The 44,780-nt window shown below is 42.0% G+C and carries 38 protein-coding genes and 1 tRNA gene (1 of these 39 cut by a window edge); 9 read left to right on the top strand and 30 right to left on the bottom strand.

Annotated features, from left to right (window positions below; translation table 11 throughout):
- The 3 genes from R8N28_RS01965 to R8N28_RS01955 all read right to left on the bottom strand — a co-directional run bounded on the left by R8N28_RS01965 (position 1) and on the right by R8N28_RS01955 (position 3,404).
- Positions 1-74, bottom strand: a tRNA-Cys gene (locus tag R8N28_RS01965).
- Positions 75-278: 204 nt separating this feature from the next.
- A complete protein-coding gene (gene viaA, locus R8N28_RS01960; protein WP_017820201.1) occupies positions 279-1,733 on the bottom strand; it encodes an ATPase RavA stimulator ViaA in 1,455 nt (484 codons plus the stop codon).
- A 9-nt stretch (positions 1,734-1,742) separates the two neighbouring features.
- The gene (locus R8N28_RS01955; protein WP_065275339.1) at positions 1,743-3,404 is read right to left on the bottom strand and encodes an ATPase RavA domain-containing protein; all 1,662 of its coding nucleotides are present in this window, start codon (positions 3,402-3,404) and stop codon (positions 1,743-1,745) included.
- 269 nt (positions 3,405-3,673) lie between these two features.
- Here R8N28_RS01955 and R8N28_RS01950 point away from each other — a divergent pair, with 269 nt between their 5' ends.
- The 5 genes from R8N28_RS01950 (at position 3,674) to R8N28_RS01930 (ending at position 8,466) form a co-directional block, all read left to right on the top strand.
- On the top strand, positions 3,674-4,189 hold the full coding sequence (locus R8N28_RS01950) for an NUDIX hydrolase (protein ID WP_017820203.1): 516 nt from the start codon (positions 3,674-3,676) through the stop codon (positions 4,187-4,189).
- 22 nt (positions 4,190-4,211) lie between these two features.
- Positions 4,212-5,216, top strand: a complete 1,005-nt coding sequence (gene ltaE / locus R8N28_RS01945; protein ID WP_042520986.1) for a low-specificity L-threonine aldolase — start codon at positions 4,212-4,214, stop codon at positions 5,214-5,216.
- 78 nt (positions 5,217-5,294) lie between these two features.
- On the top strand, positions 5,295-5,615 hold the full coding sequence (locus R8N28_RS01940; RefSeq protein ID WP_017633643.1) for a c-type cytochrome: 321 nt from the start codon (positions 5,295-5,297) through the stop codon (positions 5,613-5,615).
- A 212-nt stretch (positions 5,616-5,827) separates the two neighbouring features.
- Complete coding sequence (gene yfcC, locus R8N28_RS01935) at positions 5,828-7,360, top strand: putative basic amino acid antiporter YfcC (protein WP_080996212.1); 1,533 nt, start codon at positions 5,828-5,830, stop codon at positions 7,358-7,360.
- Positions 7,361-7,470: 110 nt separating this feature from the next.
- The gene (locus R8N28_RS01930) at positions 7,471-8,466 is read left to right on the top strand and encodes a succinylglutamate desuccinylase/aspartoacylase family protein (protein ID WP_042520988.1); all 996 of its coding nucleotides are present in this window, start codon (positions 7,471-7,473) and stop codon (positions 8,464-8,466) included.
- Between the two features lie 206 nt (positions 8,467-8,672).
- On the opposite strand, the gene R8N28_RS01925 is transcribed toward R8N28_RS01930, so the two are convergent.
- On the bottom strand, positions 8,673-9,206 hold the full coding sequence (locus R8N28_RS01925; RefSeq protein ID WP_025767720.1) for a lipocalin family protein: 534 nt from the start codon (positions 9,204-9,206) through the stop codon (positions 8,673-8,675).
- A gap of 307 nt (positions 9,207-9,513) precedes the next feature.
- Here R8N28_RS01925 and R8N28_RS01920 point away from each other — a divergent pair, with 307 nt between their 5' ends.
- Complete coding sequence (locus tag R8N28_RS01920) at positions 9,514-9,894, top strand: cystatin domain-containing protein (protein WP_005387498.1); 381 nt, start codon at positions 9,514-9,516, stop codon at positions 9,892-9,894.
- 59 nt (positions 9,895-9,953) lie between these two features.
- Here R8N28_RS01920 and R8N28_RS01915 read toward each other — a convergent pair whose 3' ends face one another.
- From R8N28_RS01915 to tagH, 22 genes are all read right to left on the bottom strand, one after another.
- Positions 9,954-13,010, bottom strand: a complete 3,057-nt coding sequence (locus R8N28_RS01915; protein WP_065275340.1) for an AAA family ATPase — start codon at positions 13,008-13,010, stop codon at positions 9,954-9,956.
- Positions 13,011-13,019: 9 nt separating this feature from the next.
- A complete protein-coding gene (locus tag R8N28_RS01910) occupies positions 13,020-14,153 on the bottom strand; it encodes an exonuclease SbcCD subunit D (protein WP_065275341.1) in 1,134 nt (377 codons plus the stop codon).
- A gap of 359 nt (positions 14,154-14,512) precedes the next feature.
- Entirely contained in the window at positions 14,513-15,352 is an 840-nt protein-coding gene (locus tag R8N28_RS01905) for an NAD/NADP transhydrogenase subunit beta (protein ID WP_065275342.1), read from the bottom strand.
- Entirely contained in the window at positions 15,353-15,643 is a 291-nt protein-coding gene (locus R8N28_RS01900; RefSeq protein ID WP_005375969.1) for a PAAR domain-containing protein, read from the bottom strand.
- A gap of 11 nt (positions 15,644-15,654) precedes the next feature.
- Positions 15,655-17,490, bottom strand: coding sequence for a type VI secretion system tip protein TssI/VgrG (tssI, locus tag R8N28_RS01895; RefSeq protein ID WP_005375968.1), 1,836 nt, complete (start codon positions 17,488-17,490; stop codon positions 15,655-15,657).
- A gap of 49 nt (positions 17,491-17,539) precedes the next feature.
- A complete protein-coding gene (locus R8N28_RS01890) occupies positions 17,540-18,019 on the bottom strand; it encodes an Hcp family type VI secretion system effector (protein WP_005375967.1) in 480 nt (159 codons plus the stop codon).
- Between the two features lie 208 nt (positions 18,020-18,227).
- Positions 18,228-20,795 carry a type VI secretion system ATPase TssH gene (gene tssH / locus R8N28_RS01885; RefSeq protein WP_065275343.1) on the bottom strand — a complete coding sequence of 856 codons (2,568 nt, stop codon included), beginning with the start codon at positions 20,793-20,795 and terminating at the stop codon, positions 18,228-18,230.
- A 10-nt stretch (positions 20,796-20,805) separates the two neighbouring features.
- Positions 20,806-21,771 (bottom strand): type VI secretion system baseplate subunit TssG, encoded by a 966-nt coding sequence (gene tssG / locus R8N28_RS01880; protein WP_065275344.1) that lies wholly within the window; start codon positions 21,769-21,771, stop codon positions 20,806-20,808.
- A complete protein-coding gene (gene tssF / locus R8N28_RS01875) occupies positions 21,768-23,591 on the bottom strand; it encodes a type VI secretion system baseplate subunit TssF (protein ID WP_017820213.1) in 1,824 nt (607 codons plus the stop codon). Before tssF ends, tssG begins: the two co-directional genes overlap by 4 nt.
- A complete protein-coding gene (gene tssE, locus R8N28_RS01870) occupies positions 23,588-24,052 on the bottom strand; it encodes a type VI secretion system baseplate subunit TssE (RefSeq protein ID WP_017635621.1) in 465 nt (154 codons plus the stop codon). The genes tssF and tssE overlap by 4 nt, the downstream gene beginning before the upstream one ends.
- Before the next feature lie 7 nt (positions 24,053-24,059).
- Positions 24,060-24,854, bottom strand: coding sequence for a type VI secretion system accessory protein TagJ (locus tag R8N28_RS01865; RefSeq protein WP_065275345.1), 795 nt, complete (start codon positions 24,852-24,854; stop codon positions 24,060-24,062).
- Between the two features lie 10 nt (positions 24,855-24,864).
- Positions 24,865-26,376 carry a type VI secretion system contractile sheath large subunit gene (gene tssC, locus R8N28_RS01860; RefSeq protein WP_025767712.1) on the bottom strand — a complete coding sequence of 504 codons (1,512 nt, stop codon included), beginning with the start codon at positions 26,374-26,376 and terminating at the stop codon, positions 24,865-24,867.
- A gap of 52 nt (positions 26,377-26,428) precedes the next feature.
- The gene (gene tssC / locus R8N28_RS01855) at positions 26,429-27,922 is read right to left on the bottom strand and encodes a type VI secretion system contractile sheath large subunit (RefSeq protein ID WP_005375950.1); all 1,494 of its coding nucleotides are present in this window, start codon (positions 27,920-27,922) and stop codon (positions 26,429-26,431) included.
- Entirely contained in the window at positions 27,922-28,452 is a 531-nt protein-coding gene (gene tssB, locus R8N28_RS01850; protein ID WP_005375949.1) for a type VI secretion system contractile sheath small subunit, read from the bottom strand. Before tssB ends, tssC (R8N28_RS01855) begins: the two co-directional genes overlap by 1 nt.
- Positions 28,453-28,467: 15 nt before the next feature.
- Positions 28,468-29,583, bottom strand: coding sequence for a type VI secretion system protein TssA (tssA, locus tag R8N28_RS01845; protein WP_053307735.1), 1,116 nt, complete (start codon positions 29,581-29,583; stop codon positions 28,468-28,470).
- Entirely contained in the window at positions 29,576-30,370 is a 795-nt protein-coding gene (locus R8N28_RS01840) for a PP2C family protein-serine/threonine phosphatase (RefSeq protein WP_005375947.1), read from the bottom strand. Before R8N28_RS01840 ends, tssA begins: the two co-directional genes overlap by 8 nt.
- Positions 30,371-30,379: 9 nt before the next feature.
- Positions 30,380-31,075 carry a type VI secretion system-associated protein TagF gene (gene tagF, locus R8N28_RS01835; RefSeq protein ID WP_005375944.1) on the bottom strand — a complete coding sequence of 232 codons (696 nt, stop codon included), beginning with the start codon at positions 31,073-31,075 and terminating at the stop codon, positions 30,380-30,382.
- The gene (gene tssM / locus R8N28_RS01830) at positions 31,057-34,575 is read right to left on the bottom strand and encodes a type VI secretion system membrane subunit TssM (RefSeq protein ID WP_047100988.1); all 3,519 of its coding nucleotides are present in this window, start codon (positions 34,573-34,575) and stop codon (positions 31,057-31,059) included. The genes tagF and tssM overlap by 19 nt, the downstream gene beginning before the upstream one ends.
- Before the next feature lie 16 nt (positions 34,576-34,591).
- Entirely contained in the window at positions 34,592-35,884 is a 1,293-nt protein-coding gene (gene tssL / locus R8N28_RS01825) for a type VI secretion system protein TssL, long form (protein ID WP_065275347.1), read from the bottom strand.
- A gap of 11 nt (positions 35,885-35,895) precedes the next feature.
- Positions 35,896-37,221 carry a type VI secretion system baseplate subunit TssK gene (gene tssK, locus R8N28_RS01820; protein WP_082240190.1) on the bottom strand — a complete coding sequence of 442 codons (1,326 nt, stop codon included), beginning with the start codon at positions 37,219-37,221 and terminating at the stop codon, positions 35,896-35,898.
- 21 nt (positions 37,222-37,242) lie between these two features.
- The gene (tssJ, locus tag R8N28_RS01815; protein ID WP_017820223.1) at positions 37,243-37,698 is read right to left on the bottom strand and encodes a type VI secretion system lipoprotein TssJ; all 456 of its coding nucleotides are present in this window, start codon (positions 37,696-37,698) and stop codon (positions 37,243-37,245) included.
- 11 nt (positions 37,699-37,709) lie between these two features.
- Entirely contained in the window at positions 37,710-38,903 is a 1,194-nt protein-coding gene (gene tagH / locus R8N28_RS01810; protein ID WP_042521011.1) for a type VI secretion system-associated FHA domain protein TagH, read from the bottom strand.
- A gap of 312 nt (positions 38,904-39,215) precedes the next feature.
- Here tagH and R8N28_RS01805 point away from each other — a divergent pair, with 312 nt between their 5' ends.
- The 3 genes from R8N28_RS01805 to R8N28_RS01795 all read left to right on the top strand — a co-directional run bounded on the left by R8N28_RS01805 (position 39,216) and on the right by R8N28_RS01795 (position 42,374).
- Positions 39,216-41,366: a serine/threonine-protein kinase gene (locus tag R8N28_RS01805; protein WP_065275349.1), complete on the top strand. Its 2,151-nt coding sequence runs from the start codon at positions 39,216-39,218 to the stop codon at positions 41,364-41,366.
- A gap of 446 nt (positions 41,367-41,812) precedes the next feature.
- Positions 41,813-42,148, top strand: a complete 336-nt coding sequence (locus R8N28_RS01800) for an Hpt domain-containing protein (protein ID WP_065275350.1) — start codon at positions 41,813-41,815, stop codon at positions 42,146-42,148.
- 34 nt (positions 42,149-42,182) lie between these two features.
- Positions 42,183-42,374, top strand: coding sequence for a hypothetical protein (locus R8N28_RS01795; RefSeq protein ID WP_005375916.1), 192 nt, complete (start codon positions 42,183-42,185; stop codon positions 42,372-42,374).
- Between the two features lie 70 nt (positions 42,375-42,444).
- Here R8N28_RS01795 and R8N28_RS01790 read toward each other — a convergent pair whose 3' ends face one another.
- The 4 genes from R8N28_RS01790 to R8N28_RS01775 form a co-directional block, all read right to left on the bottom strand.
- Positions 42,445-42,906: an ATP-binding protein gene (locus tag R8N28_RS01790; RefSeq protein WP_005375914.1), complete on the bottom strand. Its 462-nt coding sequence runs from the start codon at positions 42,904-42,906 to the stop codon at positions 42,445-42,447.
- Positions 42,887-44,116, bottom strand: coding sequence for a PP2C family protein-serine/threonine phosphatase (locus tag R8N28_RS01785; RefSeq protein WP_065275351.1), 1,230 nt, complete (start codon positions 44,114-44,116; stop codon positions 42,887-42,889). Before R8N28_RS01785 ends, R8N28_RS01790 begins: the two co-directional genes overlap by 20 nt.
- A gap of 29 nt (positions 44,117-44,145) precedes the next feature.
- A complete protein-coding gene (locus R8N28_RS01780) occupies positions 44,146-44,406 on the bottom strand; it encodes a hypothetical protein (RefSeq protein WP_017820228.1) in 261 nt (86 codons plus the stop codon).
- 220 nt (positions 44,407-44,626) lie between these two features.
- Positions 44,627-44,780 carry the final stretch of a glutathione S-transferase family protein gene (locus R8N28_RS01775; protein WP_005375905.1) on the bottom strand. 461 nt of this gene lie beyond the right edge of the window, so only the last 154 of its 615 coding nucleotides appear in the window; the start codon falls outside the window, past its right edge; it ends in the stop codon at positions 44,627-44,629.

Genomic DNA, 44,780 nt, shown 5'->3' with positions numbered 1-44,780 from the left:
TGGAGGCGCCTCCCGGAGTCGAACCGAGGTCCACGGATTTGCAATCCGCTGCATAGCCACTCTGCCAAGGCGCCTTTTTATTACGCTTCAGGGCTCTACCCCGTTGCGTTGGTGGCTACTTTACGGATTGAGAGAAGATAGTCAAACAAAAACATTTCATTTTCTGTTCGTTTGATTTCTTTTAAGTCAATTCGACCAAAGTTCGATCTTATTGGCTTAAAACGAAGCAATATAAATCTCGCTTTCAGTTCGTTTTGTCCCATGAAACATTAAGGCGTTTAATAGTTGCTGACCCTTTTTAGCAATCTTCCCACAACATTAGGGTGATAAGACCAAGTGTGATCAAACATCGACATTAATGCAGGATTTCCGTATTTCGATAAGCTAATCGCGTGAAAACGGTTTTTCTTCGCCTTGAGCGCATCCACTTTGGCCAGTAACTCGTCTTGTTGTTTTGGCGCGATAAAGTCGGAAATGACTACCATGTCTGCGTTTTTATATTTATCACCGCTCATCAAGTCGATAGATTTAATCAAAGTTGGCTCTAAGTCTGTACCACCATGGAAGCTATAAGTTAGAAAGTCCGCCGCCTCGCGCAGACCATCTTGTTTGGTTAGTTCGTAGGTAATGTGTTCCGTAGAAAAAATAATGACATAGCAATCACGTTGCTCCGCTAGTGCGATTTGCATCAGAGCATAAGCCATGGCTTTGGCGCATTGCTCAGGAAAGCCACTCATGGAACCGGACGCGTCCACACAAACAATGAAGGGGCCTTTTTCGATATCTACCGCTTTATGGTCAGGTCGGTGAGCTTTAACTTTACGTAACGTGCGCGATTTGCCTTGTGTACGATAGTTCATGAGCCGTTTATCAACTAAGTGTTTATAGAACACAACTTCAAGTTCAGGATACGCCAAAAACATCGTTTCGTTGGGAAGTAGCTTATTTAGATCATCGCTTTCGTGAATACCGACAATATCATCCGTCGCCTCATCACTTTTCTCTTCGACCAATTGAAGTTCTTCAGTGGGCGCACGATTTAGTTCAGGATCATTTACTTGCCCCGCCATACGACCGAGTTGCTCCGCAATTTCTTGCAAGCCTTGGTGCTTCTTCAGAAACTCAGCATGGCGTTTCATCACCGTTAAGTCTGTTTTACTCAACTTGGCAGATGCCATATCCCACAGGCGCCCTACACTTTCAGCGTCACCCGACTCCGTGACTTTATCCATATTACGCATGGTTTCCATACGTTGATACAGGTCTTTCAGCACCTTTTCTTTATTGGCTTCAAGCTCGCTTACTTGCGCTTGTTTTATAGCATCGGTGAGGCTTTGGTACCATTGATCACAAAAGTAATGAGGGAACATAGGGTTATTCATCCCTTTGTTCTTTTCCATCATTCGGCGAGCTTGCATGTAAAACGCAGAGTGCCATTCCAGCTTTTTAATCACATCTTCGATGTTTTCAAAAAACGCCTCTTCATCCCAATGAATAACCTCTTGATATAAAGACAGCTCTTGTTGGAAACGCTCTGTCTCACATACCTTGGTGATCCGTTTTTTAACACTGCCTCGCCACTTTAACAAGTGACCTTTGACCGAAGATTTAACACCTCTGTTTTCTGCCATCATCATGACTTGTGAACGAGCCATCAAATCATTAACTGCGCTATCGATGATGCCGGAGTCGGCCACCATCAGCGCGAGGTTAAGTCCGTCTGCACCTAGCATGTCGTCTCCTTATGAGAAAAACTGATTTAAGTTTTTAAAGCGTTGGATAACTTTTTCACTTTCTGCTTGGATTGATTCAAGTCTCTGACTGACCTGTTGTAGACTCGACTCCATTAGGCGGGGTAGTTCAGGATCAACAAAGCTATGCGGAAGCGCATCATGAAAGTTCGCTTTCACCTTACGCATATGGTGTTCTGCCTCACTAAGCTGATTTACGGCTTTTTCGCTCTGCGTTAACCACTTTTGGTAGAGCTCTACATCCAAGCCCTCTTGAGTCACTAGGCTAACCAGAATGCCTCGGTTCGCGATATCACGGATAACTAGGTTATTCGCCGCGTCAACGTCAAATCGTAAACGGCACATGTTGGTGTTTTGATTGACGTAACCATACACATCACCGCTTCCCTCTTTAATGACTCGATCTAACTCATCTTTGGGTACATAAACCCAGCGGCTATCACCTTTTTCTGATTCTGAAACCGACATGTTGCTTTGCAAGACCACCAATTTAACTAAGTTAACGGCTGCGCCAACTTTGTACATCTTGGCTTTAGAGGTATCAAAGCGCATGGTTTCTTTGCGCAAAATACCCGTTGCCGCTTCAGACGTTAACGTCATGCGGTAGGCATCTTCAAGTTCATGTTGAACATCAACCAAAGACTCACGGCAGTACTCGATTTCCTGCTCCGCGTCTTGTTGATCAAATGCATGTTTTAAGGCGAACTCTTGAACCACTCCACGTACCACATCTCGCGATTCAGGACTGTTCCATAAACAATCTTGCAGCAGTAGAAGGTCAAGCGGATTGATTTCATCGCGACCATTAAAAAACGCGCTCGCTTTTAACAACTTCACGGCTTTCTTCCAGCGGCGGTCAGAGACATACATGTCGGTATTGGCCACATCACCAAACTGAGCTTCAACTTTGCTTTCTAACATCGTTTTAAGCTGGAAAAGCTTTTCGAATGCATTGTCGGTTAGCGTCAATTTGTCGAGCTGTTGTTGCCATTGATGATATTCTTCATCAGTTATCGCTAGGCCTTCTGGTACTTGTGCCTCTTGCGATGTGCCCACAGTCAACATCGACTTAAAGTTTTGTTTATTCTGAATTCGATTCACAAACACACGCACCAACATGCGGTCGTAGAGGGCATCCAATCCACTATCTTCATCGGGTAATTCATTGGAAGCCGATACCAACAGGCGCATTGGCACACGCTCGATATCGCTGCCATTTTTGAATGTTTTCTCATTAACCACTGTCAGCAATGTGTTAAGAATTGCAGGCCCCGCCTTCCAGATTTCATCCAAAAATACGACTTGTGCAGTTGGCAAATACCCTTTAGTTAAGCGAACATAACGGCCGTTGTCTTTTAGCTCTTGGATACTCAGTGGCCCAAACACCTCTTCAGGGGTTGAGAAGCGCGTCATCAGGTATTCGAAGTAACTGCTGTTATCGAACGCTTGGATGAGTCGTTTGGCAATTAAGCTTTTTGCAATACCAGGGGGGCCTAAAAGAAAAACACTTTCACCAGCAAGTGCAGCAAGAAGGCAGAGCTTGATCGTATGTTCACGCTCATAAACGCCATCCGTTAACGCTTTCGCCAATTTATTGATGCGTTCTGAGAGAAGCGCTTTTTCGGCATTTGAGGCAAATAAGGTTTGTGTCATACGTTCTCCGGCTACTGAAGTGGTATTGCGTTAACATTTTTATACACTTGTTATAACTTTGTTACAAATGTATTTTGTCGAATTCCCCTTATAGCAGATGCTTTTCCCCATCTTGACGAAGCAATCAAAGTTTCCATTTATGAGACATTGCTCACTTAAAGTGCAAACGCTTTCGTCGTGTTGCAGTATTTTTTGCTTTTGTTTCCCACCATTTGTGGTTAATGTCGAAAAACGTCAAAAATGCGGTAACAGCTAGGGTTCATAACTGCATGAGCAAGATAATTCATAAATGGAAGCAAATTTCTCTGATTGAAGAAGACGTTATGCTTCCTACAGGACAGGCAATTACGCACACCACAATCCATCATCCGGGCGCTGCAGTGATTCTCCCTATTACAGCGGAGGGTGAAATTGTCCTTGTCCACCAATTTCGGCCTTCACTTAATAAATGGCTATTGGAACTTCCTGCTGGTACCAGGGAAGGCAACGAAGAGCCACTCTGCTGCGCCAAAAGAGAGTTAGAGGAAGAAACTGGGTTTAGTGCAGAGAAATTCACGTCTCTCGGCCAAGTCACCCCTCTTGCCGGATTTTGTGATGAGATACAGTATCTATTTGTTGCCGAAAAGCTCAACAAAACAAACCGTTACGAGTGCGATGAAGACGAAGTGATTGAGGTCGTCACCTTGTCAATCAAGCAACTCGAAGAAAAGATTGTCGATGGCACGATCACCGATGCCAAAACGATCGCTTGCTTAAGCAAAGCGCGCCTTTGCGGATATATTTAGGACTTTGACCAAGGAGACATTCATGGATTTTCGATCAGATACCGTTACACAGCCCACCCAAGCCATGCGAGAAGCCATGTTTAAGGCCCCCGTTGGGGATGATGTTTATGGTGATGACCCTACGGTCAATGAGCTTGAAAAATTTGCTGCGCAGCTTGCTGGTTTCGAAGCAGCTTTGTTTACCACTTCAGGCACTCAAGCCAATCTGCTCGGTTTAATGGCGCATTGCGAGCGGGGAGATGAATATCTATGTGGGCAACAAGCACATAACTACAAATACGAAGCTGGTGGCGCGGCGGTTTTGGGATCAATTCAACCTCAACCAGTCGAAAATAACCCAGATGGCACGCTACCATTTGATAAACTGGCTGCTGCGATTAAACCAGATGATTGTCACTTTGCTCGCACTAAGCTTCTCAGCTTAGAAAACACAATTAATGGTAAAGTACTACCTCTGTCTTACTTAGCAGAAGCACGTGACTTCGTGAATAAACATAACTTGCAGATGCATCTAGATGGCGCTCGCGTTTTTAACGCAGCCGTTGCACTTGATGTTCCGGTAAAAGAGATCGGTCAGTACTTTGATTCAATGACGATCTGTCTGTCGAAAGGTCTGGCTGCCCCTGTTGGCTCGCTACTGCTTGGTAGCAAAGACTACATCGCAAAAGCACGTCGCTTAAGAAAGATGGTCGGCGGTGGTATGCGTCAAGCGGGTATTCTTGCCGCAGCAGGCAAACTTGCCCTTACCGAACAAGTGGAACAGCTAAAACAAGATCACATCAACGCAAAAACCTTAGCGGAAGGTTTAGCAGAACTGCCTGGTTTTTCAGTCAACCCTGAATTTGTTCAAACGAACATCGTGTTCGCGAAGCTTGCTCCTCAAGTGGACATAGTAAGTATCGCTGCGAAACTAAAGGAACAAAACATCACGATAACCCCTGGAAATCCAATTCGTTTTGTAACTCATAAAGATATTTCAGCGAAAGACATCGACACTTTCTTATCAAGTATAAAATCTCTACTTTAATTTGATTTTGATCATTGAGCTTCCCCTAAGGGGAAGCTTTATTGTATCGGCATGATTTTTAGCGAATAGATAACCTCCATGCTCAGATTTGTACTTCTAATCTCTTTTATTTTCTCTTCCGCTATCCATGCCGAGCCGTTTGGTGATGCTGATAAAGGTAAAATCAAATCACCTAGCTGTGTCTATTGTCACGGTGTTACAGGCATCGCAACGAACAACACCTATCCAAGCCTTGCTGGTCAAAATGCTCAGTACCTTTACAATGCAATGAAATCTTATCAAGCCGGTGAGCGTAAAGGGCCACTTGCAGAAATGATGGCAGCACAGTTAAAAATGTTAAATGATGAAGACCTTCGTGATGTCGCTGCTTTTTATGCAGAACAGACAGAAATCAAGTGATTAGATCACCTGTAGATGTACTATGAAAGCTCGTGAATCATCCAAACTCAACGCATATTGAAACATTAACCCAACATTCGACCACAAAACAATCAAATTAACTTCACTTCAAATATTTGATGAATTTATAGTTCAACATAAGCATTAATATTGACTTTTTATTCTATTTTATCGATATTTCATGCTTTATTGAATTTGACGTGAAGTAAGTTATGTCTCACACACATGCGCAACCAGCAGACTCGGTTGCTACCCCTAAGTCGTGGCAGATGCCAGATACCCTCATTTTGATCTTCATTGTTGGTATTCTTGCTGCGATTCTTACCTACTTAATTCCTGCTGGTCATTTTGATAGCCAACAGGTGACCTACATGGTAGACGGTGCAGAAAAAACTCGCACAGTTATCGATCCTTCTTCTTTCTCTTATGCAACCGACGAAAACGGTGAACTGGTTTACAACAAGGTTGGCCTGTTTGCTTCTGGTGGTGGCATTGGTCTGATGAACTTCCCTTTCGAAGGGCTAGTTTCTGGCTCTAAATGGGGCAGCGCAATCGGCGTGATTATGTTCATGTTGGTTATCGGCGGTGCTTTCGGCGTTGTAATGCGCACAGGCACAATCGATAACGGTATCCTGCGCCTTATCGATAAGACCAAAGGTAACGAAGCGCTATTCATTCCAGTGCTATTTTTGCTGTTCTCGCTAGGCGGTGCGGTATTTGGTATGGGTGAAGAAGCCGTAGCGTTTGCGATTATTATCGCGCCGCTTATGGTTCGCCTTGGTTATGATGGTATCACTACGGTAATGGTTACCTATGTTGCGACTCAAATTGGCTTTGCTACTTCTTGGATGAACCCTTTCTCCGTCGCTATTGCGCAAGGCATTGCGGGAGTACCTGTTTTATCCGGCATGACAGTGCGCATGGGGTTATGGGCTGGCTTTACGTTAATCGGTATCGCCTTCACCATGATCTACGCCGCTCGCGTGAAGTCAAATCCTAAACTTTCTTACAGCCATCGCACAGACCAGTATTTCCGTCAGCAAGAGCTTGGCAATCAAGATTCTCGTTGGAACCTAGGTGACACACTCGTTATCTTTACAGTTATTGCGACCACGGTGTGGGTCGTTTGGGGCGTAGTCGCTAACGCATGGTACATCCCAGAAATCGCGTCTCAATTTTTCACTATGGGCTTTGTTGTCGCGATCATCGGTACGATTTTTCGCCTGAACGGTATGACGCTAAACTGCGCAGCTGATGCATTTAAAGAAGGTGCAGCTATTATGCTTGCACCTGCCCTGTTAGTGGGTTGTGCAAAAGGTGTATTGTTGATCCTTGGTGGTGGTACAACTGATGAAGCGAGTGTACTGAACTCAATTCTAAACAGTGCTGGCGGCGTGATTAGCGGGCTTCCTGACGTGGCTGCGGCATGGTTAATGTATGTATTCCAATCTATCTTCAACTTCTTCGTCACTTCGGGCTCTGGACAAGCGGCACTAACGATGCCTCTACTGGCCCCTCTGGCAGACATTGCAGGAGTTACGCGCCAAGTGGCAGTTTTGTCATTCCAACTTGGCGATGGCTTTACTAACGTTATCGTCCCTACTTCGGCATCTCTCATGGCAACGCTTGGTGTCTGCCGTATCGACTGGGGTGACTGGGCAAAATTCTGCTGGCGATTTATTCTATTACTCTTTACCCTATCAAGTATCGTCGTTATCGCAGCTCATATTATGGGTTTTGCGTAAAACGAAGCCAATTGGTAATTAAGGCGAGACATGTTCTCGCCTTATTAATATTCATGGTATGACGACGCTAAGGTTTTAGATTAGCTTATGGTTTTGGAGTGGTAACTTTAATGGCAACACAATTTCTCGATGACGTGATTCAAGGTCATCAAGTGATTCAATCTCTCAATGTAGCAGACCTAAATTCGGGCGAGCATAAGTTTTGGTTTCGCATCGCAACGAATGCTCTCTCTCAGTGGCAACACCTACCTGTGCTAGTGTTCAAAGGTGAAAAACCTGGCAAGAAGATCATGATTACCGCAGGGGTTCATGGTGATGAGTACAATGGTGTGTTAGCAGCGCAGAAAACTGCTCGAGAGCTCATCGGCACTGAAGTCGCTGGTACTGTCACTATTGTTCCAACCATTAACATGCCTGGTATGCTAAACCACAGCCGCGATTTCTATTCCGCAGACCCTGATGCGTCTCCTGCAAACTTAAACCGCTTTTTTCCTGGTGACCAAAACGGCAATGAGGCCCAACGTTACTTATATGCATTGTGGAATGATTTGCTCAAGCCAAATGCTGATTTAGCCATTGACGTTCACACTCAAACCAGTGGTGCTGCCTATCCACTTTACGTGTTTGCAGATTTCCGAATCGAGCAATCATTAGAAATGGCTCGCCTCATTAATCCTGATGCGATTTTAAATGATCCTGGAGATGCTGGCGTCCTTGAAACGGTCTGGAATAACCATGGTGTCCCAAGCATTACTGTTGAAGTAGGTATGGGGCGATACACCGAGCAAGAACTTATCAGTCGAACTGTAACAGGCATTTTTAATGTGCTGAAAAAGCATAACATTGTTGAAGGTGATATGGACCCTATTACGTCATGCTTGGAAGGAAACGAAATCATCAGTGTGAAAGCGACACACGGCGGCTTTGTACTGCCTCATGTCAGTTTGATGGATTTTGTCGAGCAAGGTCAACTTCTTGCGATTCAATACGACAGCTTTGGCGCTGAGATTAAACGCTACACCGCCCCAACAAGCGGCACAGTACTTAGCCACAATGTTGAATCTATTCGAGCACCAGGTTCCCTGATCGTTCGTTTGATTAAGTAAACCATAACCGTTTGTTGATAGAGCAACCTTTCGACGCTCACTCAAATTTATATAAGCCCCATCACGAGTAATCACAAATGATGGGGCTATATCCATTTTGACCACATTAAGTTACGCCGTAACAAATTACTGTTAAGCGAAATGACAAACTGAGCTTTAATTAGGAAGCTTCCCCTCTGTCCGCTTTTTCAGCCACGCTGATGAACTTAAAGCTGCCGTTGTTTCTCTTGTTCAACAAAAATGAGCTCGTCGATAGCGAAACCTTTCTCTTTAGCTACGTACTTAAAGCGCTCCACTACTTTCTCATCAACATTAGGAGTTCTAGACAATAGCCACAAGTAGTCGTGGTTGTAACCTGAGACAAACGCATAGTCATAGTTTTCACCTAGCTCAAACACAATGTAAGAAGAGTATATTGGCCCAAAAAAGGAAACCTTTAAGTGTCCCACCGTTTCATCTTCAACAAAATAAGCTTTGCCTTCAGCTTCTGACCACTGTCGCTCTTCTTCGGAATATCCACGGTTTATCACCTTGACCCCGCCATCCTCACGAACCTGATACTCAGCGGTAACGTTGGATAAGCCTCGCTCAAATGAATGGTCTAGGCGTGCAATCTCATACCACTTACCTAGATATGGCTCTAAATCGAAATTATTCACGGGTTCCACCCCATCCGGCTTCGAGGTACAACCAAATAAAGTTGCAAGTGACAAAAGTAAAAATATTTTTATCGATTTCATACAACACCTAAATTTTAATTAGTGATTGATTTTACTCTAGAAGATAACAAATCGATCACTAAGCCGCACCATCGCCCTCATAGGTACACATCACAATTCTTCATCATCAATAGCGCGCTGAACACCGAAACCTCGTCATCTCAGCAAATCAATAACAAGATTGCTCTATTTTTGACTTACAAGCTGACCATGCTTGTACATTTTGTCAGCATTTAACCCTATGCATATAGAAACTTTGCACAACATAGACATTCGTAGGCATATCACCCTCCTATAATACGTTGCGTTATAGACAGAGGTTATTGTTATGAAATTAAAAACAGTGTCAGTTTGTGCACTTTTGGTGTTACTTGCAGGTTGTCAGCAGGAAAAGCCGAGCGAAACGACACAATTAACGACCTCGGCAGATGTATGTAATGCACAAGGAAACATGCCAGGTGGGTGGAATGAGTTTAACGCGACCCCTGATGCACAAAAGGCAATGGCCTTTGTTTTAAAGAAAATGGACACAATAGCGTCGTTTAAACAAATACTGAATGTTCACGCGCAAATCGTTAGCGGCGTCAACTATGCTATTGAGTTTGAATTGGATGATGGCTCTGTTTGGAACACGATTGTTTATCGCAACCTCGATGGCGAATATGCGATTACCCAATCGCCAAAAGAAGGCCACTTTTGCGAACAGTAGCGACTTAGTCAGAAAGCCCCTAACAATAGGGGCTTTTTGATCTAACAGTAATCACTGAATTAGACAGCGAAGCGACATTGAGATTTAATCGACACCGTTGAACCAAGTCTTGATGGTTCAACATCAATCCTCTGCGCCATTTGCTCTTTCAGCTCAGAAACGTGAGAAATAACACCGATCATGCGCCCAGTCTGTTGCAGGTCCACTAGCGTTTGAATAGCAAGATCTAAAGACTCTGGGTCTAAACTACCGAAGCCCTCATCAATAAATAAAGTGTCTAAACGGATACCGCCACTATAGGATTGCACAACATCCGACAAACCAAGTGCCAGAGCAAGCGCTGCCATAAATGATTCACCGCCGGAAAGTGTCGCAACATCACGCGTTTTTCCTGTGTAGCCATCTTCAACCATTAAATCTAAGCCGCGACCCGCAGCGCCTTTGAAGCCCTCTGTTTTTCGAGCAAGAATATAGCGCCCTTTACTCATAAGGCTTAAGCGTTGAGAGGCCTGAATCAGCACATCATCCAACAGTACACCAAGAACAAAGCGATGTAGGCTAACCCTGCTGCCTGTTTTACCACTAGCAACGTCGTACAACGTACCAAAGACTTTGTATTCTTCTTCTAACTTACTATTTTTCTCATGCAACACGGCAATATCTTTACGAACCTTTTCAAGGCGTTCAAATATTGAGCGTGTGGTATCAAGTTGATTCCTTACTTCAATATATTGCGTCTGCAGAGTGGTTAACCTGTCGTTAAACGACTCTAAATTAGGCCTTTCAAGATCTTTCAATGCATGATTTAAATCATGTAGTGTTTGCTCAAGCTTGGTTTGTGCCTGTTTGAAGCTGTCTATTTCTTGCTGCCAGGCTTGAAGTTCATCATCTCCCACTCGACTACTTAGATAATGGCTTTCATCCTCAAATTTACTCGCCTGTAGTGCCTCATTCCACGCTAATTCTGCTTGGCTAAGTTTTTGCTCTGACTCAGATAACCACTGCTTGTTCGTCGCTAAGTGACTTTCCGCATTTGATTTCTCCAATATCGCTTGCTGCAAAGCGTTTTGCGCCTTTTCTAAGCCTGTGTTCAAACTCAGAATTTGCTCGTTTGTCAGCAAAATTTCACGTTCAAGCAAGTCAGCGGAACTGTATTTTGGGTCAATAGAAGCTTGTAATTGAGCCAATTGTTCTTGGTTCGCTTTAACGGTTGATTCATTTGCCGCCATTTTATTCTGCAGCTCATGAATTTTATTTTCACCCACGACGCAGCGTTGATTAAGCTGTTCAACGTTCCTTTCTAGTTTTTCAATATCAATAGCTTGTAGACGTAGGAGTTGAGCATTAAGCGCTTGCAAATCATTTTGAACCGTCGAGATCTCAGATGTAGCATACTCACCCAACTCCTCTTTCAACTGGTTATACTGATTCTGATACTGACTAATGACAACGTTATGTTGTTCTAGCTGATTGCTTAGTTGGTTCAACAAGGTTTGAGCTTCTCGCTCTTTCGCTCTAGCCGCCTGAACTTGCTCTTTTGTAACGGCTTCTTCAACAAACGTTGTGGGGTTAGGATGCGTTTCGCTACCACACACCGGGCATGCTTCACCTGCTTTTAGTCGCTGCGCTAATACTGCTGCTTGAGCGTTGTGCCACTTAAGCTCTATCGTATCAGCGTCTTGTTGATACTGCATATAGCGCTGACTGGCTTCGTTTAGTGACTGCTGCTTACCTACAGTTAGCGCATTGAGTTTAGAGAGCTCTAAAGTAAGATCATGCAGCTTTTGTAGATCCTGTAACAGCCGTTGTTTTTGTTTTATTTCCGCATCAATGCTGCCAATAAGCGCAACATCAACTCGTGCTTTCTCTAGCTCCTTCTGTCCCTGCTGGGCCTGTAACGTTAACTTATCTTTTAGTTCTATGTACTGTTTTAACGTTGCTTCAAATTGTTGTTTTTGTTGATAACCCGCCGTTATTTTACTTTCCAAATTGTCTTTCTCGACCAACTTGTTTTTCATACTTTCAAGCTGATACTGCAGTTGCGTTAACTGCGGGACCTTTGCCGCGGCCTCTTTTGCACTTTGCTGCAAGTTTTCTTGTTCTCTCGCAACGACATGAGCTTTTTCGAGACTCTCTTTCAAAGCTACGATTTTTTGCCTAAGCTCTTGCGTTTGAGCTTTTGCATTTTGTAATGAGACGTAGGGCAACTCTATCTTATTGGCATTTTTAGCGTTTTCTAATTGCTGTTGACGAGCTTTTATCGAATCTGAGTGTTCTAGATGCAGCTTGAGTGCGCTTTCTGCTTGCTCTCGTTTCGAAAACTCTCCATTCAAGGTTTCCGCTTTTTGCAATTCAGATTTAGCAGTATTGAGCTTATCTAACGCTGCTTGCTCATTCTTTTTATCAGACTCTAATTGCTTAGTTACTTGTTCCAGTTGTTGTAATAGTTCTTGTTCAGAACTCGCTTCTGCAACTTGTAAAGCACCTCGAATTTGATTATCAAATTCGCCTTTCGCTTTACTAATTGCACTCGCTTTATCTTTGAGCGCGTACTCAATTTTTTTATATATGTCAGTTTGAAAGAGCTGGCCAAAAATTTCTTCACGCTCTTTAGAGCTAGCAAGCAACAGTTCTCGGAATTTTCCTTGAGGCAACACCATAACTTGACGAAATTGAGTTTCATTCAAGCCAATAATATTGCTAACTTCAGTTTTAACCTGAGTCGTCTTGCTGGTGATAAGCGTTTCAGTCTCACCGAGTTCATAAAGAGCCGCAGTGTGCTTTTTAATCGTCATCCCTTCACCACGGGCCTTGGGCGCTTCCTGCTCAGGGGATCGAACAACTCGGTATTGTTTGCCGTGTAACGAAAATTCGAGAACTACTTCGGTTGGTAAATCTTGCGCGGATAAGTCACACCGCATCTGAATACCTTGTCGCTCATTACCTGTGGTTTCACCATAAAGGGCGAAGCAAATGGCATCTAAGATCGACGTTTTACCGGAACCTGTAGGACCATTAATCAAAAATAGAGGGTTACTGCCAAGCTTCTCAAAATCAATGATTTCAGTTTTTGCAAACGGACCAAAGGCTTGCATGGTTAGTTTAATTGGTTTCATCTTTGGTCCCTATTGCTGTGATAATTGCTTAATAATGTCAGTAACAGCTTGCTCTTGCTCTTTAGACAACTGGCTATCTTGCGCCTCAATAAAAAAATCTCGGAACATATCAATTTCGCTTCGCGCCAACTTTGCTTGCGCCATTTCCTGCTCTACCCCAATTAACATGCCAGGTTTCTCAAGGTGTAAAACGTTTGGATACACTGAACGAAGTTTTTCCATTGGGTTTAAAATCGCATGTTTATCCATCAAACGAACTAACAAATAATCTTCATTCTTAGGGTCTGTTTTGCCTTGATCAATAACTTTATCCAGCTCGCCCTCTACAATGCGCATTTCATGAGGAGCCGTAAGATCAATATGCTCTGCAGAAACAAATCCTTTCTTGTCCAGTTCAACTAACGTGAAACCTTTTCTCTGGTTCTGTTCACCAAAGCTATACTTCATGAGAGAGCCAGAGTAACGGATATGCTCCGCGCCTTTCTTTTGAGGCTGATGCAAATGACCAAGTGCGACGTAGTCAAAATCTAAGAAGTGTTCATGACTCACGCGATCAGAACCACCAATAGATAATGGTCGTTCAGAGTCTGACTCGATGGCCCCATCAACAAAACAGTGACTCACGAGCACGCGCTTTTGCTTAGAGATAAAGCGCTCTTTAATTTGCTCAACAAGCAATTGATGAGCCTCATCATGAGTGGATACCGAGGCTTTGTAGGCAAACCTGACCTGTTCAGGGTCGTTATAAGGCATACCATAAAACGCGACCTCATCCGCAGAGTCCGTTTTTATGATGATGGGAGTGAGCATCTCTTCAAAGTTGCTAACAATATGGAGACCTGCATTTTTCATTTGCTCTGAGCCGAAACCTAGCCTTTCTGCACCATCATGGTTGCCAGATATCAATATCATTGGTGTTTCTAACTCGGTACAAATGCGTTTCACGACTCGATCTAACAGTTCTATTGCAACCGTTGGTGGCACCGAACGGTCATAGATATCTCCCGCCACTACAACTGCATCGACGGGGTTGTGTTCAATATAGTTAATCAGTTGTTCGAGTACTGCTTGTTGATCTTCGAGTAGTGACACGTTGTGGAATTGTCGACCAAGATGCCAATCTGAGGTGTGGATAAACTTCATTCGAATTCACTTTCCGCCAATTCTATGAGCAGGCTTGCTTCTGTCAGAGTCCATGTACCGTTTATAAACAGGAATGCGTCACGGGTGGGATCTCGAACAAGCCAAAAACTCAAGTTATTTTATATCGGTAAGGATATCTTGAGTCGAACAGCTTTTCATGTGGTTTGTGTTCTATGGCTGGCTATTTGATCAGAAAGCGAGAAGAACACTGTAAAAACGCGGTGAGCAAAGCTATTTTGAAAAGCAAGCTGCGACTAGTCATTGTCCAAACATCATTAAAGGGCCAATTTCGAGTCAATCCCCCATAACATTTGCATCACTAAAACCTCAGCTACTAGAAGGAAAAGCAATAGCCAGACCTATTCACTACGCCAATTGTATATTACTCCTACCGCATAGCCATCTGGCTCGATGTCGGCTTGCAACACGTGAAAGTCTGGGCAGGGGCTGCTTCTTTGAAGCTCATCAATCACTAACGCTTTTAAAACGCCGCCACATGCACCCAATCCGCCAAGTTTGATATCAACAAATTGATACTGAGTTTGATCGGTCACCCACGGAGACAAGAATTGCATTGAGTTTAACCATTGCGGTTCTTCCTCATTAACGGATAAATACAATTGACTGAGTGGATGTTCACAACTTACTCCTAATTGCTTAAACACTTTGTCCACGGCGATGCGTTGTTGTTTGGCATCTAAATCAATTCGAACAACATCAGGCACAAGACCTGAATGTCGAAAAAAACACTTGGTTAAAATGATAGAGCTTTGAGGTTTGACATGCGCTTCTACATCGCTCGTAACCTCTATAGCCAGTATCCAAGTCGCTTGCGTTTCATTAACTTCACGATTTATCCGATTTAGTGCCATCAAAAATGCAGCTTGGCCATAAGGATAAAAGTAAATTTCAGTATTGACAGTTTGGTCAACGAAAATAGAAAGCTCGCTTATCAATGCTTTAAGCAAACTTTTGTCTACCGAAGATGGTAAAAGAACACAGAGATTCCCCTTGATATCAGCTTGCTCAAGACTCTCGCGCTCAGAGCGCACGAGGCTTAATATATGCTCATCTATTGATTGAGCAAAGTCAGGGGGTCGGATTTCCTCGGACAATCTAAAAGAATCATCAGCTATCTCGCGAACGGTGTGTGAACGGCCATTAAAGGATAGAAGATGCGTTTGAAATGCGAGTGGCATCTAGCCTCCGATTAAAACCGTAGGCATACCAGATAGAATTTTGCCACCATGAGACGTTGAATCGCCGACTCTCGCGGCTGGTTTACCGTTGATTGTTACGCTAGAAGAACCTGCTGAGATACTATCCGGAGGACCGATACAAATAAGCTTGTCGCCTTGTCTTGCCGCAGGTATCCCGCCAATCGTTACGTTTGGTGAACCAACAACGACGGGACCACCGACATGCGGTATCTTTCCTGTTTTTTTAGGGCAAAGATGAAAGCTGCCCAAAATTGCGGCTGGTTTACCCACTTTAAATCACCTTAGTTCAATGAAATTTGCCCAGCTTTAAGAGCAATAGCTGAGCCGTTAATGGATATTTTATTACCTTTGATATTGATTTCTCCAGAGCTAGACATCTGAATAGAAGCACCACCTACTTTGATCTCGACGCTCTTTCCTGCATTAAAAGACAGCACTTCACCCGTTTCATTCGAAAAGTTTTTACCTACTTTCAAGCTCGCGTTCTGACCGACCTCTTGATTAACATCATTGGTCACTTTTTCGGTTTTACTGTTTTCAACGGCGATATCAACACAGTCTTCAACTAGCATTTGGAACAGTTTTTCAGCATGAAGATAAATGTGCTCTTCACCAGGCTTATCATCGAAGCGCAACTCATTAAAATTGGATGTACCTTTTTGTACAGAGCGTGATTTATAACCACTCTGAGAACTTTGCTCTGGTAAAGCGTAAGGAGGGAGTTGACTACCGTTATATAGTGACCCCGTAACGATTGGTTGATCAGGGTCTCCGTTAACAAACTCGACGATGACCTCTTGTCCGACTCTAGGGTGAAACACCGACCCCCATCCGTTACCTGCAATATTTTGCGCAACACGAATCCAACATGAACTATTTACATCGTATTTACCAACACGGTCCCAGTGAAACTGAACTTTGATACGGCCATGTTTGTCTATGTAAATTTCACCATCTTTGTTCCCCGTAACTACTGCGGTTTGCAAACCTTTCATCTGAGGTTTCGGGTAGTTAACTGAAGGACGCAGGATTGTCTTTGAGTCAACACAACTAAACGAGACTTTGACACCTTGCGCACCGGTCCCACCTTGACCAGTCTGGTTATAAACAGCAGCAGACAAAAAAACAGAAGACAGTACATATTCTTTGCCGACTCGAGATTTATCTTCATGCTTTTTAAACTTGAAGCACTTGCCCACACTGAATGTTCTGCACGTAGCCTCGCCACGACACAAATATGCATTTTGCTGTAGTGCTTCTATTGCATGCGTGTTTCTCAGTGCGTATTGATCATTGCTCTCCATTTCACCCATGTATTCAAAATACTCGCTTCCAGGTACTGTAAAAAAATCACTTTCACCCTTTGCAGTATTTTTAGGATTCGAAGAAGGCTTGAGCATGTTATAGCCTGACTTTTGACTCGCTTTAGTAGTCAGAATTTGCGTTTCATGCCAAGAAGAAATGTGGCTAGATTTCGCCGTACCTGTATCAAAATCGACTAAAAACTCAGTACCCGGCTTATAAAAACTGATGTCATCAAAAATATTGAGCGTATGGGCAGACTTAGTATGTGTAAAACAAAATGATAGCCCCTCCTCCGATAACAGACGTCGAACAAATTCAAGATCTGATTCTTCATATTGTACTTTGTATGTGTATTTAGGATAGGACTTGGTTAACTCAAAACTAAAGGCAACACTATGCTCCGATAGTACTTCAGAGATAATTTCCTTTATATCTTTATGCTGAAATATTCTGCAATTTTTTCGATATTCAGCGAAACGTAATTTAGGCTCTATTAATAATTCTATGTTTTTATAATTTTCGCCTTTATGTGTATTAGAAACCCTTTTCCCTTCTAATCTTGCAGCAGAAACATAACCATGCATATAACGAGGATTTGAAGAAACATCCTCGTTATTTTCAAGGGTAATGGTAACTTCCTTACCAATAATTTCGTTTAACTCACTTCGTTGATCATTAAAGTAAGCTTTAGCACGCAATGAAAAAAGTTCTGAGATCTCTTCTCTATACTCAAACGAGTTTAGTATGATGGCATCTTTACCGAATGGCGAAGAAATTCGGATGAAATTGTTATCTTGAGTTGCTCTTTTCATTAAATACTTCTTTCAAAAAAATGCGGAGGAATACTCCCCCGCATGAAAATTACATTTGTTGACCTTTAACACCGCTGTAGCCGTATACCAATGGAGCAGAAGTGTTGTTCTTATCGTCAGTAGGAGTCACTGTCATCATCATTTCTGTGTAAGAAATTGTGATAGTTTCAACTGGACGATCGTCTTGGATAGAAACTGAGTAGTTAGAAATCATCGCATCAGTCAGTTCGATCTTCATGATCTCTTCAACCTTCTCACCCTGCTTAGTAATATGGAAAACCGCTGGTTTACCTTTACCAATCGTCGCTTCTTTAAATAAGTCAGGAGAAGAACGGTCTTGAAGTTTAGTGATAGTCAAATCATATAGACGAGTAGCGCTCGCTTCACGGTCCATCGCTGTACCAGTGTATGATGAGATCTCACGACCTACACTCCAATCTACAGATAGTAGTGTAATCAAATCTTTGTATTGCTCGGCTGTTGCCTCACCCTTAATATCTGCGTATTTAAGATACGTATTAGACTGCATGCTAATCTCCTATAGCATTATTAATTGACATATATCGTAATAATTTAATTATCTGACGTTTGGTGATAATTAGTGATTAATGTATCAAAAACTTCATTTTAAATACGCCCTGTTATATCTTTAAATAAGATTTAATTTAAGCGTTTTTTATAAAAAATAATAGTTAATATGAACCAACTCCCAATTATTATTGAGAGTGTAAAGGATGTTAAACTATTGAGACATCAAGTCCACTAGTTGTACCTTTAACAATAATTTCATCAAACGTCTTATCATTAAGAATTGCATGCAATATTTCATGAGAAATCTTCGGAAGCAATGTATTTTCTATGGTTGTTTGTACCACACGCGCACCACTCCCAGACTCATTGCTATTGTCTACAATATCATTAATTAGTTCCTCATCAAAAAACAGGTCAGCGTTATAGTGCTTACGAATACGAGTCGTAATTTTATCCAATTTTAATTTTGTTATTTCTATCAATACTTTTTTTGATAGAGGCAAATAGGGTAATACATTCACACGCCCTAAAAATGCAGGTTTAAAGTCAACCAACAAATCATCGCGTAAAGCATCTTTTAGTGCTGACGGCTCAGGAGCTAAATCAGGATCAGAATACAAAGACATCGTCGTTTCGGTCCCTGTATTCGCGGTCATAATAATAATAGTGTTTTTAAAGTCTATATCTCGACCTTCACCGTCTTTAATTGAGCCTTTATCAAATACCTGATAAAAAATATCTTGAACACCAGGGTGCGCTTTTTCCATTTCATCGAGGAGAATTACACTATAAGGTTTACGTCTAACAGCTTCAGTCAGTACACCTCCTTCTCCATAACCGACATAACCAGGAGGAGAACCTAATAGCAATGAGACTTTATGCTCTTCCTTAAATTCCGACATATTGATAGTCGTGACATTTTCTTCACTACCATACACTTTCTCTGCAATCGCCAAAGCCGATTCGGTTTTACCCACTCCGCTTGGTCCGGTCAGGAGAAATACACCATTTGGTCGTGTCTCATCCGTGAGCTGCGCACTCGCGGTTTTTATCACTTCAGACATGAGCTCTAAAGCGTGATCCTGCCCGACAACTCGCTTACACAAACTTTCTTTCAAACCCAATACTGCTTGGATTTCATCATCCTGAAGTTTACCCAACGGTATACCGGTCCAATCCGAAATAACTTCTGCGATTAGCGCTTCATTTACATGCGAAAAAACTAAGGGCTGTGAGTTAGCGGAGAGGTTATTTTCAAGCTCTTGTAACTTGTCTCTCGCAGTCTCAGAACCCTCCTGGATTATTTGGGTTTTAAGTGACTTAGCTTCACTTACCCATTCTTTTTCTTTTTCCCAAAGTACTTCTAATTCAATAATGTCATTAGATAGCGCATCAATCTCTTTTCGGACACTTTGCAGCTGCACATCAAGAGATGCTCCTAGCCGATTCTCTTGGCTAAGATGCTCATACTCAGCTTGCTTTGCTTTAAGTTTATTTCTTTTCGCATCTAGGCCTCCCGGTGTAGATGACTGACTTAACGCAACTCGAGAGCAGGCCGTATCCAAAACAGAAACCGCTTTATCTGGCAGTTGACGACCATTAATGTATCGAGCTGAGAGTTGGACCGCTGCATTGAGAGCTTGGTTAGTGATATGAACATCGTGGTGTTGTGCCATTACATCAAGTAAGCCTCGTAACATTTCGATCGCGAGTTCAGGGGCAGGCTCATCAACCTTTACGACTTGAAAACGCCTAGTTAAAGCTGCATCTTTTTCAAAATACTTTTTATACTCTGCCCACGTTGTTGCTGCGATCGTTCTGAGTTCACCTCTCGCTAATGCTGGCTTCAGAATATTCGCCGCATCACCTTGGCCCGCTTGCCCACCACCGCCAATTAGGCCATGAGCTTCATCAATAAACAATATAATAGGCTGTGGAGCGTCGTTTACTTCCTTAACAAGGTTCTTAAGCCTGTTTTCAAACTCACCTTTCATGCCTGCGCCGGCTTGCAGTAACGCCAAATCCAGAGACTTAATTGCCACATTTTGCAGAGCGGGAGGTACATCGCCATCAATGATCTTTTGCGCCAAACCTTCAACAACGGCTGTTTTTCCAACACCAGCTTCTCCCGTAAGAATCGGGTTGTTTTGTCGGCGTCTTAATAAAATATCGATCATTAGGCGAATTTCATTATCTCTACCAATCACCGGATCTATTTTACCTTCCCTAGCTTGCTCAGTAAGGTCTGTTGTAAATTGATTCAAGGCGGAATTCGCGTTTGACTGCGCTAAGTCATTCGATCTTGATTGAGGCGCATTACTTTCTTTAAAGTTCAATAAGCGAGATGGTTCTATCTTGTTTAGTTCAGGACTAATCGAACCAGCCATGTTGACTAACGTATCATCAGACAAGTAGGCAAATAAAAGATGGATGCACCCCAACTGTTCTTGATTGAATTCAATGGTTGCAGACAACAAGGCATTTTGCATAACAGTCACCGTATGAGCTGATAGCCCAGGCACCGACTGGCATCCTGTTTTGTATTTTTCTAATGCCTTTTGAATATCGGTTTCAACCTTGATTTTATCGACATCAAATTCGTCAAAAACTTCAGAGTAAATATCGTCAGGATGGCGGATAATCATCATTAACCAGTGAGACATTTCAATACTGTGATGAGTTCGGGAGCTTGCCATCGCAGCTGCCTGTTCAAGTGTTTCCTTAGCCTGAGGAGACAATCTTTCGACCAACGCTGAAAGTGAGAGTGAAGCCATTACATTTCCTTTAAATAGTAATTGTTATAGTTCGATCTTTTGTACGTTCGTGTTTTTTAAGCACAGAACCAATACCTAACTGCCCCTGCTGTTTCGATAAACAAGCTTGTGGTAGCAAACTATGTTTGGTGGTGAGCTGCCACTTCAGTTGTTTATGTTTTCCAATCAACTCATAAGCAGCGTTCTTAATGATTGCTATATTGGGTTGGTTAGGAAGCAATTTACTAACTAGCTGTTTATCTTTTGGCAGAAATTCTATTGTTGTCCCCGCGTTGATGTTCCATGCTTTCGAACCCAAAGACGCTCCTAAACCAAGTTGAGCAAACTGCCCTTCAGGCATAGTTCGGGATGCAAGGCGTGTTTGCTCTTCTTTCGTAAGGTGTAACCATTGTCCTTGAAATTCATGAACTTTTACTTGGCATCCAGATAAACATTCAAGAATACTTTTTAGTCCACCTTTACTTCTCATTGGTGAAGCAAACACACCACCATAGTGCCGGGACAATGAACTCCCTTTCCCAGTTAATGCCGATTTACAGCTTTCTAACGGCGAACGCGCGCCCTGCGCATGCGCACGAGACTGAACAGTCAGCTGACTCAGTTGCCAACATCGATAATAAAGAGATAATAAGCGATGATTGAAAATATCGTAGAAGTCCACCATAGCCGTATCGCCTTCTTTTTGGCGATGTAAAGCTAATTCACTATAGTGCTGTGGAAGCACACCTTGCTCACCCGTTAGGCCTATTAAATTGGTCTCAATCTCTAACTTGCTGTCATCTATATTTTTCAGTTCACAAAGCTGAGCATTTTCAAAACCTAATGATGGATTAACCTTTAAGTTTAGCTTTTCATGCTTCGGTAACGCATCTGTTCCTATTTGCGCCTCTGCTTGCAGAACTTCGTGTTCAATAAGATGAATCGCTTCAAACAATGGATGTTGCTTTAATTCTCGATAAAATTGTTCCGCGCTCATAGCAACACCTTATCGCCAGTTAATGCGGGCCATAGGTGGAAAGACTTTCCCGTGGACTTAATTCTTATTTCTAACTGCGTAAAAATGTTAATTTCAGCATATTGCGAGAAGTAAACAGATAAAACACTACCTAAGAGAAAGATCTGCTCTTTAGGTAAAATTTGATCAGAAACCGTCAAAATAATTTTTATACCGTGCGCAAATCCAACTTTGCCTTTCTGACTAATTCTTCCTGTAGTAGGCTCAAACTCTAACTTAGTTAAAGCATCGATTACCGCTTTCGTTTCTGCTGTCCCAGAAAATGCATAGAGATTAAGGGTCTGCTTCAAAGTTGCTAAACCATCTTCCTCGGTAAAATGGTTTAAAGTTAAAAGCTTAGTTAACTGCCATCGTGTGCTTTCATCCATTTCTGGCCGAATAGTTTCTGATAAAGAAACTAAACAACGAACAGATTCGAAATTGTCATTTACCTCCGGTAAAGATACTTGCGGCAGCCCACCTCCAAATGGAAGTTTCTGCGCTAAGTTGCGGTTACAGCACTCAGCTTCCACGTACATTAACCAGTTTTCCCGGCTATCCGGGCTGAACAATTGATGTTTTTTATCAACAAAAGAAATGTAAGTTTCTCTACCTGGCTCATCATACCCACCAGCCCAGTTCTTATCCTCACGTCTCATCAACCAATAAATCTCACTAGTGTTTGTATAATGCGTGTGCTCACCAGCGTGATAACATGGCAAATTGTGGTACGTTTTGTTCCAGTTTCTCAACGTTACGTCAGAAATTGAGACAACCTCATTACTTTCAGATTCTTGGTATTGCGGAGACAAGTGGTAATCGTATTCAGTTGGTAGAATACGCTTAGGCTCCATAATACTTTTAAATAAGTTGATTACAGGCACACAACCTACCATTAAGCTTTCTTCGTCCACTTGCTTTGGAAGCCAGTCATCGTTGGTATCAAAGTAAAAATACAGTTCGACTTGCTCTCCAAGATCTAGCTCAGATAATCCAAGTTCGGTGATATCAAAGAACATAAACTTCTCAGGAAAGTGCAAATACTCAACAAGTAATCTTGCTCCTGAAAAGCTTCTTTTACTGTATGGCACAACTTTCTCATCTTCTGAAAATCCTACTTCAGAAAGATGTCTTTTGGTTAAAGGACGAACTTCTTTGCCATCCACAACAACAGATAAACCAATTAGGTTTTGAAACAGCATTTGGTAGAGCTTAAAAGTCAATTGAGATTGACCGTTTAAATAGAAGCGCAGCCGTTCTATCCCCATTTCACCAAGAGGAGTCTCTTCATCTTGAGCCGTGAGCTGTACTTTCAAAACTGAATGAGCATTGCTTTCCCATCGTGAGCCAACTGGCTTGAAAGGCGCATTTTTAAAAACGCCAGAGGTCACATCAACAGGATACATTCTGACCGGATAACAAGTTCTAAACTCGCATTCATGATATCCAGTAGCACCGATAACAACTCGCTCGCCTTCTTCTACATCAAAATAAGAGGAAGTGGAGTTAGAACAGCTCATTTTAATGACTGACATTGACGGGATTGGGGCGTGAAAATCCGGATATAACTGTCCCATCAAAGACTCTGTAAACTGAGGGTAACTATTGTCTAAGCTTTGTCTAATCCTTGCTGTTAGAAATGCGCAGCCTTCTAACAATCTTTCTACGTGTGGATCGTCAACCTGTTCCTCACTAATACGAAGTCTCGCGGCAATCTTGGGATACTGCTCACCAAACTCTTGCCCTTTGTGACGCAAATAAGCTAACTCGCGATTATAGTACTTGAGAAACTCTTCACTCATTTTGCTCTACTCAGTTTCATACCTAAATTTACCGGCTCTACTTCAGAATTGAATCGCACTTCATGAATACTGTTATCAATTAAGCAAGTGGCATTTATCTGTAACCTCAATACCCTATCAATAGCGTTTTTCTCGTCCGAAATCTGGACATGAGGGTTCCTTAACCTCGGCTCAAACTCTTTAATTGCATCATGAACGATGTCGCAAAGCTGATTCTGCCCTTCTTGGCTGCTATAGGGCATTGAGGAAAAATCTGGCAGCCCATAGTTCAATATTGAATAACGAACCTCTAGAAGATCATCAGGAATATTTTTCCATCCAATACGACTATTCAGCATCGACTCTAGATCTCTAAGTAAGCTGCTCAACATCTGTTGCTGGCTTGCAGGGAAGTCTTTCTCATCTCGAGTGAGAGGATCACTATCTATCAATTTGTCGAGCAGAGAAACGGTTAACGACATGATATTTCTACGCTATTTGTTTCTGTTCTAATAATGTAGTCAAATCACAGATTGGAAGCGCTGAGTCACCGACTAACCAACATTTTTGACCCAAGCCAACAAAAGATTCTTGCTCACCAATCTGCTTCCAATCCGTTTCTCGACCTAACTTTTGCGCATCGCTCTCTGAGTCAACATATGTCAACGGCATATGGCCTTCGCCTTCACCAAGTCCATCGATATCAAACTCGACAGGTCGCCAAATACTCTCTAACAAAGAAGTAGGTGCTTTAACTTCTAGCGTATGGATTCTCGATATGGGTACAAGAAAATAGTTACCTGCTGTAGAAAACAGTTCAATGTAACCACCTAAACGATCATCAATATCTCTAGCATCTTCGTAGTTTGTGCCGTTTACGTTAAACCCTTTAATAGTGCGATGCTCTTCAATGCGATGCGATAGACGTGACGCTTCTTCGTACTCTTGATTTCCGAGAGCAAGATTAAATCGAACAAGCTCTTTAGTTAATTCCTCATCACCTAATACTTTGGCACTAGCCGCACCATTGATAAAATCCTTTCTAGCTTGAGCTGCTTTCACTAAATGTCGTAGCTGACTTGCACCAGGCAGATACTCAGGAAACAATTTAATCGATTGCATGAGCTGAGCGTCCGCACGCTCGAAGTCCCCATCAATGCAAAGAAGCTCAATGAAGGAACTTCTCAAGCTCGCATCTTTAGGGGTTGCTTTAATTTCATCAATTAATTGCTCTAGAGCGTGTTGCAATAGGCCCTGGGACAAAGCATTTTTCCATTGAGTCATTGTTATTTCCTTACACCATGTGCTCTGGTGATAATTCGGTAATTAATTTAATGCTAGATACCATTTGATCGAGTTGAAAATGCGGTCGCAAATGGATAACTGAGTAATAATGTCCAGGAGTTTCTCTTTTCTCTCGAACTGTAATTTTCGCTTCATTTAGGGGGTATTTAGCTCGAAGCTCATCAGACGCTTCATCTGATGCGGTAGTGTACTGATGTAACCAGCGTTGAAAGTCACGCTCTAGGCTTTCTGCGTCTTGATACCCACCAATTTTGTCACGCCCCATAACCTTGAGATAATGTGCGACTCGCGATACACACAATGTGTATTGCAACATCGATGTCAGTTTTGCATTCGTTGAAATATGCTTTTCTGCGTATTGTTTGGGCTTGTAGAGAGATACATTCGAGGTCATCCCCACCATATCGGTCTCAGGTATTGGAGAAATAGAAATAAAACCGCACTCAGACAATTCTTGTTCTTTTCTCTCAGAGATTTTCAAGTTTAACGGACATCTTTCACGATCATTCTTGCCATTAACACGCATCTTGCTCCTTGTAGGAGCGACGATAATACCCTGACTGTAATCGCCTTGTTTAATCCCTCGCATATGCGTGAACCAACCATGTTCCTGAAATGCTCTAATTGATACGGCAGCAAAACAGTACGCACTACTCCCCCATAGCAAATCTCGATTGGAGTCGTAGATGTGTTCTTGAAAATTGAATTTATCATTCCGCGAGCCATCACTTTTGTATGGCTGACGGAACAAGACGTTAGGTGCAGTCAAACCAATAAATTTAGCGTCATCGTTGTCTCTCAAACTACGCCACTTTGCATAATCTTCCTGTTCAAATTGGGCCGCTATATCTCTTATCGCAGAGAGTTGAGCGAAACTATCAACACCAAACATCTCTGGCGATGCAGACATGATAAATGGGCTGAATGCTGCAGCTGCAGACTGAGAGATCTTACTCAACACAGACAGATCTCTATCAAAATAATTTTTACTAGGATCACAGCGAAGCTGATAATCTCCAACCACCACACCAAAGGGTTCTCCCCCTGCCATCCCATATTCATTTTGATAGAGCAACTTAAATAGTGCTGATTGGTCAAACTCGATGGCTTTTAAAGCATCTTTACTGATTTCATTCCATGTCGCCGTTAAAACCTTAACTTTTACAGAATCCGATGAACGAGAATCAACCTGTTCACATAAATACCTAACTCCAACCCACCCCCTTTCGAGCTGTTGAAACTCAGGATGATGTAATATTTCATTTAGTTGAGATTCTAATAGCTCATCAATGCGGTTAATTGTGTTCATCACACTATGACGAAAGCTGTCCAAATCTCTTGAACGTGTACCTTCTAGCCAAATTCGAGCTGACGATACAAGATCAGAAGATTCATTGAATCGAGTCAACCACGGGCTATCAAGTTCAGCATAGCCTCCGGTACTGAACTCATGTTTTAGCTTGCTAGGGTCGCGAAAGTTAAGTGACACTGCTAATTCCATCTAGAACATAAAGATTGGTCATGGCTGGCCTTTCGACCAGCCAATTCGTTTCTTATCCACCTGACTGAGGGATCTTTGCCACAAGTCGCAAAGATGTGGTCAGTTCTTCCATTTGTAACCAAGGCTTCAGCCATGCTACGGCATTGTAAGAACCAGGTGCGCCAGGAATTTCCTTAACCTGAACACGAGCGTCTGCTAGAGGGTATTTCGCTCTGATCTCTTGACCACCGCCTTCAGAAGCATTGACGTAACCTAGGATCCAGCGGTTCAGCCAAGACTCAACGTCTTCTGCTTCCATAAAGCTACCAATTTTATCTCGAGCCATTACTTTCAAATAATGCGCAAAACGAGATGTTGCCATCATATAAGGTAGGCGGGCAGAAATGGCCGCATTGGCCGTTGCTTCAGGGGATTCATGGTTCGCTGGTTTTTGACAGGTTTGCGCACCAAAGAACACTGCATAGTTGGTGTTTTTGTAGTGACAAAGCGGTAAGAAACCAAGCTTACCAAGCTCCGCCTCACGTCTGTCGGTAATACCAATCTCTGTTGGGCACTTCATATCAGGGTCGCCATCATCACTCATGAAGAAATGCGTTGGCAAGTTATCCACTCGACCGCCGCCTTCTGCACCACGGATGGCAGTACAAAATCCATATTTTGAAAATGCGTCGGTTAACTTAACACCAAGAACATACGAAGAGTTCATCCAACAGTAGTCGTTATGTTCAGCGTTAACAGCAATACCTGAAACAGGATCTACTTCGAACTCTTCAAACCCAAACTCTTCGACTGGAGCGGTAGCTTGTCCGTATGGCAAACGAGCAAGGACTTTTGGCATCGTCAGACTAACGAAGCGCGAATCGGCACTCTCGCGGAACGAACGCCATTGGGCGTATTCTAGTGATTCAAATACCTTATCTAGGTCGCGTGGTTTTGACAACTCAGTCCACTCATCAAAGCCGAATAGTGCTGGTGAAGCTGCGGACAAGAATGGAGAGAAGCCAGAAGCCGCTACATTTGACATTAGGCGTAACGACTCAATATCTTCTGGGTGGTTGGTAAACTCATAGTCTCCAATCAATGCACCATACGGTTCACCACCAGCACTACCAAACTCAGACTCGTAAACCTTTTTAAAGATCTGGCTTTGATCAAACTCAACAGCTTTGCTCAAGTCTTTATGTAGCTCTTTCTTGGTCATGCTCATCATGCGAACTTTCAGAGTAGAGCTGGTCTCTGAATTCATCACTAGATAATTTAAGCCGCGCCAAGAACCTTCGAGTTTCTGTAATTCTGGGTGATGCATTACTTCAGACAACTGATCAGAAATCTGCCTATCGAGCAAATTAATCGCTTCACGAAAAGTTACTGTTAGGTTTTTGTTCCAAGTAACTGTCCCTTTCATTGCTTCTTCAGCGAGCGTTTTAATCAGCTCCTCAGCACGAGAAGCTTCGGTCTGCTTAGTCGCACCAATAGCTTGATCTAAGAATGAAGTTGTCTGTTCATTAACAGTTGGATCTAACTGTTTTTCAGCTTCAGTCGTCATTATTCCGCTCCTTCAGTACTGTCTGACTTCGCTTTCTTGCCAAGATCTAACTCGCCTGCAAGTCTTGCCAGATTGTCTGTATTGTTCAAAACATCCTCTAGGATATTTTCAAGCTCTTCTGAGCGGTCAACTTTTGTCATCAAATCACGCAGTTTATTACGCGTTTCCATCAATTGGCGTAGTGGATCAACTTGATTTACGATCGCAGCAGGCTCAAAGTCTTGCATTGATTTAAAGTTTAAATCGACCTCAAACTGTGAATCGTCATTCGCAAGCTTATTCGCAACTTTAAACTTCACCGATGGATTCATTTTTTTGAGTACATCGTCAAAGTTATCTCGATCTATCTGAATAAAACGGCGGTCTTTTAATGGCTTCAACGCTTCTGTGTTTTGACCAGCGAAGTCACCCATTACACCTACAACAAAAGGCAGTTCTTTCTTAAGAGTCGTACCTTCAGTTTCAACATCATAGGTAATGTGGACACGAGGCTTCCGTACTCGTGATAGTTTCGAGTGGATACTCGTCATACCATTCTCCCTTTATTAATTTTCATTTTGTTCTGCTATGCCAACCAAACGGAAGTAGCTTTTCTTTGCATCCCCGTCGGAGATAAGTTCCGCCAGTAACTCCGGCAGAGGCATCCCACACCAACGAATAATCTGTTCGATGGAGTAAGAAACTGGTGAGTGAGGTTCACTCTCTCGGAAGAAATCAGCTACTTGCTGCAATTGTCTAATTGCCTGCTCTCGTGATTTCATGTTTGTCGCTAATAATGCATCACAACTTTGTGAACTTAACGGTTGTTCAGAAGAAGATTCATCAAGATCCTCTAGCTCTTCAAACACGGCTTGTGGTTGATTGAAACGATCTCCTAGAAGGTGCTTTAATGCCGAGTGTATTGATTCGAGTCTTTTTGATATATAAGAGCTAGGAGTCACATCACCGACCGCTTCGTCTAATCGCTGACTGAATTCATTAAATGATTCTGTAGCGAACTCCAAATCCGTGATTAATTCTTGATAAAACGTATCAGAAGTCGACTTAACCGTAGTTATAATTTCAGATAGCTCAACAGCCCCAAGCTCGACTCGATTTCGGCGCTTATCTTCGTCTAAGCGCTCAAGCTCTATAGCTTGCTGATATTCCCAATAGGCATAAGCTTGCTCCACGCCTAAGTCAGTCAATGGTATACAAGCAATTGGAAAAATAAGTGTTCCTTCACTATCGATACCATTGAGGCCAATAATCGCCGATATTCTTGTCTCAATACCATCTTCATCAGGCATTGGGTACAGATCATCCCAAAAGTTCTCAATTAAACTGGTTGCGAGTTTGTAGCCAACGCCCATACCACGAAAACCATACAATCGAGTTAGGGCTTCTATAAGCCAGGCAACAAATTCCAAATCTTTAGACTGATTCGTGAGTATTTCTGGGACATCTTCAATAAATACTCGCCATAAATTACTGTGGGTATAGATACTTTCTTCTTCTATAAGAGCATTACGTTCAGCGTTGCGGGCGGCCATACGCTGATCTTTCAACCGATAGTAAGCAGACTGTGGTGATACATCCTCTCTAGGATCAATACCTGTAGGATTTTCTTGAGATATAGGAGCCAACGCTTGTTCATACCAATCAAACATTTCATTACTCATAAGCTCTCCCTCTTAGAAAGACAGGTATCGTCGCGTCTTCTCTAGTTACTGTTTCGCACTCCGTTTGCGCTTGGCGAACTTTGATCAAAGCACAAGTTACGTTATCACTTGCGCCCCGAACCAAAGCCGAATGCATGAGCGCTAATCCAGCTTGGTTGACTGAGTCTGCATACAATGTCCGATGAATTTCATCACTCGTAAGTTCCTTAGAGAGTCCATCGCTACAGAGTAGAAACTGATCGCCGTCAGCCAACTGCCCTGAAACTTGATCAATAGTGACACTTTCGTCGACCCCAACAGCTCTGGTAATAACATTTGCAAGAGGGTGCGATTCGGCATCTTCAAATGCCAATAAGCCCTGATCCACTAAGTCCATGACTTGACTATGATCACGTGTTTTTTGGACAAAATTACCACTTCTAAGCTGGTAAATTCGGCTATCACCCACCCAAAGACAGTGGTAATACCCATCCTGAATAAACAACAAAACAAGTGTTGTTCCCATCGTTTTACCGTCTAAGTGATTTTGTGCGTATTGGTAAATTTCTAAGTTCGCTTCTTGAACCACTCTTCGGATATCATCGATATTAGTATTGGAGACATCCTGCATGTGACGCGCGACTCTATCCACTAGCATCTGGCTTGCTATATCGCCAGCACTGTGTCCACCCATTCCATCGGCAACCACCCAAATATGCTGTTCTGTCATATCCAACAGAGCATCCTCGTTATAAGGGCGTACTTTTCCTGCGTGCGATTTAGCAAAGGTAAAATAGTTCCAATTCATTCTTCTATCCTACCAATTCCACTTTTTCCAGCCGCCATCAAGCATGGCTGAAAACTGACCAATTGAAGGAAATCCACTAGTAATGAACATGCATGGTTCAACCTTCGTTGAACCTTCAGTCCACCAAAAACATGGTTTACTCAATTTTTCTTTAATGAGGTAATTCAAAAGCGTGTTTTGATCAGTATTGCCGTGATCATGAAAAACTGTAGATATTTGGCTTTGATAAAGAAACTCTAGAGGCTTCACTTCACTTGTTACATTCGCAACGAGGTCATTTTTTTCTTGAGTACTCTTATGCCAAACATCAAAGACAAAGTCGTCCTCAAGTACTGAAAGAGCAAGAGCGGCACTGTCCTCGGTCCAAGCTCTGTCACCCCAATATTGCGCAGCTTCACCTTTTACGGCACGAGCTATAGTAAAGAAAAAGTATCTACCGCATGCATCAACACTAGGAATCATGCTACCAATGTAGGTTGAGTCTTCTAAATAGCTAATATCCAAAGCAAAGTGCCACACAGGAGCCGTTAAAAAGTGCTCATTCCAGCTTTCACCCAGTTGTTCCCTGCTGACTGCAATAACCGCCTGTTGCCAATCATGCCAACGCTCCGAGAAATCTTGTGATAAACCATCTTTCACAAAGTCCCCTTTTGCAGGCATTTTACCGATATAGCCCCAGCCTGATGTTATAAGGTTCGTGGACATCTGAACCTCTCCATTTCATTTGACCAAAACGGATTAATGGCACTAGAAGGAATAAGCTCTAGCTGCACCTTATTTCCCTTTAAATCAATCATAACTATGTTGTCTTTACGCGATTCTGGCCTTGCTTTAAGTGATTGATCCAAAAGCTTGAATATGCCCCACTCACCTTCATAGGTATGCGCAATTTCGCGTTTAGATTCAGGTGGTGTGAACACAATTCGAGTCTGATCTTGACCGGCAGGCCAACTCAACGATTTAGCTCTTGCTGGTCCATGCTTATAAACCAAATCTTGTCCACCCAACTCTAAGACAAATCGAGTAATGTGCTGGTCTAGATAAACAGGCTTCATCCCAAACTCTACGCGTAATGAATTATCAGATTCAAAGAAAGACTGCCTGATACGTTGCGCTCTTTGAAAGACCATTAGTGTTTCTGGACGAACTCCAATTTCCTTTTCTAATCGCCAACGACTTTTCGAAGTATCCACAAACGGTTCGAGGTATTCTTGGAAGAATGCGTCAAGCGTACCTCCATAACCAAAGAATCGCTTAAAGTCTTTCAATCTAACTTCTCTGCTCGCGTTGGGCTCGAATGGATATCTGCCAGCAATAGTCCGCTGATAAGGGCGGACCACCTGTGTTACCCAGAGTTGATTTAGATGATCCTTCGAACCGCTCTCCGCAAACTTAACCGACTCTTGAGAAAGCTCACCTAGCCATTGATTAAATGGTCTCGGCAAAAGTTCTTTAGCACGAGCGAAGGAAGCTGCGACATCTTGTGTAACGGTTCCATCTAAAATACTTTTGTAGGCAATTTTCTGATTGTTACCAGAGCTTGATAAGTCACTTAAATACGAACGCAAGTTAACCATTGCTTGTTGAATATCATCAAAGTCTTGCTCACCAAGGCGTAAGATTTCTGAAAAATGCGATTCGACTTCTTTACCTGGCAGAGCAACATTGAAGCCGTTTTCTTCAGGTAAATACATGTCTAGTCTATCTGCCGTATTTGAAAACTTAACTTTGGCAACTTTACCAGCAACTTCAGAAGCGGCTTTTTGATTTTCTGACAATGATACTTTTGATAGAGCAACCTCTTTTTGGATTGCTCTCAACAAAGATTCGATTGGTCTTTCAACTCCAGATAAAACCCTCGCTTGCTCTGTCGCAAGTTCTAGGCTCGGAGCCTGCTTCAATTGAATATCTTCGATCAACGTTTTCCATTCATTAACATAATCTTGATAGTATCGAGACTGAACGCCTTGGATGGCACTGTCTTGATCAATTTCATGAGCCTTAAGATCGTCACCATAAACCCAGTTCTCTTCCATTAGGCTTTTTACTGTACGGTTGATCTGAATCTGAAAAATGCTATGAAAACCATTGTACGTGTAGAAACCCGAAATGCCTTGTGATAGCGGTTTTCCACTAGCTCGCTCGAACTGCTCAAGCCCTTTAGGTCCCAATACATCAGTCAAGCGAAATGAAGGTACATGACTCTTAGAAAATTGTATTTTCATTCGCTGATAAGCACGTTCAGGTAGAGACATTTGAGTCAACACTTCTCGAGCACTCGTCACGGCAGCAGTGTTGTAAGTAAAGCCTTGTCCATCGTTGCCTAATAAATATTGAGTGTGCTGTAGCAAACGTCTTCTTAAGTCTGCGTTTAGCTCACCCGGATATTGACGTTCGAAATAAAAGTTAAACCAAGCCAACACTTCATCTTGTTGATATTTGTCTGGATTGAATAACATCAAATACGTTTTTAACGTTTCGTACAAATACTCACGATGCTGTTGATTGCTCTCCATTTCTGACACCAAGCTATCAAGAAGCAGAGGGGCGTAATATTGGGTCAAAGCATCAGAATATGCATTGTTTGCCGCCTGAGACACTTTGTCTCCTTGATAGAGACCAAACCTCTTTACAGAGTCGGCATCACCGTAGTCGCTTTGCTTTCCGAGAGGAAGCGTCATCAACCTATCTAATGTTTCTACAGCTGAAACAATATCCGCTTCAAAATCTAAACTTTGAGCGCCAATCATTGCATCAATATGGCTCGCTTGTTCATTGGTATCGACAATTAACTGTGAGTTCCACTTATAACTCATAAACCAAAGCGCAGAAGCTCCGAGCAGTAGCGTTGTACATCCAATGTAAACACCTCGACGCATCCAACCTGACTGCTTTTGATAGTGACGATTAACTGTTCCTAACAGTTGCTCTTTGAAAATAACCTTGTCAAAAAGATTCTTTACGAAATAACTATGAGAACCAGTCTGACTCTTTGCTAGAGCTAAACGATTTAACCCAAGTCCATTGGTTGATTCATTCATCAGCTTATCGACTGGTAAGCCTTCTTGAACCGAACTCAACATAAACACACCACGAATCAAGGCAGGCTCTTCAAAACTGTTTTGTGCAAAAATTTCAGCTAAAAACTCGTCAAGATTAGCTTGTAGCACTCTTAATTGCTTTGGAAATTCAAAGATAAGCGCGCGTTTATCTAAATCGTCCTCTGTTTCAAGTATTCTAAGCATACGGGCATCAAGGCGCTCCAACATGCCATGAAATTCTTTGTTGAATAGAGAAATAACGCCTCTTTCATCATCCACTTCACGAGGGAACATGAAACCAAATAATTCCTCTCGCTCTTCCTTACTTAAATCGGCAAAAAACTCATTGAAACCGGCAACTAAATCCATTTTGGTGAGCAATACGTAAATCGGAAACTGCATGCCTAACTGGTTTTTCAGTTCTTGAAGTCTCGACTTAATTGCTCGAGCATGAAGACTTCGCTCGGTTCGAGTCTGAGACATCACGCTGGCTAAACTTATCGTAACAATCGCACCATTAATTGGTCTTTGCGTTCTATACTTTTTCAACAATCCTAAGAAACCATGCCACGCTTTAGAGTCGACCTTTTCTTGACTGTCTTGTGTCGTATACCGGCCAGCCGTATCTATAAGAACTGCTTTATTTGCAAACCACCAATCACAGTGGCGAGTGCCACCTACACCGGCAATAGAGTCAGAGCCAAGGCTGTCTCCTAATGGAAACTCTAACCCCGACTGCTTTAATACGGTTGTTTTCCCCGTTCCAGGAGGGCCAATCAACACATACCACGGTAAGTCATACAAGCTTCTCTTGCCTTTGTGTGTTTTCGTCACTACTTTGACAGCTTGCTCAATACGCTCGCGCATTAAGTCAATTTCACTTGCCGCTTCTTTATCTGATAGGCTATCAACCTCAAGCAACGTTTGAATACTTTCGTCTTCTTTCACCTTTTGCTTATGCTGCTTGGTAACGTTAAATATCGCCCAAAGCAACACCAACACTAGAATAGTGACTAGCCGTTGAAAGTCACTCTTTAGGGGCTCATATCCCGCTATCGCAATAAGTGGACCAACAACCCAAATGAAAATAGAACAAGCAGCGACACCTATAAGACCGAGAAACCATCTTTGAGTAAATATTCTGCCAATTTCTTTAATACGCATCTCTATCTACCTATTATTAATTCGCGACAAGAAGGTCGATTTCAATCCGGCGGTTAATAGCTCGGTTTTCATCACTACTGTTTTCAACTAATGGTCTTGCATCCCCCAATCCCTCGGGTATCACTCGCCCTTCTAATGCACTATTCGAGATCAGTTGTTCAGACATAGCAGTGGCTCGAGCTAATGATAGGTGCCAGTTCGAGGGATATTTACTCGTGAAAATAGGCCTATCGTCGGTGTGACCAGTAACAATGATCTTGCCTTGGGTCGACTCCAATGTTCTCGCAAGCTTAGAAATAACGGGTTGGATGTAAGCGACAACATCAGCACTACCTGATTCAAATAGATCTTGAGACTTTAACGAAATTCTTACCCTGTCTTGCAGCGGCTCAACATTGATTAGCCCCTTACCGATCTCAGTTGCTAGATACATTGAAATCTTTTCTGCAATTGGCGCTGATTTTGATTCTGACGTTGCATCTTGGTTAAGTTGTTGTGGTTGAATCAAATTGACTAATTGAGAAAAGGTGCGATTGGATGCCTTATTTAGCTCATAACTAAAATACATATATATGCAGACCAATAGTGCCGCCGTTACAGAACATACAACCCAAAGAGGAGCTCTATCAGAAGCCTTTGAGCCATTCAAAATGTGTTGGTCGATACTATTGCTTAGTTCCTGAGGGACTCCTCTCCCATAAGTCTTAAGAGTAGCAATAACCTGTCTTCTCAATTTCCGGTGCGATTCCAGTCCATTTTTTTCTAAACGGTATTGACCCAGAAACCCGAGAGATAAGCACACATACATTAGTTCAAGCAAATCTAAGTTCGCATCTGGTTTCGCCATGCACTTATCAAGATGCTTAAAAAACGCTTCCCCACCTTGACTGCTAGCATAGAAGGAGCTAAGTAATGAATCGTGACTCCAGAATGAATTCCCACCCCAATTGGTGTTAAGGACAACTTCATCTAGTGAACAGCATAAACAATAACGAGCTGTATCAATGGTATCCAAATCAACGTCATGCTGACGTAATCGGTTCTCATAATCTCTAAGCTTTTGCGCCAATGTCTCTTTTAGAAACAACGGATCGGAATGAGTCGCTGTCGAGCGAATTTGACCGATAATAGATAACAGGCCATTCGCCTCTGCTAGTAGAGAGTTATTCCCATAAGCGACCACTGAATCATTGTTCACCAATTCAGGACTTTTTGAGATAACTACGGTATTATCCACAGACTTTTCTGATTGTGGTTTCGATGCGGGTGCTCTTCCACCCGGTGTTGGTTTTACTATCGTTTGTTCCATACAGAGCGCGCCTATTGATTAATACTCCAAAGCTCAAGTTCAGCATTCGGAAAATGCCCTGATAGGTGAAGCGCAATACCGCCACTATCTTTTAGCCTCATCCAAAATGGCCCTTTCTTGACAACTTCGAAATAAACATAGCCCGTTTGGTAAGGAATCTGTCTCGGGACGACACTCAACGGCACTACGTTTATACCGTTGATCTGATTATTAATTAGATCGCGAATCTGTTCTGCCGGGCCAAACTTGAGCTGCGCTGGGACCAGGCGTCTTATTTCATCTGTTGTGGTGTCTGCTTTAATTGCTAGCACAAATTGGCATGACTCAAGCAAGCGTTTATCTGGAAGCGGCGTCACTTGAATACCGTATTGGCGAGGCTCCAACGGAAGTTTGGCCGCAGTTTGGTCAAGGACAACACTGAGGTACTGACTGAGTATCTGATTCAACTCGCTATAGACACTTGATACATCTAAGTGATCATACGCAAGCAAACTTGGGACTCTTTTAGTTTTATTAGAAAAAGTGGCTAACTCACCAATGTAACCTTTAAGTGTCGTCGCTAATTCCAGTGGATGTAACCTATCTAACTCACTGAAATGCTTTAACTTCGCCTCATATCGGTTCAGCATTTGGAGCATGATGAAATCAACAGCAGATGCCGATGCAGATTTACCCTTAATCAAGCGCTGTGCAATAACGTCAGCACGCATCTTTGTCATCGCGATAACGTTACGTAGATAAGCTGACATAACTTTGTCGCTAAGGAGGTTGATAAGCGGAGGAACGTACTCATCGTCTAGTATAACTTCCCCTTCAGGAGTTACCTCTTTGATCCTTAAGATAGGTAACTCCACATAACCCGCTAATTTGTCATTACTCGCTTTCAACTCTAGGTTAAGGGCTGCAACTTGGATGGTTTCTTCATCTTGTCCTGTAAGGTTATCTATCACGTCGATATCTTGAAGTACATAACGAGAGACGATCGATTCGCTTACATCCGAAACGTTTTTACCTGTAACACTTGAAAGAGGGAGAGTTATTTTTACTAACGTATTTTCAGTGTTTTTATCAATAAGTAGAGGCGAAACTGAATCGTTGGATATTAACGTATTAACCAACGTCATATCTGGCAAAACAGCTTCAAGATGCTCAAGTTCAATAAGACCATCTTTTAGCGCGTGTTTTTTTACTCGACATTTCCAAACTCCCCAATTGTAAGCCCCACCTAACTGATGTAAGCCCTTGAATTCTTGAGAGGTTGCGCGTTCTTGTTGTTGGAAGTGCTGGGGACGTAAAAACATTCCTTCGCACCAAGCCGTCTTGGAGTATTGCGTCATTTATAATTAGCCAACTAAACGTTATTTAACGACCAAAGACAGATCTTCTAACAATACTTGATATGTGTTGTAACCGGTCTTATCCACTTTAATGACTTGTCGCCAATTTGAGTTTTCAATATCTCGAAACGCTACGACAATGCCTAAATATTCTGTCTTTGGAGACATACTTGCTTGATATGTTTCTTTCTGACCTGGAGTTAATGAAACTTCATATTTATTCACTAAATCAGGTCCTAAGACTTTTTCACTTTCTTCATAAATAGAAAAAAAGTCCTGGCTTTCGAAAATGGTATTTGACGTTAATTCAAATACATACACCACTACAGGAGAAGGCCTGCCGTTTGAATCAGGATTAATGTTATGACTTGCTGCTATTTCTAAATCTGAGTATGGATCAACAACTAGGTTCGCTGCTGAGCACCCAAATAAAGCCATTGAAATTAATAACAAGATATATTGGTAAAACTTTTTCATCACCCTAATTCCTAGCCTTTGTTTTTTATTGCTAATTCATAGTGCTTAGCGAAGTCTTCTAAATAGAACGGAGACTCTTTATTGATAATATCATCGGATAGCTTTTCGTGAATATCCTCAAACCTCTTCCAACTTTGAGCATATTTTCTAGCTGGAATAACCTTATTAATAACCGTGTCTTTCGCTAAAGCATCTGAGTATATAGAAGTAGGTTCAACAAGTGACATAACACTCGAAACCGTACCTTCAACACCTTTCATTAAGGCTTGCTCATGACTTTCGATGTCATTAAATGCTTCTTTAATGGCTGCATTTGGCTTTAAGAAGCTAGCAGTTTGACGGTTATATAAGTTATGAATCGCATCTTCTAAGTTTGCAGAAAACTTTAAAGGGTTATTTTCTGACTTACGAAATGCGGTATGACTAAGTCGATTTGTTTGCTTAAACACTGCTCTGTTATGCAGTGTTTCCATTAAACCAACTAGCATCAAAGAAAATGACTCCCCCAGTTGTTCGAACCATTCCTCTCGGTTATCGCTGGGAATCATCATTGGATCTATACCCACCCCTCTAACAAAAGCCGCAAGTTCACCCCCATTGGTATCAAAGTTGGGAGTCGATAGGTGTTCTGATTGTCGGTTAACTTTCGGTAAAGTTTCAGATACGGTGCTCTGTTTTTCGGGCTTTGGGATATCAATAAAATCATCGACTAAACCAATATCTAGCTGAAAGTCAGAAGGAACACTTTCGTTTAAGAGTTCACTAGCACTAAGGCCTAGGTCAACAAATTCTGCTTCCGATGGACTTGAGACTACTTCAGGGGGTGCGCTAGAAAGACTTTTACTTGTCTCAAGACTGAATACATCTGTATCTGTTTGAATAGAAACTGAAATTTGATAATCCCCTAAGCTAACCATATCGTCATCGCTTAGTGCTATTTCATTTCCTTGACCCACAGGAGTTACAGCATTATTTACAAAAGTACCATTAGTTGAGAGGTCTTTTATCAAGTATTTGTCACCAAACTTAATCAGTTCTCCGTGGGTTCCGGATACCACTCTTTCAGGATCTGGTAGTGTCCAATCACATTGTTCAGACCTACCAAATGTAACCTTGGCATGTTCATCACTTGATTCAAACACGAACTCACTCTCAATCTCTGGAGTAAATTTGTGAAAACTTGTTATGGTTAAAACCAACTTCATGTAAACCTCGCCAAAGACCTGCTAGATATTATTTTTAATTTTATTATTAACTGCTTTCTTATTAACAGTAAGATTAATAAAAATCTTAATACTGACATTGAAAATCATGCACGGAATAATGAATCATTTTTTTATCAAAGCAATCACGTATTGTTCAACAATTTTAATTATCCAACCAAGTTCAAATTTTTTACACTTAGACTTTCATCAATAAAAAAACGAATGTTAGTTTGGCCGAGAAATTCTAACATAATGACTTTTCATTGAGCAGAAAGGTATATATTCCCCCATCATTTATACGGAGTTCTTGTGATGGAAGACAGTAATAAAAACAATTCTATAAATAACGAAGAAATCGGAGATAAAACTAAAATTGTAAAGACTCAAAAACGAGACAATGCAATTAAATCAACCAAACTCACTAATAATGAAACCTCCGTTAAAAATAAAAATGAAACAAATACAAAACTGTCTCAAAAAGAAAACACTCCGTTAGTTAATAAGAAAAAAAACAATAAAGATGACTCATTAAATAATAACAAAGATGTTATTAATGAAAGCTTAATAGGAACGCCCGTTAAAAATCGGTATGAAATTGAGTCGGTTATTGGGCATGGTGGGCTTTGCGATGTTTACTTAGCTAAAGATAAGATTCTTGAATCTTCAGGTTCAGAGACACCCTACGTTGCGTTAAAAATATTACAGAAAGAGTTTGCTTCTCAACCAGAGACTGCACGTATGTTAATACGTGAAGCTCAACAAACTCAAAGGTTAAGCCACCCTAATATCATTAGGGTTTTTGATTTTGGTGTTGATGGCGAAATATACTTTTTAGTTATGGAGTATATTAACGGAGAAACATTAGAGAGTTTAATACAGCGTTCTAGGCCGCATGGGCTGAAGTTTAATGCAACTTTATCAATCCTAAATCAGGTACTCGATGCACTCTCATATGCTCACTCTCTTGGTGTAGTGCACGCCGACCTAAAGCCCGCTAATGTGATTTTAACGTCTGAGGGTAACGTTAAGTTGCTTGATTTTGGTGTCTCTAAAACTCATCAATTAAAGCAGGATCAATATGCGGCTAAACGTAAATCCGAAAATATTGAAACGCTTGGTTATACTCCCAACTATGCATCACTCAACCTGTTATCCGGTAAGGAACCGAACTTAAGCGACGATATGTTTGCTCTATTTTGTATTGCTTACGAGCTATTGAGCTGCAAACACCCTTACGCAAGAACTCCAGTTAATGAAGCTCTCAAAAAGAAGATCAAGGTCTCTAAACCAACTAACATGCCTGCATCTAAGTGGCCAATATTTTCAAGCGTATTTTCAACTGGCATCATTCCGAACGAGCTGACCCCTGAGCAGTTGAAACGCAAATTGAATATGCGCTATTGGCCTATCGCTAGCGGCGCGGCAGCGAGTATATTATTAGTTAGCGGCATTGTATTTGGTTATCAGCAGCAACAAGAAACCATCACCAATTTGGAAACCGTTATTAGCAAGCAAAATGATCAAATTGCCGGACAAGAGTGGCAGCTTGATACGCCAGCAGAAAAAAGTTTGGCACTGATTGATAGTGAAAAAAGCTTACATCCAGTCGTTAAGGCTGGCTTATTACGCTTACACAAGACCTATATTCTCAGCGAGTTTGAATCTGAAATTGATCAGGTTTTGAATTCTGATGCCAACAACTACCCGAATTATGATGAAATTGAGTCCATACTTGATAAAGCAAAAACCTACTACCCTGACTCACATAAAATAGAAGTTCTTGCCTTAGATATTCAGTCAAGCAAGCACTCCACGTTACTTTCGATAGCAAGGCAAATCAACAGTCAACTTGAAAAGTCTCGGTACAGTAAAGAAGATGGCAGTAAATCCATCTATGAGCTCAAGGATGAGTTAAATCAGATTCATCAAGGTTATCCTTTCACGCCAAGTTCGTTATCTAGCGATGTTTTCGGTCAGCACCTCACTGAAGCACTCCAAAAGAAAGACGCAGCTGCACTTGTTGCTCTTATTAAGGTTGGGAACACCTTCTTTTCAAACGTAGAAGAGCATCAAGAGAACTTACAGATAAGTAATGCGATGAAAGATGCAGTGCTGGAAATGAAATTATATGAGACAGCGCTAGATTCCAACAGCCCTCTACCGTTTCCAGAAGATGCCGCTAGAATCCTGTTCCAAGAAGAGTTTGAAAACTTTTATTCTCGCCTAGAAAAGGCAAGGACGACAACTCATCTCGATAACTTGGTGAAGGATGTGGATCTGTTCTCGAAAAACTTTCCTATTGGTTTTCAGGATGTTAACGATTTAAGATTCAAAACTGCTGATAAATACTTACGCTTCTCCGATATACTACTTAATAAGCGAAGGACTTCAAGCGCAAGACGCGCTATGAAGAAAGCCAACGAGCTTATGAAGCAAATAGAACAGGACTCTAAGCAAAGCTAGTAATACAAAAGGGACGCGAGTCCCTTTTTTGCCGCAGATTACTTGCCAATATGCAACTAGATTGCTAGTTTATACTTGTACTTAATGAGGAGAGTTAGCCTTGACTGAAGGAATAGTCAAAGTTGGCGAACGTCTGGCGTCCGTATGTAACGATAGCCTTAAACTAGGACTGCAAGACACTTACCGACTCGGCGTTTTACGTGGAAACGTCCCCTTTGCTACTTGTGTTAAAAACACGCGAGTTGAAGTTTTTTCATCCCTACATTTCGACCATTGCCGTTTGGATATAAGTCAAAATATCTTTAACAATGACTTTCTTTTTGTAAGTTTATCTCAAGCGACAAGCAAACTATTTCTGCTCAAATACTGGTTATGCCATTCATACCTTCGGCTAAGCCTTCATTATCCGAAACATTCCTCTACCTCAACGTTTAATAGGGGTATACATGATTAATTTTGATGTTCTCAATACATACATGGATAACGACGTAGATCTCATCGTCACTGTTTTTTCTACATACCTTGAAGATCACACGAGTGATATAGAGCGTATAGATGAGCTATATGCAAGCAGATGTTGGTCAGAACTCTATCTATTAGCTCATAGTTTAAAGGGCATTCTAGAGAGTTTCGGAGAAGACACCGCGGTCATTGCGTTTCAAAGAATAGAAGAAAAAACCAGAAACGATACAGCGCCAGATAGCTCAGATATAGCTATAGTTACTGAAGAGCTAGCTGCAATTAATCAACAAATCTTCGCTTACTTGAAGAATATGCAATAAAGAAATTCAAGGCTTAACTGGGGGAAATATGGCAATGAATAATAGCAATTTCAGGGAGTTGATTGAGTCTCTCAAAGACCTAACACCAACTCAAAAAAGGTACTTACTTAGCCGTACAAAGATGGCGCTAGATGATGAAAATAATATGTTAAACATCAGTGATATTCTAACACCAGAAGAGTTGGAGGCGTTACTATCACCAGCACCAACAACGAATACAAAATAACAATGATATACAACGCAACCGTCAGATTAACGCTAGGGACCAAGTGAAGCAAATCGACTTTGCTTGGTTGTTAGTTTCTCTCCCAATTCCTTTTCACTACAACAAACGTATTGTTTTCGAAACCTTTTTCCAATTTAAACAGGTCAGATAATTGAGCGACTAACATCAGTCCGCGACCAGAGGAGGACCAACTATCGTCATCCATTAAGTTAGGTGCCTCAATCTGTTTGTTTTTATGTTGGATGAACGTCTTCTCATTGATCGGCGCTCCGCAATCAGAGACTCTCAGTTCCACGAAACCGGACACTTGGTCATCCCCAACCCTACACTCCACTTCAATTGGCAGGCCTTCTATTTCACTGTAAGAATGAATATAAGCGTTATTCATGAGCTCAACGACACAAAGCTCCAATGATTGAATTGCATTTAAGGGGATTTGATGACCCATCAAAAACCGAACAACGTCTTTGCTCGCACTTCGTGAGTGAGTAAGGGAGCTCCCGTAAGTTCGTTTAAATTCGCTCTTTGACATTCTTTTCCTTAAAATCGAGCCTCTCACCATGCCATTTTACCTGTAAAAGGCTGGCATCATCATCAAACTCATCTTCGTTGTGCCAAGATTGTACTTTTTTAAAGACGTCTCCCACTTGATCTTCAACTGGCAGCGTGCAAACAGCTTTTATACTCGATGCCAATCGTTGTAGTGAAAACATCTCCTCACCCTGCCTCGCTTCAATCAAACCATCCGAATAAAGCCACAATGCATCGCCCTCATCTAGACTAATTTGGTTACCGCTATATTCTATCGGCTGCATTGCACCAACGATAAAGTTATCGTCACCTATCTGTTCCATCGTGTTCGTACTCGCTCGCCAAACTAAGATCCTGGGGTGGCCAGCCGTGCAATAGCTAAGTTGCCCTGATTTTGTGTTAAGAATGGCGTAAGCCATAGTAAAGTAAAGTTGACTGTTTCTAGTTTGCTGATAACGCCGATTTAGCCGTTCAATCACAGATGCAGGCTCACTTACGCAATAGCCGTCATCTCTCAACTCCATCGTGATCGAATCAGGCCCCTGACTTTGAGATAGCGTCTGTTGAATAGAAAAAGCCATCAAAGCTGAAGAAATACCATGACCAGAAACATCAAATACATAAAACGCAACATGTCGTTCATCGAGCTCCAAATACCCCAACATATCACCACCAATCTGGGAGCATGGTTTGTAGACATAGCTAAAATTTACATTCTGAATAGTTGATTCAGCAGGGAGTAGTTGCTCCATCAGATGACTAGCAGACTGTAGGTCTTGGTGAATTGTTTGATAGGCCGCATCTAGCTCTTTATTTCTCTCAACGAGTTTGTTGTGCAGTTCTAAAGTACGAAACCCCGCACGGATTCTGGCCTGAAGTTCCTCTACAGACGTCTTCTTATCTACGAAATCATCTGCGCCAGCATCAATGCCTTTCACGATCGAACTTTGGTCATTTCTAGAAGACAGTAGAACAAAGAAAATGTAACGTTCGCTAACTTTAGATTTTAATTGGCGACACAATTCAATACCATTAATTCCAGGCATCATTAAATCACTCAGCACAAACTGAATATCAGGGCGGTGGGTTAGCACCTCAAGCGCAGCTCTTCCGTCTTCAACTGCAACCACTTCATAGCCCTGCTTTTCCAATGCACTGCTGATGTAAAGCAGTACTGTTTTACTATCATCGACCAAAAGAATGGGTTTCATCTTCCTCCTTAATACGGTTGCTTTACTGGCTAACGCAAAACACTAGTCACTGACTGCTCATTTCTAAAACGGCTGTAGTCTTCGGCTAATAATTGGTGTTGATATCGAGTGTAAGACAACGCTTCATTAGAAATTAGTATCTGATGCTCTTTTTCGATTAACTGACTTTGCAGCCTTTCAATCTGTTCATTCTGCTGTGTGTAATTGAGGTACAGTGCGAATAGACCAAAAACCGAAACCATTAACAGGGCGATTAGAATATTATTGATAGTTTTCACTTGAATACTCATGACCTCTCCTTGTCTATTATTAGACTTTCCATGATGAAAGAGAGCGTCTACGGACCAAGAGCCCAAGGCTCTAAAACGCAACGAAGCAAATTGAGGTTGTTTTTCCAATTATAGGCGATAGGAGAAAAAATAAGAAAAATCTGAAAAAATTTGAATATCCTGCTGAGTTAAGAATCGGTAAGGTGGTAGCAGCGAGCTATCATCCACTCGCTGCAATACATTAACTCTGAAATGCAGGTCTAGCTAAAATTTGGTTATACCATCGAGCAATGTTTGGCGACGTCGATAGCACATCAATTTCTAGGCCTTTAATTGCGAAACTGATCAAAATAAAGCCTGTTATATCGACGATAGTAAAATGGTCTACGGCGATA

It is taken from the genome of Vibrio sp. Vb1554 (assembly GCF_033344235.1).
Note: the sequence above shows the minus strand (reverse complement) of the source record. Positions and strands in the feature narration are given on the sequence as shown.

Excerpts from the sequence above, each read along its gene's own strand:
- viaA (WP_017820201.1), bottom strand. The coding sequence starts at position 1,733 with ATGCTAGGTGCAGACGGACTTAACCTCGCGCTGATGGTGGCCGACTCC.
- R8N28_RS01955 (WP_065275339.1), bottom strand. The coding sequence starts at position 3,404 with ATGACACAAACCTTATTTGCCTCAAATGCCGAAAAAGCGCTTCTCTCA.
- R8N28_RS01950 (WP_017820203.1), top strand. The coding sequence starts at position 3,674 with ATGAGCAAGATAATTCATAAATGGAAGCAAATTTCTCTGATTGAAGAA.
- ltaE (WP_042520986.1), top strand. The coding sequence starts at position 4,212 with ATGGATTTTCGATCAGATACCGTTACACAGCCCACCCAAGCCATGCGA.
- R8N28_RS01940 (WP_017633643.1), top strand. The coding sequence starts at position 5,295 with ATGCTCAGATTTGTACTTCTAATCTCTTTTATTTTCTCTTCCGCTATC.
- yfcC (WP_080996212.1), top strand. The coding sequence starts at position 5,828 with ATGTCTCACACACATGCGCAACCAGCAGACTCGGTTGCTACCCCTAAG.
- R8N28_RS01930 (WP_042520988.1), top strand. The coding sequence starts at position 7,471 with ATGGCAACACAATTTCTCGATGACGTGATTCAAGGTCATCAAGTGATT.
- R8N28_RS01925 (WP_025767720.1), bottom strand. The coding sequence starts at position 9,206 with ATGAAATCGATAAAAATATTTTTACTTTTGTCACTTGCAACTTTATTT.
- R8N28_RS01920 (WP_005387498.1), top strand. The coding sequence starts at position 9,514 with ATGAAATTAAAAACAGTGTCAGTTTGTGCACTTTTGGTGTTACTTGCA.
- R8N28_RS01915 (WP_065275340.1), bottom strand. The coding sequence starts at position 13,010 with ATGAAACCAATTAAACTAACCATGCAAGCCTTTGGTCCGTTTGCAAAA.
- R8N28_RS01910 (WP_065275341.1), bottom strand. The coding sequence starts at position 14,153 with ATGAAGTTTATCCACACCTCAGATTGGCATCTTGGTCGACAATTCCAC.
- R8N28_RS01905 (WP_065275342.1), bottom strand. The coding sequence starts at position 15,352 with ATGCCACTCGCATTTCAAACGCATCTTCTATCCTTTAATGGCCGTTCA.
- tssI (WP_005375968.1), bottom strand. The coding sequence starts at position 17,490 with ATGAAAAGAGCAACTCAAGATAACAATTTCATCCGAATTTCTTCGCCA.
- R8N28_RS01890 (WP_005375967.1), bottom strand. The coding sequence starts at position 18,019 with ATGCAGTCTAATACGTATCTTAAATACGCAGATATTAAGGGTGAGGCA.
- tssH (WP_065275343.1), bottom strand. The coding sequence starts at position 20,795 with ATGGCTTCACTCTCACTTTCAGCGTTGGTCGAAAGATTGTCTCCTCAG.
- tssG (WP_065275344.1), bottom strand. The coding sequence starts at position 21,771 with ATGAGCGCGGAACAATTTTATCGAGAATTAAAGCAACATCCATTGTTT.
- tssF (WP_017820213.1), bottom strand. The coding sequence starts at position 23,591 with ATGAGTGAAGAGTTTCTCAAGTACTATAATCGCGAGTTAGCTTATTTG.
- tssE (WP_017635621.1), bottom strand. The coding sequence starts at position 24,052 with ATGTCGTTAACCGTTTCTCTGCTCGACAAATTGATAGATAGTGATCCT.
- R8N28_RS01865 (WP_065275345.1), bottom strand. The coding sequence starts at position 24,854 with ATGACTCAATGGAAAAATGCTTTGTCCCAGGGCCTATTGCAACACGCT.
- tssC (WP_025767712.1), bottom strand. The coding sequence starts at position 26,376 with ATGGAATTAGCAGTGTCACTTAACTTTCGCGACCCTAGCAAGCTAAAA.
- tssC (WP_005375950.1), bottom strand. The coding sequence starts at position 27,922 with ATGACGACTGAAGCTGAAAAACAGTTAGATCCAACTGTTAATGAACAG.
- tssB (WP_005375949.1), bottom strand. The coding sequence starts at position 28,452 with ATGACGAGTATCCACTCGAAACTATCACGAGTACGGAAGCCTCGTGTC.
- tssA (WP_053307735.1), bottom strand. The coding sequence starts at position 29,583 with ATGAGTAATGAAATGTTTGATTGGTATGAACAAGCGTTGGCTCCTATA.
- R8N28_RS01840 (WP_005375947.1), bottom strand. The coding sequence starts at position 30,370 with ATGAATTGGAACTATTTTACCTTTGCTAAATCGCACGCAGGAAAAGTA.
- tagF (WP_005375944.1), bottom strand. The coding sequence starts at position 31,075 with ATGTCCACGAACCTTATAACATCAGGCTGGGGCTATATCGGTAAAATG.
- tssM (WP_047100988.1), bottom strand. The coding sequence starts at position 34,575 with ATGCGTATTAAAGAAATTGGCAGAATATTTACTCAAAGATGGTTTCTC.
- tssL (WP_065275347.1), bottom strand. The coding sequence starts at position 35,884 with ATGGAACAAACGATAGTAAAACCAACACCGGGTGGAAGAGCACCCGCA.
- tssK (WP_082240190.1), bottom strand. The coding sequence starts at position 37,221 with ATGACGCAATACTCCAAGACGGCTTGGTGCGAAGGAATGTTTTTACGT.
- tssJ (WP_017820223.1), bottom strand. The coding sequence starts at position 37,698 with ATGAAAAAGTTTTACCAATATATCTTGTTATTAATTTCAATGGCTTTA.
- tagH (WP_042521011.1), bottom strand. The coding sequence starts at position 38,903 with ATGAAGTTGGTTTTAACCATAACAAGTTTTCACAAATTTACTCCAGAG.
- R8N28_RS01805 (WP_065275349.1), top strand. The coding sequence starts at position 39,216 with ATGGAAGACAGTAATAAAAACAATTCTATAAATAACGAAGAAATCGGA.
- R8N28_RS01800 (WP_065275350.1), top strand. The coding sequence starts at position 41,813 with ATGATTAATTTTGATGTTCTCAATACATACATGGATAACGACGTAGAT.
- R8N28_RS01795 (WP_005375916.1), top strand. The coding sequence starts at position 42,183 with ATGAATAATAGCAATTTCAGGGAGTTGATTGAGTCTCTCAAAGACCTA.
- R8N28_RS01790 (WP_005375914.1), bottom strand. The coding sequence starts at position 42,906 with ATGTCAAAGAGCGAATTTAAACGAACTTACGGGAGCTCCCTTACTCAC.
- R8N28_RS01785 (WP_065275351.1), bottom strand. The coding sequence starts at position 44,116 with ATGAAACCCATTCTTTTGGTCGATGATAGTAAAACAGTACTGCTTTAC.
- R8N28_RS01780 (WP_017820228.1), bottom strand. The coding sequence starts at position 44,406 with ATGAGTATTCAAGTGAAAACTATCAATAATATTCTAATCGCCCTGTTA.